General features: G+C 73.0%; 54 protein-coding genes (2 of these 54 cut by a window edge). 35 read left to right on the forward strand and 19 right to left on the reverse strand.

Annotated features, from left to right (window positions below):
• The 6 genes from ACFFIC_RS13250 to ACFFIC_RS13275 form a co-directional block, all read left to right on the forward strand.
• A protein-coding gene (locus ACFFIC_RS13250) for a TRAP transporter substrate-binding protein (protein ID WP_377051024.1) crosses the window boundary here: on the forward strand, positions 1-247 show its final stretch. It extends 770 nt beyond the left edge of the window; 247 of the gene's 1017 nt are visible here — the last part of the coding sequence; the start codon falls outside the window, past its left edge; the stop codon is at positions 245-247.
• 14 nt (positions 248-261) lie between these two features.
• Positions 262-2139 (forward strand): TRAP transporter large permease, encoded by a 1878-nt coding sequence (locus ACFFIC_RS13255; RefSeq protein ID WP_377051026.1) that lies wholly within the window; start codon positions 262-264, stop codon positions 2137-2139.
• A 34-nt stretch (positions 2140-2173) separates the two neighbouring features.
• Positions 2174-2713, forward strand: a complete 540-nt coding sequence (locus tag ACFFIC_RS13260) for a VOC family protein (RefSeq protein ID WP_377051028.1) — start codon at positions 2174-2176, stop codon at positions 2711-2713.
• A 4-nt stretch (positions 2714-2717) separates the two neighbouring features.
• On the forward strand, positions 2718-3986 hold the full coding sequence (locus ACFFIC_RS13265; RefSeq protein ID WP_377051030.1) for a ribulose-bisphosphate carboxylase large subunit family protein: 1269 nt from the start codon (positions 2718-2720) through the stop codon (positions 3984-3986).
• Complete coding sequence (locus tag ACFFIC_RS13270) at positions 3983-5248, forward strand: four-carbon acid sugar kinase family protein (RefSeq protein WP_377051032.1); 1266 nt, start codon at positions 3983-3985, stop codon at positions 5246-5248. Before ACFFIC_RS13265 ends, ACFFIC_RS13270 begins: the two co-directional genes overlap by 4 nt.
• 86 nt (positions 5249-5334) lie before the next feature.
• Positions 5335-6519 (forward strand): M20/M25/M40 family metallo-hydrolase, encoded by a 1185-nt coding sequence (locus tag ACFFIC_RS13275; RefSeq protein WP_377051034.1) that lies wholly within the window; start codon positions 5335-5337, stop codon positions 6517-6519.
• A 41-nt stretch (positions 6520-6560) separates the two neighbouring features.
• On the opposite strand, the gene pckA is transcribed toward ACFFIC_RS13275, so the two are convergent.
• Positions 6561-8165: a phosphoenolpyruvate carboxykinase (ATP) gene (pckA, locus tag ACFFIC_RS13280; protein ID WP_377051036.1), complete on the reverse strand. Its 1605-nt coding sequence runs from the start codon at positions 8163-8165 to the stop codon at positions 6561-6563.
• Between the two features lie 287 nt (positions 8166-8452).
• On the opposite strand from pckA, the gene ACFFIC_RS13285 reads away from it, so the two are divergent.
• Positions 8453-9430, forward strand: a complete 978-nt coding sequence (locus tag ACFFIC_RS13285) for a Bug family tripartite tricarboxylate transporter substrate binding protein (protein ID WP_377051038.1) — start codon at positions 8453-8455, stop codon at positions 9428-9430.
• A 12-nt stretch (positions 9431-9442) separates the two neighbouring features.
• On the opposite strand, the gene ACFFIC_RS13290 is transcribed toward ACFFIC_RS13285, so the two are convergent.
• Both ACFFIC_RS13290 and ACFFIC_RS13295 read right to left on the reverse strand, forming a co-directional pair.
• Positions 9443-9898 (reverse strand): DUF3237 domain-containing protein, encoded by a 456-nt coding sequence (locus ACFFIC_RS13290; RefSeq protein WP_377051040.1) that lies wholly within the window; start codon positions 9896-9898, stop codon positions 9443-9445.
• The gene (locus ACFFIC_RS13295) at positions 9895-10506 is read right to left on the reverse strand and encodes a HugZ family pyridoxamine 5'-phosphate oxidase (protein WP_377051042.1); all 612 of its coding nucleotides are present in this window, start codon (positions 10504-10506) and stop codon (positions 9895-9897) included. The genes ACFFIC_RS13290 and ACFFIC_RS13295 overlap by 4 nt, the downstream gene beginning before the upstream one ends.
• Positions 10507-10577: 71 nt before the next feature.
• Here ACFFIC_RS13295 and ACFFIC_RS13300 point away from each other — a divergent pair, with 71 nt between their 5' ends.
• From ACFFIC_RS13300 to ACFFIC_RS13310, 3 genes are all read left to right on the forward strand, one after another.
• Positions 10578-11279, forward strand: coding sequence for a response regulator transcription factor (locus ACFFIC_RS13300; RefSeq protein ID WP_140884726.1), 702 nt, complete (start codon positions 10578-10580; stop codon positions 11277-11279).
• Between the two features lie 242 nt (positions 11280-11521).
• Positions 11522-12289 (forward strand): c-type cytochrome, encoded by a 768-nt coding sequence (locus tag ACFFIC_RS13305; protein ID WP_377051044.1) that lies wholly within the window; start codon positions 11522-11524, stop codon positions 12287-12289.
• Between the two features lie 106 nt (positions 12290-12395).
• Positions 12396-14081 (forward strand): stimulus-sensing domain-containing protein, encoded by a 1686-nt coding sequence (locus ACFFIC_RS13310; protein ID WP_377051046.1) that lies wholly within the window; start codon positions 12396-12398, stop codon positions 14079-14081.
• A 134-nt stretch (positions 14082-14215) separates the two neighbouring features.
• On the opposite strand, the gene ACFFIC_RS13315 is transcribed toward ACFFIC_RS13310, so the two are convergent.
• Positions 14216-15229: a tripartite tricarboxylate transporter substrate binding protein gene (locus tag ACFFIC_RS13315; protein ID WP_377051048.1), complete on the reverse strand. Its 1014-nt coding sequence runs from the start codon at positions 15227-15229 to the stop codon at positions 14216-14218.
• Positions 15230-15363: 134 nt separating this feature from the next.
• Between ACFFIC_RS13315 and ACFFIC_RS13320 the strand changes: the two genes are divergently transcribed.
• The 3 genes from ACFFIC_RS13320 to ACFFIC_RS13330 all read left to right on the forward strand — a co-directional run bounded on the left by ACFFIC_RS13320 (position 15364) and on the right by ACFFIC_RS13330 (position 18210).
• Positions 15364-15816 (forward strand): Lrp/AsnC family transcriptional regulator, encoded by a 453-nt coding sequence (locus ACFFIC_RS13320; RefSeq protein WP_377051050.1) that lies wholly within the window; start codon positions 15364-15366, stop codon positions 15814-15816.
• 100 nt (positions 15817-15916) lie between these two features.
• A complete protein-coding gene (rpe, locus tag ACFFIC_RS13325; RefSeq protein WP_377051052.1) occupies positions 15917-16591 on the forward strand; it encodes a ribulose-phosphate 3-epimerase in 675 nt (224 codons plus the stop codon).
• Entirely contained in the window at positions 16588-18210 is a 1623-nt protein-coding gene (locus tag ACFFIC_RS13330; protein ID WP_377051054.1) for a heparinase II/III family protein, read from the forward strand. The genes rpe and ACFFIC_RS13330 overlap by 4 nt, the downstream gene beginning before the upstream one ends.
• 2 nt (positions 18211-18212) lie before the next feature.
• Here the strand turns inward: ACFFIC_RS13330 and ACFFIC_RS13335 are convergent, their stop codons facing one another.
• From ACFFIC_RS13335 to ACFFIC_RS13350, 4 genes are read right to left on the reverse strand one after another with little or no spacing between them, the layout of a single operon-like run.
• Positions 18213-18845, reverse strand: a complete 633-nt coding sequence (locus ACFFIC_RS13335; protein WP_377051056.1) for a DUF1345 domain-containing protein — start codon at positions 18843-18845, stop codon at positions 18213-18215.
• 10 nt (positions 18846-18855) lie between these two features.
• Positions 18856-19635: a (Fe-S)-binding protein gene (locus ACFFIC_RS13340; RefSeq protein ID WP_377051058.1), complete on the reverse strand. Its 780-nt coding sequence runs from the start codon at positions 19633-19635 to the stop codon at positions 18856-18858.
• Positions 19636-19681: 46 nt separating this feature from the next.
• A complete protein-coding gene (gene mltA / locus ACFFIC_RS13345; protein WP_377051060.1) occupies positions 19682-20653 on the reverse strand; it encodes a murein transglycosylase A in 972 nt (323 codons plus the stop codon).
• Between the two features lie 2 nt (positions 20654-20655).
• On the reverse strand, positions 20656-21312 hold the full coding sequence (locus tag ACFFIC_RS13350; RefSeq protein WP_377051062.1) for a Tim44/TimA family putative adaptor protein: 657 nt from the start codon (positions 21310-21312) through the stop codon (positions 20656-20658).
• 147 nt (positions 21313-21459) lie between these two features.
• On the opposite strand from ACFFIC_RS13350, the gene ACFFIC_RS13355 reads away from it, so the two are divergent.
• Positions 21460-22017: a histidine phosphatase family protein gene (locus ACFFIC_RS13355; protein ID WP_377051064.1), complete on the forward strand. Its 558-nt coding sequence runs from the start codon at positions 21460-21462 to the stop codon at positions 22015-22017.
• Between the two features lie 91 nt (positions 22018-22108).
• Positions 22109-22618 carry a protein-export chaperone SecB gene (gene secB / locus ACFFIC_RS13360; RefSeq protein WP_377051066.1) on the forward strand — a complete coding sequence of 170 codons (510 nt, stop codon included), beginning with the start codon at positions 22109-22111 and terminating at the stop codon, positions 22616-22618.
• Positions 22619-22667: 49 nt separating this feature from the next.
• Here secB and ACFFIC_RS13365 read toward each other — a convergent pair whose 3' ends face one another.
• The 3 genes from ACFFIC_RS13365 to ACFFIC_RS13375 form a co-directional block, all read right to left on the reverse strand.
• Positions 22668-24683, reverse strand: coding sequence for an AI-2E family transporter (locus ACFFIC_RS13365; RefSeq protein WP_377051068.1), 2016 nt, complete (start codon positions 24681-24683; stop codon positions 22668-22670).
• 129 nt (positions 24684-24812) lie between these two features.
• Entirely contained in the window at positions 24813-25226 is a 414-nt protein-coding gene (locus tag ACFFIC_RS13370) for a response regulator (RefSeq protein ID WP_377051070.1), read from the reverse strand.
• Positions 25223-26575 carry a sensor histidine kinase gene (locus ACFFIC_RS13375; protein WP_377051072.1) on the reverse strand — a complete coding sequence of 451 codons (1353 nt, stop codon included), beginning with the start codon at positions 26573-26575 and terminating at the stop codon, positions 25223-25225. The genes ACFFIC_RS13370 and ACFFIC_RS13375 overlap by 4 nt, the downstream gene beginning before the upstream one ends.
• A gap of 174 nt (positions 26576-26749) precedes the next feature.
• Between ACFFIC_RS13375 and ACFFIC_RS13380 the strand changes: the two genes are divergently transcribed.
• From ACFFIC_RS13380 to ACFFIC_RS13390, 3 genes are all read left to right on the forward strand, one after another.
• On the forward strand, positions 26750-27142 hold the full coding sequence (locus ACFFIC_RS13380; RefSeq protein WP_377051074.1) for a zinc-finger domain-containing protein: 393 nt from the start codon (positions 26750-26752) through the stop codon (positions 27140-27142).
• Positions 27143-27179: 37 nt separating this feature from the next.
• On the forward strand, positions 27180-29987 hold the full coding sequence (gene polA / locus ACFFIC_RS13385) for a DNA polymerase I (RefSeq protein ID WP_377051175.1): 2808 nt from the start codon (positions 27180-27182) through the stop codon (positions 29985-29987).
• Between the two features lie 246 nt (positions 29988-30233).
• A complete protein-coding gene (locus ACFFIC_RS13390) occupies positions 30234-30605 on the forward strand; it encodes a response regulator (protein ID WP_377051076.1) in 372 nt (123 codons plus the stop codon).
• 6 nt (positions 30606-30611) lie between these two features.
• On the opposite strand, the gene ACFFIC_RS13395 is transcribed toward ACFFIC_RS13390, so the two are convergent.
• A complete protein-coding gene (locus tag ACFFIC_RS13395) occupies positions 30612-31643 on the reverse strand; it encodes a S1C family serine protease (protein WP_377051078.1) in 1032 nt (343 codons plus the stop codon).
• A gap of 60 nt (positions 31644-31703) precedes the next feature.
• Positions 31704-32765, reverse strand: coding sequence for a S1C family serine protease (locus tag ACFFIC_RS13400; RefSeq protein ID WP_377051080.1), 1062 nt, complete (start codon positions 32763-32765; stop codon positions 31704-31706).
• 225 nt (positions 32766-32990) lie between these two features.
• On the opposite strand from ACFFIC_RS13400, the gene ACFFIC_RS13405 reads away from it, so the two are divergent.
• Positions 32991-34385 carry a carbohydrate porin gene (locus tag ACFFIC_RS13405; protein ID WP_377051082.1) on the forward strand — a complete coding sequence of 465 codons (1395 nt, stop codon included), beginning with the start codon at positions 32991-32993 and terminating at the stop codon, positions 34383-34385.
• A gap of 161 nt (positions 34386-34546) precedes the next feature.
• The gene (locus ACFFIC_RS13410) at positions 34547-34879 is read left to right on the forward strand and encodes a hypothetical protein (RefSeq protein ID WP_377051084.1); all 333 of its coding nucleotides are present in this window, start codon (positions 34547-34549) and stop codon (positions 34877-34879) included.
• Between the two features lie 19 nt (positions 34880-34898).
• Here the strand turns inward: ACFFIC_RS13410 and guaD are convergent, their stop codons facing one another.
• A complete protein-coding gene (gene guaD / locus ACFFIC_RS13415; protein ID WP_377051086.1) occupies positions 34899-36221 on the reverse strand; it encodes a guanine deaminase in 1323 nt (440 codons plus the stop codon).
• Between the two features lie 86 nt (positions 36222-36307).
• Here guaD and ACFFIC_RS13420 point away from each other — a divergent pair, with 86 nt between their 5' ends.
• Complete coding sequence (locus tag ACFFIC_RS13420) at positions 36308-37267, forward strand: Bug family tripartite tricarboxylate transporter substrate binding protein (RefSeq protein ID WP_377051088.1); 960 nt, start codon at positions 36308-36310, stop codon at positions 37265-37267.
• Positions 37268-37278: 11 nt separating this feature from the next.
• Here the strand turns inward: ACFFIC_RS13420 and ACFFIC_RS13425 are convergent, their stop codons facing one another.
• Complete coding sequence (locus ACFFIC_RS13425) at positions 37279-38067, reverse strand: enoyl-CoA hydratase (protein ID WP_377051090.1); 789 nt, start codon at positions 38065-38067, stop codon at positions 37279-37281.
• 109 nt (positions 38068-38176) lie between these two features.
• On the opposite strand from ACFFIC_RS13425, the gene ACFFIC_RS13430 reads away from it, so the two are divergent.
• Together ACFFIC_RS13430 and ACFFIC_RS13435 are read left to right on the forward strand one after the other, a co-directional pair.
• Entirely contained in the window at positions 38177-38854 is a 678-nt protein-coding gene (locus tag ACFFIC_RS13430; RefSeq protein WP_377051092.1) for a methyltransferase domain-containing protein, read from the forward strand.
• Positions 38851-39705 carry a MipA/OmpV family protein gene (locus ACFFIC_RS13435; RefSeq protein WP_377051094.1) on the forward strand — a complete coding sequence of 285 codons (855 nt, stop codon included), beginning with the start codon at positions 38851-38853 and terminating at the stop codon, positions 39703-39705. The genes ACFFIC_RS13430 and ACFFIC_RS13435 overlap by 4 nt, the downstream gene beginning before the upstream one ends.
• On the opposite strand, the gene ACFFIC_RS13440 is transcribed toward ACFFIC_RS13435, so the two are convergent.
• Complete coding sequence (locus tag ACFFIC_RS13440; protein ID WP_377051096.1) at positions 39657-40586, reverse strand: DUF3473 domain-containing protein; 930 nt, start codon at positions 40584-40586, stop codon at positions 39657-39659. The two genes, ACFFIC_RS13435 and ACFFIC_RS13440, sit on opposite strands and share 49 nt — an antisense overlap.
• A gap of 94 nt (positions 40587-40680) precedes the next feature.
• Between ACFFIC_RS13440 and ACFFIC_RS13445 the strand changes: the two genes are divergently transcribed.
• The 12 genes from ACFFIC_RS13445 to ACFFIC_RS13500 all read left to right on the forward strand — a co-directional run bounded on the left by ACFFIC_RS13445 (position 40681) and on the right by ACFFIC_RS13500 (position 52641).
• Positions 40681-40956 carry a phosphopantetheine-binding protein gene (locus ACFFIC_RS13445; protein WP_377051098.1) on the forward strand — a complete coding sequence of 92 codons (276 nt, stop codon included), beginning with the start codon at positions 40681-40683 and terminating at the stop codon, positions 40954-40956.
• 2 nt (positions 40957-40958) lie between these two features.
• Complete coding sequence (locus ACFFIC_RS13450) at positions 40959-41444, forward strand: hypothetical protein (protein WP_377051100.1); 486 nt, start codon at positions 40959-40961, stop codon at positions 41442-41444.
• Positions 41437-42789, forward strand: a complete 1353-nt coding sequence (locus ACFFIC_RS13455; RefSeq protein ID WP_377051102.1) for an AMP-binding protein — start codon at positions 41437-41439, stop codon at positions 42787-42789. Before ACFFIC_RS13450 ends, ACFFIC_RS13455 begins: the two co-directional genes overlap by 8 nt.
• Positions 42786-43088: a hypothetical protein gene (locus ACFFIC_RS13460; RefSeq protein ID WP_377051104.1), complete on the forward strand. Its 303-nt coding sequence runs from the start codon at positions 42786-42788 to the stop codon at positions 43086-43088. The genes ACFFIC_RS13455 and ACFFIC_RS13460 overlap by 4 nt, the downstream gene beginning before the upstream one ends.
• Entirely contained in the window at positions 43085-44590 is a 1506-nt protein-coding gene (locus tag ACFFIC_RS13465; protein WP_377051106.1) for an LpxL/LpxP family acyltransferase, read from the forward strand. Before ACFFIC_RS13460 ends, ACFFIC_RS13465 begins: the two co-directional genes overlap by 4 nt.
• Positions 44587-46947, forward strand: coding sequence for an MMPL family transporter (locus tag ACFFIC_RS13470; protein ID WP_377051108.1), 2361 nt, complete (start codon positions 44587-44589; stop codon positions 46945-46947). The genes ACFFIC_RS13465 and ACFFIC_RS13470 overlap by 4 nt, the downstream gene beginning before the upstream one ends.
• A gap of 18 nt (positions 46948-46965) precedes the next feature.
• Positions 46966-48147, forward strand: a complete 1182-nt coding sequence (locus ACFFIC_RS13475) for a beta-ketoacyl-ACP synthase (protein WP_377051110.1) — start codon at positions 46966-46968, stop codon at positions 48145-48147.
• A gap of 55 nt (positions 48148-48202) precedes the next feature.
• Complete coding sequence (locus ACFFIC_RS13480) at positions 48203-49000, forward strand: beta-ketoacyl synthase chain length factor (RefSeq protein ID WP_377051112.1); 798 nt, start codon at positions 48203-48205, stop codon at positions 48998-49000.
• 8 nt (positions 49001-49008) lie between these two features.
• On the forward strand, positions 49009-49419 hold the full coding sequence (locus ACFFIC_RS13485) for a phosphotransferase (RefSeq protein WP_377051114.1): 411 nt from the start codon (positions 49009-49011) through the stop codon (positions 49417-49419).
• A complete protein-coding gene (fabG, locus tag ACFFIC_RS13490; RefSeq protein WP_377051115.1) occupies positions 49416-50132 on the forward strand; it encodes a 3-oxoacyl-ACP reductase FabG in 717 nt (238 codons plus the stop codon). The genes ACFFIC_RS13485 and fabG overlap by 4 nt, the downstream gene beginning before the upstream one ends.
• On the forward strand, positions 50129-50665 hold the full coding sequence (locus ACFFIC_RS13495) for an NUDIX domain-containing protein (protein ID WP_377051117.1): 537 nt from the start codon (positions 50129-50131) through the stop codon (positions 50663-50665). The genes fabG and ACFFIC_RS13495 overlap by 4 nt, the downstream gene beginning before the upstream one ends.
• A gap of 419 nt (positions 50666-51084) precedes the next feature.
• The gene (locus ACFFIC_RS13500) at positions 51085-52641 is read left to right on the forward strand and encodes a sensor domain-containing diguanylate cyclase (RefSeq protein ID WP_377051119.1); all 1557 of its coding nucleotides are present in this window, start codon (positions 51085-51087) and stop codon (positions 52639-52641) included.
• A 73-nt stretch (positions 52642-52714) separates the two neighbouring features.
• Here ACFFIC_RS13500 and ACFFIC_RS13505 read toward each other — a convergent pair whose 3' ends face one another.
• From ACFFIC_RS13505 to ACFFIC_RS13515, 3 genes are all read right to left on the reverse strand, one after another.
• On the reverse strand, positions 52715-53710 hold the full coding sequence (locus ACFFIC_RS13505; RefSeq protein WP_377051121.1) for a Tim44 domain-containing protein: 996 nt from the start codon (positions 53708-53710) through the stop codon (positions 52715-52717).
• Between the two features lie 104 nt (positions 53711-53814).
• Entirely contained in the window at positions 53815-54441 is a 627-nt protein-coding gene (locus ACFFIC_RS13510) for a glutathione S-transferase family protein (protein ID WP_377051123.1), read from the reverse strand.
• Between the two features lie 186 nt (positions 54442-54627).
• Positions 54628-55203, reverse strand: the 3' end of a protein-coding gene (locus tag ACFFIC_RS13515; protein WP_377051125.1) for a TldD/PmbA family protein. The gene runs 774 nt beyond the window's last position; only the last 576 of its 1350 coding nucleotides appear in the window; the start codon falls outside the window, past its right edge; its stop codon occupies positions 54628-54630.

The following is a 55203-nucleotide window of genomic DNA, read 5'->3' on the forward strand; positions in this document are numbered from 1 at the left end:
AGCGGACCTGCAGCGCATCGTGTCCAACGCCATCAACGAGGCCGGGCTGCAGCAGCGGGCGGACATCGCCGGGCTGAACGCGACGGTGCGGGCCGACCTCGCATCCAAGGGCCTGTCCTTCAACGCGACCGACCCCGAGAGCTTCCGCGCGAAGCTGCGCGATTCCGGCTTCTACGGGGAATGGAAGACCCGCTTCGGCGACGAGGCCTGGGGGCTGCTCGAGGGCGCCGTCGGCAAGCTGGCCTGAGCGGACGCAACCAGATGGCCGGACACGCCCCCGCGCTCGAGACGGCCGCCCTGCCCGCGGGCGCGGCGGCGCGGCTGGCCTTCGGCTTCGACCGCATCCTCGGCGGCGTGCTGGAAGCCGCCGCGGCCGCCCTGGTGCTGGCCGAGATCGCCATCCTCGGCACCGGCATCGTCGCGCGCTACGTGTTCCATGCGCCGATCGTCTGGTCGGACGAGCTGGCCTCGATCCTGTTCCTCTGGCTGTCCATGCTCGGCGCCGTCGTCGCGCTGCGGCGGGGCGAGCACATGCGGATGACGGGACTGGTCACCCGCGTCGGGCCGCGGGCGCGCGCGCTGCTGGAGGCGCTGGCGCTGACGGCCTCGCTCGCCTTCGTGCTGCTCGTGCTGCACCACGCGCTGGAATACGCGGAGGAAGAGGCCTTCATCGTCACGCCCGCGCTGGAGATCGCGAATTCCTGGCGCGCCGCGGCCCTGCCGGTGGGGCTGGCGCTGATGATCCCCGTGGGGCTCGTGCGGCTGATGCGGCTGGGCCAGCCCATGGCGGTGGCCTGGGCCGCGATGCTGACGGCGGCGGCGGTGGCGGCCTTCTGGGTGCTTGGCCCCACGCTGAAGCCGCTGGGGCAGGTGAACCTGGTGATCTTCTTCGTCGGCATCGTGGCGGTGAACGTGTTCGCGGGCGTTCCCATCGCCTTCTCCTTCGCGCTGGCCACCTTCGGCTATCTCGCCTGCACCACCTCCACGCCGCTGCTCGTGGTGGTCGGGCGGCTGGACGAGGGGATGTCGCACCTCATCCTGCTGGCCGTGCCGCTCTTCGTGTTCCTCGGCGCGCTGATCGAGATGACGGGCATGGCCCGGGCGATGATCGGCTTCCTGGCCAGCATGCTCGGCCATGTGCGCGGCGGGCTGTCCTATGTGCTGATCGGCGGGATGTACCTCGTTTCCGGCATCTCGGGCTCCAAGATCGCGGACATGGCGGCCATCGCGCCCGTGCTGTTCCCGGAGATGAAGAAGCGCGGCGCGGAGCCCGGCGACCTCGTGGCGCTGCTTTCCGCCACCGGCGCGCAGACCGAGACGATCCCGCCGAGCATCGTGCTCATCACCATCGGTTCCGTCACGGGCATTTCCATCGCCGCGCTGTTCACGGGGGGGATGCTGCCGGCGGTGGTGCTGGGCCTCTGCCTCTGCGCCGTGGTCTGGTGGCGCTACCGCGGCGAGGACCTGAGCGGGGTGGAGCGCTATTCCTGGCAGCAGATCCTGCGCCTCGGGCTGATCGCGCTGCCGGCCATTGCGCTTCCCTTCATCATCCGCGCCGCGGTGGTGGAGGGGGTGGCGACGGCCACCGAGGTGTCCACCATCGGCATCGGCTATTCCGTGCTGATGGGGCTGCTGGTGTACCGCCAGTTCGACTGGCGCCGCATCGGCCCCATGCTGGCGGACACGGCCTCCCTCACCGGCGCCATCATCTTCATCATCGGCTGCGCCACCGCCATGGCCTGGGGGCTGACGCAGTCGGGCTTCAGCCAGAGCCTGGCACGCGCCATGGGCGCGATCCCCGGCGGCGCCTGGGGGTTCCTGGCCGTGTCGATCGTGGCCTTCATCATCCTCGGCAGCGTGCTGGAGGGCATTCCTGCCATCGTGCTCTTCGGGCCGCTGGTGTTCCCGCTGGCCAAGGCGGCGGGCGTGCACGAGGTGCACTACGCGATGGTGGTGATCTTCGCGATGGGCATCGGGCTTTTCGCACCCCCCTTCGGCGTCGGCTATTACGGCGCCTGCGCGACCAGCAAGGTGAACCCCGACGAAGGGCTCCGCCACATCTGGGGCTACATGGCCGCGCTGCTCGTGGGCCTCGTGATCGTCGCCGCCATTCCCTGGTTCTCCATCGGCTTCCTTTGAAGCGCGATTCCTCCTTCAAGCGAGACACACAGCGATGAGCCGCTTTCTCGGCCAGATCCGCCAGCTCGGCTACGTGGTGCCGGACATCGAGGCCGCCATGGACTACTGGAGCCGCGTGCTGGGCGTCGGCCCCTTCTTCTACAACCCGCGCGTGCCCATCGTGAACTACCGCTACAAGGGCGAGAGCTTCGAGCCGCACAACTCCGTGGCGCTGGCCAATTCGGGGCCGGTGCAGGTGGAGCTGATCCAGTGCCGCAACGCCGTGCCGTCCATGTACAAGGACTTCACCGATGCCGGGCACAGCGGGCTGCAGCACGTCGCCTACTGGACCGACAACTACGACGCCGACCTCGCGCGCCTGACCGCGCAGGGCTTCAAGGCGGTGATGAGCGGGGAGGTCGGCGAGCGCGGGCGCTTCGTCTACTTCGACACGCATTACCACCCGGGCACGGTGATCGAGCTGTCCGAGGTCGCGGGGCCCAAGGGGGAGATGTTCCGCCTGATCCGCGAGGCCTCCGAGACATGGGACGGCAGCGAACCCGTGCGCCCCTTCCCCGACCTGTCGAAGCTCTGAGCCGATGCGGGACGACCGCTTCCGCGCGACCTACCTGATCGAGACGCCGCTCGATCCCTCGAAAGTGGCGGAGGTGATGGCGGGCGAGCAGTCCTGCGGCACCTTCACGCGCGTGGAGGGCGAGACGGACGCCCTGCGCGAGCGCGCCCGCGCCACGGCGGTGCAGGTGGATCTGCTGGAGGAGGTGGGTTCGCCTTCCCTGTCCAACGCCTGGCTCGCGCGGCGCGGGGTCGCGGGGCCGTGGCGGCGGGCGCGGATCACCATCGAATTTCCGGTGGCGAATGTGGGCGCGAACCTCGCGACCCTCGCCTCCATCGTCGCCGGCAACCTGTTCGACCTCGGCGAGGTCACGGGGCTGCGGCTGGAATCCATCGATCTGCCGCCCGCCTATCGGCGCCGCTTTCCCCTGCCCGCGCAAGGCCTGGCGGGCACGCGGCGGCTGACGGGCGTGGAGAAGGGCGTGCTCGTTGGCTCCATCGTCAAGCCGAATGTGGGGCTGAGCGCGGAGGAGACCGCCGACCTTGTCGCGCGGCTCTGCGAGGCCGGGCTCGACTTCATCAAGGACGACGAGATCAGCGCGGACCCCGACCACGCGCCGCTGGCGCAGCGCATTCCCGCCGTGATGGCGGCGGTGCGCCGGCACCAGGACCGCACGGGCAAGCGCGTGATGGTGGCCTTCAACATCACGGACGAGACGGACGCCATGCGCCGCCACGCCGACCTCGTGCAGCGCGAGGGCGGGAGCTGCGTGATGGCGAGCCTGAACTGGTGCGGCTTCTCCGCGATCGAGACGCTGCGGCGGAGCACGGACCTCGCGCTGCACGGGCACCGCAACGGCTTTGGTGCCTTTTCCCGCCACGCGCTGCTCGGCATCGGCTTCGGGGCCTATCAGGTGCTGTGGCGGCTGGCGGGGGTGGACCACATGCATGTGCACGGGCTGCAAGGGAAGTTCGCGCAGGCGGACGAGGAGGTGATCGAATCCGCGCGCGATTGCGTCACGCCGCTGGCGGGCGAGGTGGACGACCGGGTGATGCCGGCCTTCTCGTCCGGGCAATGGGCGGGCACGGCGCCGGCCACCTTCGCGGCGATCGGGCACACGGACCTGCTGTTCATGGCGGGCGGCGGCGTGATGGCGCATCCGGGCGGGCCCGCCGCCGGCGTCGCCAGCATCCGCGAGGCCTGGCAGGCCACGGTGCGCGGCGAGGCGCTGGAGGATGCGGCCGGGGGAAGCCCCGCCCTGCGCCAGGCGCTGGAGGCCTTCGGCGGCCGATGACGGCCCCGGAATACGGCTGGTACGGCGACGACTTCACCGGTGCCACCGACACGCTGGCGGAGCTGGCGCGGCGGGGGATGCGGGCGCTGCTGTTCCTGTCCGTGCCGGATGCGGGGCGGCTGGAGAAGGCGGGGCCGCTGGACGCGCTGGGCATCGCCGGGGCGTCGCGTTCCATGGCGCCCGGTGCGATGGCGCGCGAGCTGGAGGCGGTGGGGGCGTTCTTCCAGGGGATCGGCGTGCGGGCGATGCACTACAAGTGCTGCTCCACCTTCGACAGCGCGCCGGAGGTGGGCAGCATCGGCGTGGCGGTCGCGACGCTGCGGCGCTTCTTTCCCAATCCCTTCCGGCCGATCGTGGGGGGGCAGCCCAACCTCGGGCGCTTTCTCCTGTTCGCCAATCTCTTCGCGGCCGCGGGCACCGGGGGCGCGGTGCACCGGCTGGACCGCCACCCCACCATGCGCGCCCATCCCGTGACGCCGATGGCCGAGGCCGACCTGCGGCTGCACGTCGCGGCGCAGGGACTGGATGCCGCCGCGCTCGCCTATCCCGCCTATGAGCTTGGGGATGCGGCGCTGGAAGCGGTGCTGGACGAGATCCTCGCGGCCGGGCCGGAGGCCGTGCTGCTGGATGTCAGCCGGGCGGCGGACCTGGCCGTGATCGGGCGGCTGCTTCATGCGCGTGCCCGGCGAGCGCCGCTTCTCGCCGTGGGGCCGAGCGGCGTCGCGCAGGCCTGGTGCGCCGGGCGCGCGGCCGAGGCGGGCGGCACGGGGCTGGGGCCGAAATCCGGGCCGGTGCTGGTGCTGGCGGGCAGTCTTTCGCCCATCACGCGGCGGCAGGTGGAGGAGGCGCGGGGCTACCGCCGGTTGTTCGTCGATCCCGCGCGGCTCGCCGATGGCGGCGCCGAGTCGGTGGCCGCCGAGGCCTGCGGGCTTCTTGGGGCGGGGGAGGACGTGCTGATCGTGACGGAGAGGCCGGAGGGGAACGGCCTTCGCGCCGGGGACGTGGCGGCGGCGACGGCTGGGCTGCTCGCGCGCGTGGTGGCGCAGCGCCCGGTGCGGCGCCTGGGGATCGCGGGCGGCGACACCTCCAGCCTGGGCGCGCGGGCGCTGGACCTTTGGGGGCTGTCCCATGGCGGGGCGATCGCGCCGGGCGTGGCGCTCTGCCGCGGCCACAGCGACGATCCCGCGCTGGACGGGATCGAGATCATGCTCAAGGGCGGGCAGATGGGCCCGCCCGACCTGCTGGAGCGCTTCCGCGCCTGAGCGCGCGCGTCGCGTCTGGACATACCGGGGCTGCCGTCGCATGGGCGGGGCATCAAACCAGGGGATGTTCGATGGTGGAGCGGGTGATGGAAAGCGCGGTGTACCAGGAGGCGCTGCGGCATCTCTCGGCCGGGCACGGGCGCTTCGTGGAGGAGATCATCCGGCTGACGGAGATCCCGGCGCCCTTCTTCGGGGAGGAGGAGCGCGGGCGCGCCTATCTGGAGATGCTGCGCGAGGCCGGTCTCGAGGACTGCGAGATGGACGCCGAGGGCAACGTGATGGGGCTGCGGCGGGGGCTCGGGAACGGGTCGCTCATCGTGGTGGCCGCGCATCTGGACACGGTGTTTCCGGCGGGGACCGACCTGACGGTGCGGCGCGAGGGCACGCGGCTCTACGCGCCTGGCGTGGGGGACGACACGCGGAGCCTGGCGATGAACCTGGCCTTCCTGCGGGCGATGGACGCGGCGGGGGTGCGGACACGCCACGACATCCTCTTCGTCGGCAATGTCGGCGAGGAAGGCCTGGGCGACCTGCGCGGCGTGCGCTTTCTCTTCACCAAGGGGCGCTATGCCGGGCGGATCGCGGCCTTCATCTCCGTCGAGGGGCCGATGGGGATGGGGACGATCGTTTCCGGCGCCACGGGGTCGCTGCGCTACCGCGTGACCTTCCGGGGACCGGGCGGGCACAGCTTCATGGATTTCGGCATCGTCAGCCCCTCCTTCGCCCTTGCCGAGACCATGGCGGGGCTGTCGCGGATCGAGGTGCCGGCGGAGCCGCGGACCACCTTCAGCGCCAGCGTGATCGGGGGCGGGACCTCGGTGAACTCCATCCCGAACGAGGTCTGGGTGGAGGTGGACCTGCGCTCGGACTCGGCCGAGGAGCTGTCGCGCATCGACCGGGACTTCCGGGCGGTGGTGCAGCGGGCGCTGGAGGCGGAGAACGCCGCGCGCAGCACCGCCAAGGGTGCCGTGACCGTGGAGCTGCAGAAGATCGGCGACCGGCCGGCGGGCGCCATCGACCGGAACAGCGAACTGGTGGCGCATGCGACGGCGGTGGCGAAGGCGCTGGGCTTCTCGCCCAAGGTCGTCGCGAGCTCGACGGATGCGAGCATCCCGATCTCGCTCGGCATCCCCGGGATCGCGGTCAGCGCGGGGGCCGGGGCCGGGGCGCATACGCTGGAGGAATGGGTGGACGTGGAGCCGGCCCAGACGCTGCACGACATGCAGCTCGCCCTCGCGACGCTGCTCCAGACCGCCGGGATGGAGGTCTAGGCGGTAGGGCCGGGGGAGGCGGTGCCTCCCCCGGGTCTGGTTCAGGCCGCGGCCTTGATGGCGGCCTTCTTCACGTCCTCGCTGACGGCGCCCGCGAAGGTCTCGAAGTTCGCCTCGAAGCGGGACTGCAGGTCGCGCGCGGTCTTGTCGTAGGCGGCCTTGTCGGCCCAGCTCTCGCGCGGGTTCAGCACCTCGGCGGGGATGCCCGGCAGGGCCTTGGGAATGGACAGGCCGAAGAAGGGCTCCTGCACGAACTCCACCTTGGCGAGGCTGCCGTCCAGCGCCGCGCGGAGAAGGGCGCGGGTGTGCTGGATGCTCATGCGCTTGCCCGTGCCATAGGCGCCGCCGGTCCAGCCGGTGTTGACCAGCCAGACCTGGGCGCCGTCGCGCTCGATCAGCTCGGCCAGCATCTTGCCGTAGGTCTCGGGGTGGCGCGGCAGGAAGGGGGCGCCGAAGCAGGTGGAGAAGGTGGCCTGCGGCTCCTTGCCCAGGCCCTTCTCCGTGCCGGCGACCTTGGCGGTGTAGCCGGACATGAAGTGGTACATCGCCTGCGCCGGGGTCAGCTTGGAGATGGGCGGCAGCACGCCGAAGGCGTCGGCCGTCAGCATCACCACGTTCTTCGGCAGCCCGGCCATGCCGCCCTGAACCGTGTTCGGGATGAACTCGATCGGGTAGCAGGAGCGGGTGTTCTCGGTCAGCGAGCCGTCCTCGAGGTCGAGGTTGCCGCGCTCGTCGCCCACCACGTTCTCCAGCACCGCGCCGAAGCGGTGGGAGGCGTCCCAGATCTGCGGCTCGGCCTCCTTGGAGAGCTTGATGACCTTGGCGTAGCAGCCGCCCTCGAAGTTGAAGACGCCGGTCTTGGTCCAGCCGTGCTCGTCGTCGCCGATCAGCGCGCGCTCGGGGTCCGAAGACAGCGTGGTCTTGCCGGTGCCGGACAGGCCGAAGAACAGCGCCGTGTCCCCCTGCTTGCCGACATTGGCCGAGCAGTGCATCGGCAGCACGCCCTTGGCAGGCAGGATCCAGTTCATCACCGTGAAGATGCTCTTCTTGATCTCACCGGCGTAAGAGGTGCCGGCGATCGCGATGATCTTCTTGGCGAAGGAAAGGGCGATCAGCGTGGTGGAGTTGGGGCGGCCGCCGTACTCCGCCTTCGCCTCCATCTCGGGCGCGTGGAGGATGACGTAGTCGGGCTCGAAGGAGGCCAGCTCCTCGACCGGCGGGCGGATGAACATGTTGCGCGCGAACATGGCGTGCCAGGCGTTCGGCGTGACCAGGCGCACCTTGATGCGGTGCTCGGGGTCGGCGCCGGCATAGAGGTCCTGGGTGAACAGCTCGGGCTGCCCGGCGAGGTAGCCGCGGACGTCGGTGGTGAAGGTCTCGAACTTCGCGGGGTCGAGCTTCTGGTTGACCTTGCCCCACCAGATCTCCTTGGTGGTCTCGGGGTCGTCGGCGACGAACTTGTCCTGGACGGAGCGGCCGGTGTGCTGGCCGGTGACGGCCATGAAGGCCCCGTCCGCCGAGAGGCGGCCCTCGTTGCGGCGTAGCGCGTGCGTGGTCAGGCCCGTGGCCGTCAGGTTGGCGTGAAGGGTAGCGGGCGCGGCCACGCCGGTGCCGGACAGGGCTGCGGCGTTGCGGGAATCGGTCATTGTGGGCGTTTGCCTCCGGCTGGCAGGGTCCGCTGCGCGTCACGGACGAAATCACGAGGGGCCGGGATGTCTCCGGGGCCGAAGGCCAAATTACGGCCAAACCGGTGCTTTACGCAAAATAACCTACCAGTTACTTTTGCCCCTAAGCGCATGTTAATTTGGTGCGGTGCGGCAGGTGCGTCGCCGGGCCGTTTCGGTGCCGAATCGCGGTGCGGGTGGTACGGGACACGCGCCAGGGGCGATGCTTTATGGTAATGAAAGCTCAATAAAAGCCGCAAGGATCGTCCATGCCCCGCATCACCCGCCGCGCCGCCCTGGCCGGCTGCCTCGCCGCCGCCAGCCTGCTGCCCGCGGGCGCAAGGGCAGCCCTGCCCGACCGTCCTCTCCGTCTTGTGCTCGGCTTTCCGCCGGGCAGTGGGCCCGACGTGGTGGCGCGGCTGCTGGCGGACGGCCTGCGGGAGGCGCTGCCGGCCGGGGTGGTGGTGGACAACAAGCCCGGCGCGGCCGGCGCCATCGCGGCGCAGGAGGTGGCGCGAAGCGCGCCGGACGGCACGACGCTGCTGCTGGGGGAGGTCGGGCAGCTGGCGATGGCGCCCAGCACCTATGCGCGGCTGAGCTACGACCCCGCGCGGGACTTCGCGCCGGTGGCGGAGGTGGCGGCGATCGACTTCGCCTTCGTGGTGCCGGCGGCCCTGCCGGTTTCGGCCTTCGCGGACTACCTGGCCTGGGCGAAGGCGCAGCCTGGGGTGTTCATGGGCACCTTCGGGGCGGGCACGCCCGGGCATTTCGGGGCGGCGATCCTGATGGCGGGCGCCGGGCTGAAGGGGGAGGCGGTGCATTTCCGCTCCACCGGCGATGCCATGACGGCGGTGCTGAACGGTGCCGTGCAGGGGATGTTCGGCACGGTGGCGCTGGTGGCGCCGCAGGTGCGGGACGGCCGGTTGCGCGCGCTGGCGGTGACGGGGCCGGCGCGGTCCGCGCTGATGCCGGATGTGCCGAGCGTGACCGAGCTGGGCCAGCCCGACCTTGCCTTCGACGCCTGGTTCGGGCTGGTGGCACCGGCCGCGACCCCGGCGCCGCTCCGGGGGGAGCTGGAGGCGGTGGTGCTGCGGGCGCTGGGCAACCCGGCGCTGCGGGCACGGATGCAGGAGGCGGGGTTCCGCGTGGCGGCGAAGGGGCAGGCGGAGTTCGGGGCACTGATGCGGGAGGAAACGGCGCGCTGGGCCGGGGTGGTGAAGGCGACGGGGTTCCGCGCGATCGAGTAGCGGCTTTCGTGCTCAGGCCACGAAGATGCGCACCCGCACCGTGTCCGGCCGCCGTTCCCCGAAGCCCAGAAAAAGGCGGCTGTGCAGCCAGGCGTGTTCGGGGGAGGGTGTTTCGAAAACGGGGGTGGTGCGGAAATAGACGCGCTCGGGCGGGACGAATTCGCCGCGCAGCAGCCGGGCCATGTCCTCGGGGGCGGCGTGGCGGAGGCCGCGGTTGGTGACCTGCACCAGGGCGCCGTTGAGCAGCCGGACGGTGTAGCGGGCCACGATTTCCGTTACGCCATCGGCGCGGATGAGCTGGGTGTCGGTGCCGCCGGGCAGAAGCTCGCCCTCCAGGTGGGGGCCGGCGATGCGGCCACCCAGGATGGGCACCACCCGCCGTTCCCCGCCGGGCACGGGGCCGATGACGATGGGCGTGGCAACCTCGCAATCCAGTTGCGCGACGAAGTCTTCCTCGCGGCCGGTCACGGCACGCCCTCGGGGGCGGGGTCAGGGCCAGGGCCGAGGTCGGGCTTCGGGCCGGGTTTCGGCGTGGGCGCCACGCCCTCGCCCGGTGCGGGGCGAAGCTCGGCCTGGCGCAGGCGGTGGGCCCTGGCGAAGCCCAGCACCATCTGCCCGCCCATGGGTTTGATCCGCCAGAGGCCGAAATCGGCGAAATCCGCGTAAAGCTCGGCATAGGGGTGGCGGGCGAGCCAGACGGCCTTCAGGCCGGCGTCCTCAATCGGCTCGGCCAGGCCGGTGACGGTGACGCGCGGCGTGGTCTGGGGGTTCGGCCCGTCCGGCTCGCCCAGGAAGAGCAGGGCGCAGCGCGGGTCGCGCGCGAGCTGCCGGGTGTGCTCCGACAGGGTGGAGAGCCAGAGCAGCACGGCGCCGTCCTCCGCGATGGCGGGGGTGACGAGGGAGGCGAAGGGCTGGCCGCCCTCCCCAGCCGTGGCGAGGGTGGCCGCGGAGGCGGCGCGCATCAAGGCGCGGGCCAGGATGCCGTTGTCGGGTGTGCCGTTGTCATGGGTCCTGTCGGCCGGGGCGGGGCCCTGGACTTCCTGGGCCCCCCCGTCTCCCGGTGCGCGCTCGGTCATGGCATCCTCCCGCCATATTCGGGGCCCATACAGGCCCGTCCGCCTCGTCTTTGGCCCGTGAAGGACGTCCGATGCCCCATACCATCGCCCTGGTGGATGACGACCGCAACATCCTCACCTCCGTTTCCATGACGCTGGAGCAGGAGGGATTCACGGTGCGCACCTACACCGATGGGGAAAGCGCGCTGCAGGGGCTGCTGGCGCGGCCGGTGGACCTGGCGGTGCTGGACATCAAGATGCCGCGCATGGACGGCATGGAGCTGCTCCAGCGCCTGCGCCAGCGCAGCGGGATGCCCGTGATCTTCCTCACCTCCAAGGACGACGAGCTGGACGAGCTGATGGGGCTCCGGCTGGGGGCGGACGACTACATCACCAAGCCCTTCTCCCAGCGGCTGCTGCTGGAGCGGATCCGGACGCTGCTGCGCCGCAACGAGGCCAGCCGGGCGGAGGGCTCGGGCACGCCCCAGGGCGGCGTGATCGCCCGCGGAGACCTCGTGCTGGACGAGACCAAGCACACCTGCACCTGGAAGGGCGAGCAGGTGCAGCTGACGGTGACGGAGTTCCTGCTGGTCAAGGCCCTGGCGACGCGGCCGGGCATGGTGAAGAACCGCGACCAGCTCATCGACGCCGCCTATGGCGAGAACATCTACGTGGACGACCGCACGATCGACAGCCACGTCAAGCGCGTGCGGAAGAAGTTCCGGGCGGTGGACGACAGCTTCGGGCAGATCGAGACGCTCTACGGGATCGGGTACCGCTACAAGGAGGCCTGAGGGGAACCCATTCCCCCCGGCCCGCGCCGGCCGGTCCTTTCCACCTCGTTGCGGAATGCTTGCCGCGCGCGCCGCCATCGTTGCAGAATGCGGTGGATGAGGACGTGAAGGCGGTCTCGCCGCCGAGCGGGGAAAGCATGCACCGTTTCACGGGCCTGGCCTGGCTCGCGCTCGCTTTCATGGCCACGGCTGGCCTGACTCTTTCGGGGCCCGCTTCGGCGCAGCCGGCGCAGGATCCAGCCATGCGCGGCCGCTACCTCGTCGAATCCATCGCGGGATGCGGCAACTGCCACACACCGCAGGGGCCGGACGGCAACCTGCCGGGCCTGACACTCGCCGGCGGGATGGTGTTCGACGAGAAGCCGTTCCGCGCCGTCTCCTCCAACATCACGCCCGACCCCGAGACGGGCATCGGCCGCTGGACCGATGCGCAGATCATCCTGGCGATCCGCGAGGGCAAGCGGCCGGACGGCACGATCATCGGCCCGCCCATGCCGATCGAGCTCTACCGCGGCCTGTCGGACCGCGACGTGGCGGCCATGGTGGCCTATCTGCGCACGGTGCCGCCGGTGCGGAACGCTGTCGCGCCGAGCGAGTACCGGATCCCCCTGCCGCCCGCCTATGGGCCGGCGGTGGCGAGCGTGCCGGACCCGCCCGCGGACGACCCGGTGGTGCGCGGGCGCTACCTCGCCGGCCCGGTCGGCCATTGCGTCGAGTGCCACACGCCGATGGGCGAGGGCGGCCGACGCGACTGGTCCCGGATCGGCGCGGGTGGGCAGACCTTCGAGGGACCCTGGGGCGTATCGGTCGCGCGCAACCTGACCTCCCATCCGGAGGCGGGCCTGGGCGGCTGGAGCGACGCGCAGATCCACCGGGCCCTGCGGCAGGGTGTTTCGGCCGATGGGCGACGCCTTTTTCCGCCCATGGGGTTCCAGTACTACGCAAAGATGAACGACGACGACATGCGCGACCTCGTCGCCTACCTGCGTTCGCTGCCATCTCTCCCCTGACGCGTCCGGATGGCCACGGAGCCCCGCTGCAGCCGCTGGGCGCGTGCCACATCGTCGCCGCCTTCCTGGCCTGACCGCGCCGCTGATTTCGTCCTATGCTGCGGCCATGCCGGATGCCAGCGGACCCGTTACGACCGACCTGCCCCCTGCGGTTCCGATGGAACGGCGGCGGACAAGCCGGCGCTTCTCGCCGCTGCTGCGGCGCATCCTGCTGGTGAACATGCTGCCGCCTTTCCTGCTGGTGGCGACGCTGCTCTACCTCGACCAGTACCAGGACGGGCTGCTGGCGGCGGAAGTGCAGGGGCTGCGGACCCAGGCCCGCATCTACGCCAACGGCATCGCCGAGGCCGGCGTGCGCATCCAGGACGATCGCGCGACCCTGGTGCCGGAAATCGCGCGACCGCTGCTGCGCCGGCTGACCGAGCCGAGCACGGGCACCCAGGCGAAGCTTTTCGACAACAACGGCCTGCTGGTGGCCGACAGCCGCGTGCGGGAGGGTCCGGGAGGCGCGATCGTGACCGAGCCGCTGCCGGCGCCGAGCCAGCCGGGACCGGTGGCGGGGGTGATCGGCCGGATCTACGAGCGCGTGCTGGACTGGTTTCCCCGTCCTCGCGTGCGCGGCCCCGCCGTGGTGGTGGACGAGACGCCCGGCGCCGCCTCCTTCGACTGGCAGCCGGACCTCGGCCCCGACCGGCGGGAGGAGCTGCGGCTGGCGCTGGAGGGGGGCGTGAACCCCTATGTGCGGCGCACCGCGGACGGGCGGCTGCTGGTGTCGGTGGCCGAGCCGGCGCGGCGGGCGAACCAGCCCGTGGGCATCGTGCTGCTGACCCGCGAGGCGCGGGAGGTGGACCAGCGGGTGATGGAGATCCGGGGCTCCGTGCTGGCGCTCTTCGCCATGGCGCTGGCGATCACGGTGGCGCTGTCCCTCTACCTGACGCGCACGCTGGCCTCGCCGATGCTGGAGCTGGCGGGCTCGGCGGCCTCCATGCGGCAGGGCAAGGGGCGGGGCGGCTCGGTGCCGGCGCCTCTGATGGCGCGGCAGGACGAGATCGGCATCCTGGCCCGCGCGCTGCAGAGCGGCACCAACGCCCTCTGGGCGCGGGTGGACAGCAACGAGCGCTTCGCGGCCGATGTGGCGCACGAGCTGCGCAACCCGCTGACCTCCGTGCGCTCGGCCATTGAGACGTTGCGGCGGGTGGAAAACCCGGACCAGCAGAAGCGGCTGCTGGCCATCATCGCCGAGGACGCGGTGCGGATGGACCGGCTGATCGGCGACATCGCCGACAGCTCCCGCGTGGATGCCGAGCTGTCGCGCGCGGTGTCGGAGCCGGTGGACATCGCGCCCATCCTGTCCACCCTCGCGGAGCTGCAGGCGGCGACGCGCGGGGAGAACGACCCGCTGATCGAGCTGGACGCCCCGGCCTCGCTGGTGGTGCGGGGCGTGGAGGGGCGGCTGGTGCAGGTGCTGCGGAACCTGCTGGGCAATGCGCTCTCCTTCTCCCCGCCCGCGGGCCGCGTGCGGGTGCGGGCCAAGGTGACCGGGGCGGTGGCGGAGATCGCCATCGAGGACGAAGGGCCGGGCATACCGGAGGCCAAGCTGGAGGGGATCTTCGACCGCTTCTATTCCGAGCGTCCCCAGGGCGAACGCTTCGGGCAGCACTCGGGGCTGGGGCTGTCGATCTCCCGCCAGATCGTGGAGGCGCTGGGCGGACGTATCATGGCGGAGAACCGGCGCAACCCGGATGGCGGCGTGGCGGGGGCGCGCTTCGTGGTGCGGCTGCCGGTGGTTTGAGGCAGGGGCGCGGGACCGCATCGGCCCGCGCGGCATCGATGGCCGGGGCTGCCGGGGCCCTGCGGTGCAAGGCGCTGCCGGGGTCTTGCGCGGCACATTCCGGGGAACGCGCCGCTTCGGAAGCCCGTGGCGCCTCAGTCCACGCGCGCGCCGGATGCGCGCACGATGGCCGGCCAGCGCGCCGCCTCGGCCCGCACCAGGGCCGCGAAGTCCTCGCGGCTGCCCGAGGCCAGCTCGAAGCCCTGGGCGCGGAGATTGTCGGCGACCTCCGGCTTCGCCATGGCCGTGCGCGTTTCCGCGTGCAGGCGGGCCAGGATGGGCTCGGGCGTGTTGGCGGGAGCGAGCAGGCCCTGCCAGGTCACCACCTCGAAGCCGGGGAAGCCGCTCTCGGCCACCGTGGGCACCTCCGGCAGCGCCGGGCTGCGCGATGCGCCGGTGACGGCCAGGGCGCGGATGCGGCCTTCCCGGATGTGCTCGATGGCGGCGGGCAGGGTGACCAGCAGGCTGTCGATGTGGCCGGCCACCAGGTCCACCACGGCGGGGCCGCCGCCGCGATAGGGAACATGGGTGGTGTTGAAGCCGAGCGTCTGCCCCAGCAGGATGCCGCCCAGGTGCCCGATGCTGCCGTTCCCCTGGGAGGCCAGGGTGACGGCCCCGTCCATCTCCTGCGCCAGACGGCGGAAGCCGGCGAGGTTCCGGGCCTCCAGGCCGTTCTTCACCACCAGCACCTGCGGCGCGCGCACCAGCTCGGCGACCGGCGCGAAGTCGCGCACGGGGTCGAAGCCGATCTTGGAATAAAGCGAGGGATTGATGGTCAGCGGGTCGGAGCCGATCAGCAGGGTCAGGCCGTCCGGCTTGCTGCGTGCCGTCAGCTCGAAGGCGATGTTGCTGCCGGCGCCGGTGTGGTTCTCCACCACCACGGGCTGGCCGAGCGGGCCGGTCAGCGCCCGGGCGACGCTGCGGCCGAGGATGTCGAGGCTGCCGCCGGGGGCCACGGGCACGATGATGCGGAGCGAGCGGTCGGGCCAGATGGGCTCGTCCGCCTGGGCGCGGGCCGGGCGGGCCATGGCGGGCGCGGCGCCGAGGGCCAGGGGGGCGGACAGGCTGGCGGCGAGGGCGAAAAGGCGGCGGCGGGACAGGTCGCTCATGGGAATTCCGGAGACCACAGTCAGTTTGGAGTTGGTTTTTCTCCCACCCCAGGGTTATTACGCAACAGAAAGATTATCTTGGCACCTATGCACTCCTGGGGAGATGGATTTTGCCTGTAGCGGGAATGGTGGAGATGGACCCGACGGACCGCGCGATCCTGCGGCTGATCCAACGCGACGCGTCCCTCTCGCTGGCGGCCATCGCGACGGAGGTGGGGCTGACACCCACGCCCTGCTGGAAGCGCATCCGGCGGCTGGAGAAGGCGGGGGTGATCGCCGCGCGCGTGACGCTGCTGGACCCGGCGCGGGTGGGGCTGCCGCTCTCGGTTTTCGTGGCGCTGGAGATCGGAGACCATTCCGCGGACTGGATCGAGGGCTTCGCCGCCTCGGTGGCCGCCATGCCGGAGGTGCTGGAATGCTGGCGGATGGGCGGCGACGTGGACTACCTGCTGCGGGTCGCGGTGGCGGACATGCCGGCCTATGACGCCTTCTACCGGCGGCTGACGGCGACCGTGCCGGGGCTGCGCAACGTGACCAGCCGCTTCGCGATGGAGCGGGTGAAGGGCACCACGGCGCTGCCGGTGTGAGGAATCCCGCGCCGCCCCATGGCCCCGCGGCCCGGCCTCATGTCGGGCGACCTCGTTGCACTCGGTTGCCCGGTCAATCCCGCTGCCGCATAACCGCTCCGTGACAAGCGCCGCCCCGCACCCCGTCCTGATCGCGCCCTCCCTCCTGGCCGCCGACTTCACCCGCCTGGGCGAGGAAGTCCGGGCCGTGGAGGCCGCGGGCGCCGACTGGCTGCACCTCGACATCATGGACGGGCATTTCGTGCCCAACATCTCCTTCGGCCCCGCCCTGGTGCGCGCGCTGCGCCCGCTGAGCCGCATGCCCTTCGACGTCCACCTGATGATCGCCCCGGCCGACCCCTATCTCGCGGCCTTCGCCGAGGCGGGGGCGGACCTGATCTCGGTCCATCCCGAGGCCGGGCCGCACCTGCACCGCTCGCTGCAGACCATCCGCGCGCTCGGCAAGAAGGCGGGCGTGGTGCTGAACCCCGCAACGCCGGTCGAGAGCGTCGCCCATGTGCTGGACCTCGTGGACCTGATCCTGGTGATGGCGGTGAACCCGGGCTTCGGCGGGCAGTCCTTCCTGGACAGCCAGCTTTCCAAGATCGCGACCCTGCGCGGCATGATCGAGGCCAGCGGGCGGCCGATCCACCTGCAGGTGGATGGTGGCGTCACGGCCCGCACGGCGCCCCTCTGCATCGCGGCGGGGGCGGATGTGCTGGTGGCGGGCACGGCGGTTTTCGGGGCGGCCGACCGCGCGGCGGCGGTGGCGGCGGTTCGCGGGGGCGCGGCATGAGCGGCAACTGGCTTCGCGGCGCGCGGCGCACCCTTTCCGGGCTCAAGCCCATCCGGGTGCCCGAGGCGCCCTCTCGCGCCTTCCGGGACCTCTGGCCCGGGGATGCCGCGCGCGGGCAGCGCCTTCTGCAGGGGGAGATGGAGGTGGCGGGCACCGTGCGGCCCCTGCCGGACGATCCCAGCGCCTTCGGCCCCGGGGCGGGCAGCCCCACCTGGCGCACGGCGCTGCACGGCTTCGCCTGGCTGCGCGACCTGCGGGCGCTGGGCACGGATGCCGCCCGCATGCACGCGCGCGACATCGCCCGCGCCTGGCTGGAGGCGCCGGGCACCGACCCGCTGGCGGCCACGCCCGAGGTGACGGGAGCGCGGCTCTCGGCCTTGCTCGGCCACTGGGACTTCACCGCGGCCACGGCGGAGGACGGGTTCCGGCGCGCGCTGATGACCCGGCTGGCGTCGGACGCCCGCATGCTGGTGGCGAGCCTTCCGGCCGAGGCGCGGCACCGGGGCGCGCTGGTGGCGCTGAAGGGCGCGCTGGCGGCCGCCGTGGCGCTGGAGGAGGAGCCCTGGCTGTCCCGCTGCCTCCGGCTGCTGCCGGCCGAGATCGACCGCCAGATCCTGCCGGACGGCGCGCATGTGGAGCGGAGCCCCGGCATCCTGCTGCTGGCCCTGCAGGACCTGATCGAGATCCGCAACCTGCTGCACGGCGCGGGCATCGAGGCGCCGCCGCACCTTTCCCACGCGCTGGACCGCGCGGCGCCCGCGCTGCGGCTGTTCCGCCACGGCGACGGGGGGCTGGCCGCCTTCAACGGCACGCGGGAGGAGGCGGCGAGCCTGCTGGACTTGGTGCTGACCCAGGCGCAGGCGCGCGGGCGGGCGCCGCTGATCCTGGGGGATGCCGGGTTCCAGCGCCTCCAGGCCGGACGGACGCTGGTGATCGCCGATTGCGGCGCGCCGCCGCCCAAGGGTGGTTCCCCCGGCCCGGGCGGGCTGCCGCGCGGGGCGGACCGCCACCACCACGCGGGAACCCTGTCCTTCGAGATGTCCGTGGGGCGGGACCGCATGATCGTGAACTGCGGCGCGGCCCCGGCGGCGGAGGGCGCCTGGCGGGACGCGATGCGCGCCACCGCCGCCCATTCCACCCTGACCCTGGCCGACACCAACAGCAGCGAGCTGACCGAGGAGGGCCTTGGCCGCCGCCCCGAGCACGTGGAGGCCGAGCGCCACGAGGCCAGCGGCGCGCAGTGGCTGGAGGCGACGCATGACGGCTGGCGGCGCGGCTTCGGCGCCCTGCACCGCCGCCGCCTCTACCTCGCGGAATCCGGGGACGACCTCCGGGGCGAGGACCTGGTGGAGGCGGAGCAGCCCCCGGCCTTCGCGGTGCGCTTCCACCTGCACCACGCGGTCACGGCCATTCCGCACGAGGATGGCGGATCGGTGCTGCTGCGCCTGCCCTCCGGATCCTCCTGGCGGCTGCGGGCACGGGGCGGGGTGGTGAGCGTGGAGGACAGCGTGCAGCTCTTCGGGGAAGCGCGGGCGACCCGGCAGGTGGTGGTGTCCGCCGAGGCCGGCTCGGGCGGCATCCAGTGGGCGATCGGGCGGGTGGCGGCGGGCGAGGGCTAGCCTCAGCCCAGGAGGGCGGCGGCCAGGTTCACCGCGGCGGCCACCACCACGGCGTTGAACAGGAACGACAGGGAGGCGTGGCCAAGCACCATGCGGCGCATCCGGGCCGTGCGGGTCGTCACGTCCGAGACCTGGGCGGTCATGCCCACGGTCATCGCGAAGTAGAGGAATTCGGGGAAGTCCGGCCGGTCGTTGCCGGGGAAGTCCAGGCCCTCCCCGCGCAGCCAGTGCACATGGGCGTAGTGGTGGGCGAAGAGCACCTGCACGAAGAGCCATGACACCACCACCGTGCCGCCGGCCAGGACGGCGGCGCCCCCGGCCTGGGGCGTGCCCTTGGCGGCGGCGAGGTCCGCGACCACGGCAGCCAGGGCCGCCAGTGAGGCGAGGGTGCTGAGCAGCAGGATCGCCCACTGGTCCGCGTCCAGCTCCGCCGCGCGGCGGGCGAGGGCCTCGGGTTCGTCGTCCCACAGCGTGGCGGTGATGGACACGGCGTAGCACAGCGCCGAGGCGTTCCAGGCGGCCAGCGTGGCGCCGGTGCCGCGGGCGCCCAGGACCCAGGCCAGCAGGCCCGCCCCGACCCCCACGGCCAGGGCCGTCAGCAGGATGGGGCGGCGGCCCAGGCTGGGGAGCATCATCGGCGGAGCATCACGGGCGGGTCGGTGCCGGCTCCCCGATGGGTGCGACCTCGCCGGTCATGCCGGCCAGCACCTCGGCCACGTGGCGCACGCGCAGGTCGCTGCCTTCGCGCTTGAGGCGCCCGGCCATGTTCAGCAGGCAGCCGAGATCGCCCGCCAGAAGGGTGTCGGCGCCGGTGGCGCGGATGTCGGCCACCTTGTCCGTGACCATGCGGGTGGAGATGGCCGGGTACTTCACGCAGAAGGTGCCGCCGAAGCCGCAGCAGAGCTCCGGTTCGGCCAGTTCCTTCACCGTCAGCCCGGGCACCCCGGCGAGCAGGCGGCGGGGCTGGGCGCGCACGCCCATCTCCCGCAGGCCCGAGCAGCTGTCGTGGTAGGCCGCGACGCCGTCATAGGCGGGGCGGGGGGCGGTGAAGCCCATCACGTCCACCAGGAAGGAGGTCAGCTCGTGCGTGCGGGCGGCCAGGGCCTCGGCCTTGCCGCGATAGGCCGGGTCGTCCTCGAACAGGGAAGGATAGTGGTGGGCGATCATGCCGGCGCAGGAGCCGGAGGGGGCCACCACGTGGTCGAAGCCGAGAAAGGCGTCGATCACCGGGCGGGCGAGGTCGCGCGCGGTGGCGCGGTCGCCGCTGTTGTAGGCGGGCTGGCCGCAGCAGGTCTGGGTGGAGGGGACCTCCACGAGGCAGCCCGCTTCCTCCAGCAGCCGGATCGCGGCGAAGCCAACGCTCGGGCGGTAAAGGTCCACCAGGCAGGTGACGAAGAGCGCGACGCGGGGCTTTGTGTCGGACATCGGGTGCAAGATAGGCGCGCGGCGCGGCGCAGCCAACGGCCGGCGCTCAGCGCGGGCGCAGCACCCAGATCCGCCCGGTTTCGCGCATGCGGCCCGCGGCCAGGCCTGCTTCCTCGCCCCATCCCCAGAACAGGTCGGCCCGCGCCGCGCCGCGGATGGCGCCGCCGGTGTCCTGGGCCATCACCAGCCGCTCCATGGGCGCGCCGGTCAGGGGGTGGCGGGTGGCGATCCAGACGGGCAGGCCGAGCGGCACATGGGCGCGGTCCACCGCCACGGAGCGGCCGGGCGTGAGGGGGACGCCGAGGGTGCCGGCCGGGCCGCCGGCGGCGGGCAGGTCGTCGCGCCAGCGGAAGAACACCCAGGACGGGTTGGCATCCATCAGCGCGCGGGCCTCGGCGGGCGGGGCGGCATGGAGCCAGGCGCGCAGGGACTGCATGGACACCTGTTCGCGGGTCATGGCACCGCGCTCGATCAGCAGGCGGCCGATGGGGACGTAAGGCTGGGCGTTCTTGCCGGCATAGCCCAGGCGGCGCTCGGTGCCGTCGGGAAAGACGGCGCGGCCGGAGCCCTGGATCTGGAGAAAGAAGGCGTCCACCGGATCGGCCCAGGCGAGGACGGGGCCGGGCCATTCCCCGGCCGCGACGGCGGCCTCGATGGTGGCGCGGGGAAGGTCGGGGGCTTCCACCAGGCCAAGCAGGGGGGCCGTGAAGCCCGGAGCGGGCACGGGGGAGACGCGCAGCACCGGCTCGTAATAGCCGGTGATCAGGCCTTCCCCGGCGGGGCTGGGTTCGAAATGGCGAATAAAGAAGGCGCGGGCGGCGGTCTCGTCGCCCGGGGGCAGCCGGGCCGCCTCGGCACAGGCGGGGGCGAGGAGTCCGGGATCGGCAAGGGCCAGGCAGCCAGCCAGAAAGGGCGGCAGCGCCTCGGACAGGCGGTCCCGCTCCCAGCGGGGACCGTCCGCGCAGCCGGCCAGCAGAAGCAGGGCGAACGCGAGGCCGCACGCCCCGAGGCGGCACACGCTCAGGCGGAGCGCGTGCCGGTGAGCTTCCAGGCGGGGTCGGAGCTGCGGACGTCGCGCTGGAAGGTCCAGATGTCCGTCAGCTCCGTCACGGCATCGGTGCCGGCCACGGGCTTGCCCGTGCTGTCCGTTGTCATGTTCACCTGGTCGGACACGAAGCGCACGGTGACCTCGGCAGTGGTGCCGCGCAGGTCGGCGCCGTCGATGCTGGCCTCGCGGATCTCGCGGATCTCGGTGCGCTGCACCTCGCCCCTGCCCTCGCGCTCGGTGATCGCGCCCTCGAAGCCGGCATAGGTCTCGTCGGACAGCAGGGAGCGGAGCATCTGGCGGTTCCCGGCGGCGAAGCCCTCCACGATCATGCGGAAGGCACCCTCGGCGCCGCCCAGGAAGGCGGCGGGGTCGAAGGAAGGATCGGCCGAGCGGATGCGCGCCAGGGCCTGCCCCACGGGGCCGCGGGCATCGGGCACGCCGCGCACCGGAGGCGCGGGCACGGCCGGGGCCTGGCCGGCAACGGGAGGCACGGGAAGGCCGCCGCGCTCGCCCGGCGGGCGCTCGAAGCCCGTGCGCCGGCCCAGCACGCTGCGCAGGCGCAGCACCAGGAAGGCCGCCACCATCCCGAACAGAATCAGGTCAATCGGGAAACCGCCGCCCTGCATCATGATCTCCTCATGACACAATAGTTAGGTGCGCGGAGGCGCCACCGCAACCGGGGCGGAGGGGAAGGGGATGTCCGGAGGCGCCCCGGCGGCGTTGTGCGACCAGCGGCTGCCCGCTATCGGCAGCAACGAGACCGGAAATCACCGCCCATGATCCTGCTGCGCCACGGCCAGAGCGAGTTCAACCTCCACTTCACCGCGACCCGCAAGGACCCGGGGATCGAGGACCCGCGCCTGACCCCCCTCGGGCACGAGCAGGCGGAGGCGGCCGCCGAGGCGCTGGCGGCGGAGGGCATCACGCGCGTCCTGGCCAGCCCCTATACCCGCGCGCTGCAGACGGCGGCGCCGCTGGCGCGCCGGCTGGGCCTGCCCGTGCACGTCCAGCCGCTGGTGCGGGAGCGCTACGCCTTCAAATGCGACGTCGGCTCCCACCGCGACACCCTCGCGGAGGCCTGGCCGGAGCACGACTTCGCGCATCTGGACGCCGTGTGGTGGCCGCAGGAGGAGGAAGGGGGCGACAGCGTCATCTCCCGCGCCCGGCTGTTCCGCAGCGAGATGCGCGAGCAGCCGGACTGGCCGCACACGGTGGTGGTCTGCCACTGGGGCTTCATCCTGGCCATGACCGGCCAATCCGTGATGAACGGGCAGTGGCTGCGGATCGATCCGACGGAGGAAGGCCCGCTCACCGTGACCTGGCAGCACGGCTGATCCGGGCGGCATGGGCGCGCAGGCGGCCTGACAGCGTGGCCGCCGCGTGCTACCGGCGGCGCCTCCGACGCCCTTGCCGAGGCTCAACACCATGTCCGACCTGCCACCGCCCCCGAACCAGCCGCCCAACGGCGCGCTGAACCAGCAGCCCCAGGGTCCGCTGGTGGTGAACCTGCAATACGTGAAGGACCTGTCCTTCGAGGTGCCCGGCGCGCCGGAGATCTACACCTCCCTGCGCGAGCAGCCGCGCATCGACGTGGCGCTGGACGTGCAGGCGCGCGCCATCCAGGAGGGCGGCAATGTCTTCGAGGTGACGCTGCAGATCCGCGCCGACGCCAAGACCACGGATGGCACCACCGCCTTCATCGCGGAACTGGCCTATAGCGGCATCTTCACCGTGAACGTGGGCGCGGACGTGCTGGAGCCGGTGCTGCTGGTGGAATGCCCCCGGCTGCTCTTCCCCTTCGCGCGCAACATCCTGTCCGACGTGACGCGCGACGGCGGCTTCATGCCGGTGGCGCTGACGCCGATCGACTTCGTGGCGCTGTGGCAGTCCCGCCGCGGCCAGGGCGGCGCGCCGGCCAGCACCGCGCTGGCGTGATGCCGGGCGGGCCGGGCATCACGCCCGGCCCCCGCCGCATCCCGACCCCTCACGCGTCCTCCGGCGCGACGGGGGCCGCCGCCTCGGCCTCGGCGGCGAGGCAGTTCAGCGCGTCGCGGAGCGAACGCGCCTCGCAGGTGCGCGTGCCCTCCTCCCGCAGGGCGGCCAGCACCGGGCTGTCGCGCCCGGCGCCCCAGACCCCCGCCACCAGCAGCGCGTCCGGGAAGCGCCGGCGCAGGCGGCGCATGGCATAGCGGGCGCTGGCCGCGCCGCTTCCGCCCTCCAGCGCGGAGAGCACCACCGCGCGGGCACCCGGAGGCACCGCTCCGCGATTGCCCGGAGGCACTGCCTCGCGAGTGCCCGGAGGCACCTCCCTGGCGGCGCGCAGCGCCTCGTTGCTGAGCGTGGTGGCGCCGTAGCCGGCCAGGGACAGAACCTGGACCAGCATCGCCGTTGCCTGCTCGTCCAGCCGTCCACGGCCGGCCACGCAGAGCACCGTGCCGGGGGCGCCCCATTCCGGCGGCGCCGGCGCGGGCGGGGGCGGCGGTTCCGCGGTCCCGGTCTCGGCCCGGCCTCCGTCGATCCGGTCGGGCGCCGGGTCCACCGGGCCGTCCTCCCCGACGGCCGGGGGATCGATGTCCTCGTGCTCCGACAGGTCGTCCAGCAGCACGTCCACGCGGGCGCGCAGCACGTCCAGCCGCCCGCGGTTCAGCGCCCCCCGGGTGGCGTCTCCCTGGGCCAGGGCGAGGCCGGGCAGTGCGATGGTGTCGTAGTAGTCCAGCAGGGGCAGGGCGCGGAGCTGCAGCTCGGCCTGCTCCGCCAGCCCGTCGCCGTCCCCGGCCAGGGCGCGCTGGTAGAAGGCCTCGGGCGGCGCGAGGGCCGCGCGGTCGCCGAGAAGAACATCAAGGAATTCCAGCCGGTCCACGTGGCGGCCCAGCACCACCAGGCCGACGGTGAGCGGGGTGGCCAGCAGCAGGCCGACCGGGCCCCAGAGCCAGGCCCAGAAGGCGGTGGCCAGCAGCACCGCGACGGGGGAAAGGCCGGTGGAGTGCCCGTAGACCATGGGCTCGACGGCCTGGGCCATCACGGGCTCCACCACCGCGAAGAGCACGACGACCCAGATCAGCATGGTCCAGCCCGGGTCCACCGCGATGGCGAGGAGGAGGGGGAAGGCCGCGGCGATGAAGCCGCCGATGAAGGGCACGAAGCGCATCATCCCCGCGATCACGCCCCAGAGCAGCGGGTTGGGGATGCCGATGGCCCAGAGACCGGCGGCGATGACGCCGCCGAAGAAGGCGTTCAGCGCCGTCTGCGCGAGGAAGTAGCGGGACAGGCGGGAGGCCGCGTCGTTCAGCGCGGCCGTGGTGCGCTGGAGGTCGCGCGAGCCCATCAGCTTGATGAGCCGGTCCCGCAGGTCCTCGCGGTAGAGCAGCAGGAAGACCACGAAGACGATGACGATGCCGGTCGTGGCCACGGGGCCGAGTAGCGGGCCGACCACGCGCTGCATCACCACGAGCATGCCCGGCGCGGGCTCGCGCACCTCCACCGGCAGGGGCGGGAGGCCGGGATGGGCGGAGGGGGCGGCCGGGGAGGCGGGCTCGGCCTTGGAGGAAAGCCCCTCGCCGAGGGAGCGCAGCATCTCGGAGGCGCGGCCGAGCGGGCCCTGGCCGCCGAAAAGGCCGTTCAGCTTCTGGGACACGGTGCTCTGGTAATAAGGCAGGTCGTTCGCGAGCTCGGCGAGCTGGCGGCCCATCAGGGCGCCGATGCCGGAGATCACCGCGACGGCCAGCACCACTCCCAGCATCTCGGAGGCGATGCGGGGCACGCCGACGCGGCGGAAGGCCCGCACCACGGGCGCGAGCACGAAGGCCAGCAGCACGGCCAGCGCCAAAGGCACCAGAAGTTCCCGGGCGAGGTAGAGCACCCCCACCAGGGCGATGCCGGCGTAGAAGATCCCCGGGCCGCCGCTGGGCACGCCCGCCGCGGGAACCTCGGCGGACAGGTTGGAGCGGGCGAGGCCGATGGGCCTGGAGGTGGCGGGGCGGGGTCCGACGGGGTCCGGCATGGTCTCCACTTGGGCGAGGGCCGGATCGGAACGCCCAACGGCCGCGCATGTTACAGGCCGCGGCCGGTCCTGGCGCAGGTTCCGTTCCATTGGAGGAGCCGCCGCGGGTGCGGCGCCGGCGCCTTCCGTTCAGCGGGACCAGATCCGGGCCAGCGCGCGCGCGAGCTGCGCCCGGTCCACCGGCTTCTCGCAGCGCGGGGCCGACGAGTAGGGCGCCGGGATGGCCGCCGAGTCGTAGCCGGTGGCGAAGACGAACGGCACGCCGCGGGCGGCGAGGGCCTCCGCCACGGGATAGACGCGCTCGTCGCGCAGGTTGATGTCCAGCACCGCGGCATCCAGGGGCGGGAGCCCTTCCTCCAGCAGGCCGAGGGCATCCTCCACGGAGCCGGCCGGGCCGAAGACCTCCGCGCCCTGCTCCTCGAGCGTGCGGACGAGCTCCATGGCGATCATGTACTCGTCCTCCACCACCAGCAGGCGGCGGCCGCGCAGGCTGTCCGGCGGGGCTGCCTCCTGCCCGGTCGAACTGCTGACCTCGTTCATCATGGGCTTTCCGCCTCCCGCGCTCTCACCGGCACCAGGATGGTGCAGCGCACGCCATCCGGCCTGAACTCCAGCCTGGTTTTCGCCCTCAGTTGATAAGGAAGCGCCCGCTCGATCAATTCCGTTCCGTATCCCCTGCGCCGCGGGGACGCATCTTCCGGCATGGCGACGCCGCTCTCGTTCCATTCGAGCAGCACGCCCGGCCTGGTCTCGTCGGCCGCGAAATCCCAACGGACGGCAAGCCGCCCGCTGTCCTGGGCCAGGGCGCCGTGCTTGACCGCATTGGTGGCCAGCTCGTGCACCGCCAGCGCGATGGCCTGGGCCGAGTTGGCCGGCAGGACGACCGGCGGGCCCTCCACGGTGATCCTGCCGGTCCCCAGGGCGCCGTCGCCGTGGGCGGTCAGTTCCGCATCCAGCAGGGTGCGGAGGTCGATATCCTTGTGGTCGCTCCGGGCGAGAATGCCTTGCACGCGGCTCAACACCTGCAGCCGGCCCTCGAACTCATTGCGGAAGGCCGTGAGCGAGGGGCTCTTCCGGATGGTCTGGCTGGCAATGGACTGCACCACCGCGAGGAGGTTGCGGGTGCGGTGCTGCAATTCGGCCAGCAGCACGCCCTGGCGATCCTGCAGGCCGCGCAGGTCGTGGATGTCTGTCATGGTGCCGACCCAGTCCCCCGCCCCGTCCCGGCCGGGATCAACCGGACGGGCGCGGGTCTGGTGCCAGCGGTATTCCCCCTCCGCCCCGCGCCGGATGCGGTGCTCGACGTAGTATTCGCCCCGCTCCCTCGCCTCCTCCCAGGCCTCTTGCGTCGCCAGGCGGTCCTCCGGGTGGATCGCGTCGAGCCAGCCGAGCCCGACGCTTTCCTCCAGGGTCAAGCCCGTGAAGTCGATCCATTGCGGGCTGCCCCAGGTGCGGTGGCCATCCGGGCGCGTTCGGAAGACCAGCTGGGGGATGCTGGTAGCCAGGAGGCGGAAGCGCTCCTCGTTCGCGCGCAGCGCCGCGTTGGCGCGGTAAACCTCCGTCCGGTCGCGGACGATCTTGACAAAGCCGTCCTCCGGGTTGCGCAGCGGCACCAGCGAGCCCGATGCCCAGAAGCGCGAGCCGTCGCGCCGGCGGTGCCAGCGCTCGTTCGCGGCCCGGCCATGGCGCGCCGCCCCCTCCCGTTCGGTCCGGGGCTCGCCGGCGGCCTGGTCCTCCTCGGTGAAGATCACGTCGGCGCTGGAACCGATGATGTCCGTGGCCAGATAGCCGAAGAGGCGTTCGGCGCCGATGTTCCAGCTCGTCGCGGTGCCGTCATGGGCCGTCGTGTAGATCGCGAAGTCGGTCGAACTCTCGACCAGGTGCTCGAACAACTCATCCTGTGGAGCGGGCTGGGGTTTAACCGGAAGGTTCAATCCTTGACTCACCGGGCCTCCTCTGGATCCCGCCGCCGGGTGTGACGCGCCCGGCCGGTCCATGCGCTTGTTGCGAACAGTGGAACAAGCGCGCGGGGCCGCGCGAGTTCCCCGGGGTGCAGGGGCAAGGGCTTGGCAAGAGCGGCGGAGGGGCATCCGGGCTGGTCCGGGCCGTCGGTGCCGGTGCCCGAACTGGTGCCCGAACTGGTATCGGAACTGGTGTCGGTGCTGGCCGGATGGGCGGCTCGCCCCTATCTTCCGGGCCCAACCTCCCGCTTTCCCTTCCAGAGACACCAGGCCCCGATGCGCGATCCCGACTTCACCGGCTATGCCCCCAACCGTGTTCCCGGCGTGACGGCCGAGGAGGTGATCGAGGTCACCTCCCGCCACGTGCCCTGCGATGGCGGCGGCGTGGGCGGGCACCCCCGGATCTGGCTGCGGATCGAAGGAAACGAGATCACCTGCCCCTACTGCTCCCGCACCTTCCACCTGGCGCCGGGCGCCGGGGATGACGGCCATCACTGACGTGACGGAGCCCCAGCGGGAGAGCGCGGACGAGGCCATGGACAAGGTGCCCGCCGCCGATCCCATCCTGGCCGAGGTGGACCCGGGCCGGCACCTGATCCTGGTGGACGGCTCCGGCTACATCTTCCGCGCCTTCCACGCGCTTCCCCCGATGACCAACCCGGCCGGGGTGCCCGTGAATGCCGTGTTCGGCTTCACGCAGATGCTGGCGAACTTCCTGTCCAAGCATGCGGGCAGCCACATCGCCGTGGTGTTCGACGCCTCGCGCTCCACCTTCCGGAACCAGCTCTACCCCGAATACAAGGCGCAGCGCCCGGAGGCGCCGCCGGAGCTGGCGCCGCAGTTCGCCCTGATCCGCGACGCCACCGACGCCTTCTGCGTGGCGCGCGTGGAGCTGGACGGCTTCGAGGCGGACGACCTGATCGCGACCTATGCGACGGCCTTCGCCAAGGAGGGCGGGCAGGTCACGATCGTGTCCTCCGACAAGGACATGATGCAGCTCGTGGGTGGCGGCATCCGCATGCTCGACCCCATCAAGCAGAAGCCGATCCACGCGGCCGAGGTGATGGAGAAGTTCGGCGTGATGCCGGACAAGGTGGTGGAGGTGCAGGCCCTGGCCGGCGACTCCACCGACAACATCCCGGGCGTGCCGGGCATCGGCATCAAGACGGCGGCGCAGCTCATCGAGCAGTACGGGGACGTGGAGACGCTTCTCTCCCGCCTGTCCGAGATCAAGCAGCCCAAGCGGCGCCAGGCCCTGGAGGAGAACGCGGAGAAGGCCCGCATCTCCCGCAAGCTGGTGGAGCTGGACCGCAACGCGCCGCTGCCCCTGCCGATGGAGGGCCTGGCCACCCAGGCGCCGGAGGCGGGGAAGCTGATGGCCTTCCTCAAGCAGCACGGCTTCCGCTCCGTGCAGCACCGGCTGGGCCTGGACGCGAATGGCGAGGTGCCGAAGTCCCGCCCCGCCGGGCCCGCGCCCGCCCCGGTCGCGCTCACCCTGCCGGCCGAGGGCGCGCCCTTCGGCCCCTACGAGACGATCACCACGATCGATGCCCTGCACGCCTTCGCCGAGGCCGCGCGGCTGGCGGGGGTGATGGCGCTGGACACCGAGACGACGAGCCTCGACGCGCTGAACGCCTCACTGGTCGGCATCTGCATGGCGGTGGCGCCGGGGCGGGCCGCCTATCTGCCGCTGCGGCACGAGGGGACGGACATGCTGAGCCCCGCGCCCGAGCAACTGCCCTTCGACGCCGCGATTGACGTGCTGCGGCCGCTGCTGGCGGACCCTTCCGTGCTGAAGGTGCTGCACAACGCCAAGTACGACCTGGAGGTGCTGGGGCGCGAGGCGAACGGGGCACTGGAGGTGTCGCCGTTGGACGACACCATGATGATCTCCTACAGCCTCGACGCCGGGCGGCATGGGCACGGCATGGACGAGCTGTCGCGCCGCCACCTGTCGCACCAGCCCATCACCTATGACGAGGTGACGGGGACGGGGCGCGGGCGGAAGTCCTTCTCCCAGGTGCCGCTGGACGAGGCCACGCGCTATGCCGCCGAGGACGCGGACGTGACGCTCCGGCTGTGGCACGCGCTCAGGCCCAGGCTGCGGACGGACGGCGCGCTGGTGCTCTACGAGCAGGTCGAGCGGCGGATGATCACCGTGCTGCGCGACATGGAGGTGGCCGGCGTGAAGGTGGACGGGCCGGCCCTGAAGCAGGCCGGGGCCGAGTTCACCGAGCGCATGGCGGCGCTGGAAAAGGAGATCCACGAGATCGCGGGCCGTCCTTTCGCGGTCGGCTCGCCCAAGCAGCTCGGCGAGATCCTGTTCGGGGAGATGGGGCTGTCCGGCGGCAAGAAGGGCAAGTCCGGCGCCTTCTCCACCGATGCGGCGACGCTGGAGGAGCTGGCGGCCTCCACCGGGCACCCGCTGCCGCGCAAGGTGCTGGACTGGCGGCAGCTCTCCAAGCTGAACTCCACCTATGTGGAGGGGCTGCAGGCGCAGCTCGCGGCCGACGGGCGCGTGCACACCGATTTCTCGATGGCCATCACCAGCACGGGGCGGCTCTCCTCCACCGAGCCGAACCTGCAGAACATCCCGATCCGGTCGCAGGAGGGCGCGCGCATCCGCCGCGCCTTCGTGGCCGAGCCCGGTCACCTGCTTCTGGCCGCGGACTATTCCCAGATCGAGCTGCGGCTGCTCGCGCACGTGGCCGAGGTGCCCTCGCTCCGGGAGGCCTTCGCGACGGGGCAGGACATCCATTCCCGCACGGCGTCGGACATCTACAAGATCCCGCCCGACAAGGTGGACCGCGAGGCCAGGCGGCGGGCCAAGACCATCAACTTCGGCATCATCTACGGCATGTCGGCCTTCGGCCTGGCCGGGCGGCTCGGCATCGGGGCCGGGGAGGCGCGCGGCATCATCGATGCGTACTTCGCGCAGTACCCGGGCATCCGCGACGCCATGGAGCGCTTCAAGGAGGACGCGCGCACCAACGGCTACGTGCTGACGCCCTTCGGCCGGAAGCTGTGGATCCCCGAGATCGGCGCGCGCGACCAGTCCAGGCGCGGCAATGCCGAGCGCGCGGCCATCAACGCGCCCTTCCAGGGCGGCGCCGCCGAGATCATCAAGCGCGCCATGGTGCGCCTGCCCACCGCCCTGCGCGAGGCGGGGCTGCGGGCGCGGATGCTGCTCCAGGTGCATGACGAGCTGCTGTTCGAGGTGCCGGAGGAAGAGGTGGAGGCCACGAAGCCGGTGGTGCAGGTGGTGATGGAAGGGGTTGCCACGCTCCGCGTGCCGCTCGCCGTCGAGATCGGCACCGGTCACTCCTGGGCGGAGGCGCATTGATGAGGCTGGCGGGGCCCGGGGGGACCTCGGCGCACCCCGCCGGAGCGATGCTGCGGCGAGGCGTGGGCGGACTCAGTCCTGCGGCCCCGCAGAAACTCAACGCCATAACGGATCGGAAAACGGCTCGCGCGAAGATGTAAAATTATTCTAAAGCTCCCCATTCAAGAGATCGGGATCATTTTCTGGACAAACAACCTGTGACGGTATAGGAACGATCCCGGCGGTTGTCGCCCGGGGAGCCAGGTGGTGCATTCCGGATTGGAAGGTCGGCGTATCCTGGTGGTGGAGGACGAAGCCCTCATCGCCATGGTCATCGAGGATACCCTGCGCGAAGAGGGCGCCGAGGTCGTGGGCGCCGCCGCGAGCGTGAACGAGGCCCTGCGGCTGATCACGGAGAACAACGGCCCCCTGGATGCCGCCGTGCTCGACGTGCGCCTGGGCGACAGCCACGTGCTGCCGGTCGCGAACCGGCTGGCGGCTCTCGGCCTGCCGTTCGTCTTTGTCACGGGCTACCAGCAGGCCGATATCGAGGTTCACCGGGGCGCGCCGGTTCTGCGCAAGCCTTTCGACACGGACGAACTGACGGCGGTGCTCGCCGGCCTTCTCCGGCCCCGCTGAGGACGTTCAGGGCGCGGCGTCGCCCATTTCGCAGCGGACCAGAAAAACCGAGCGCTCCGCGATCTCGCCCACCTCCACTGCCCCGCGCGCGGGAAGCGTCTCCCCCGCCAGCGCGGGCGTCACCCCCGCCGCGCGCAGAAAGGCGATCGCGCGGTCCGCCTTCACGGCGAAGTTCACGTTCTGCATGGGTTCCCGCCGCCCGACCAGGCTGGCCGACGTGATGCCCACCACGCGGCCGCGCATGTCCAGCAGGGGGCCGCCGGAATTGCCGGGCTGCAGCGGGGCGCTGAACTGCAGGTTGGCGGGATTGTCGCGGAAGCCGGCCAGCCCGCTGACCTCGCCGCGCGTCAGCTTGGCGTCCGAGGAGAGCAGGCCAGAAAGAGGGTGCCCATAGGTGATCACGTCCTCTCCCCGCCGGGGAAGGTCCGGGCGGAAGGGCAGAACCGGCCCGGTCAGGCCGGGCACGCGCAGCACAGCCAGGTCCAGGTCGCGGTTGGCCTGCACGGGTGCGACGGCGGCCAGGCGATGGCCGCCGGGCGCGCGCAGGGTGATGCGGGCGCAGTTGTTCACCACGTGCTGGTTGGTCATCACCCGGTCCGCGGCCACCAGGAAGCCCGTGCCGCTGGAGACGCTGCCCTCCCGCGGCGCGGCGGCCCCACGACGGCCGGGCCTCGGAGGCGCCTGCTGCGGGGTGGGCTGCACCGCCCCGGGCTCCAGCGCCACCAAGGGGTTGGCGCAGACGTCCTGGCCCGTGGCCACGGCCTCGCGTCCGTCGGCGAGGCGGAGGCGGATGTCGAGGCGGCAGGGCTGGCCCGCCCTGCGCCGGAAGGTCTTCTCCGCTCCCGCCGGCAGGGTCTGGCGCAGGCGGTTGCGGCCCCGGGCGGCGGCGCCGGCCTCGGTGGAAACAAGGCCCACCGCCTCCTGGCCCGTGCGGTTCAGCAAGCGCCAGCTGCTGGCGGGCGCCTGGGCCAGGGCTGGTGGAGCCAGGGCCGGGGAGGCGAGGGCCAGGGCCAGGACGGGAAGAAGCAGGAAGCGCATCACGGCATCGTGACGCAATCGCAAGGAAGGCGGGAGGGGGTTTCGCTTCTCCGCCTGGCCTCACTGCTCGCAGCGGATGAACACGGTGGAGCGGCCGGCAATCTCCCCCACATCGGCGGTGCTGCGGTCCGTGCCGTTGCTGGTGGCTGCGGTGGGGGTGATGCCGGCGGCGCGCAGGAAGGCGGCGGCGCGCTCGCCCTTCACGGCGAAGTTGATGTTCTGGGCGATATCGCCGGTGCGGCCCGCCACCGCCTGGGCGTTCAGCTTGGAAACCACCACGCCCACCAGGTTGCCCTGCATGTCCAGCAGCGGGCCGCCGGAATTGCCGGGCTGCACGGGGGCGCTGATCTGGAACTGGTCGGCGTTGTCGCGCAGGCCGGCCAGGCCGTTGATCTCGCCCCGCGTGAGCTTCGCGTCCGAGGAAAGCAGGCCGGTGAGGGGATAGCCGTAGGCCACCACGCCTTCTCCGCGGCGCACGGGCGGCGACTGGCGGAAGGACAGGAAGGGGCCGGTCAGCCCGGGCACAGTCAGCAGCGCGAGGTCGAGGGTGGCATCGGTGCGGGCGGGCGGGGTGGCGGCGTGGTTGCGGCCGTCGGGGCCTCGCACCAGCACGCGGGCGCAGTTGTCCACCACGTGGCGGTTGGTCATCACGCGCTCGGCCGCCACGAGGAAGCCTGTTCCGGTGGCGGCGCGCACGCCGGGGCGGGGCACGGCCTCGGGCGGCGTGGGCACGGGCACGGCGCGGGCGGCGGCGGCCACCGCGCCGGGTTCGAGCGCGATCTCGCGCCCGCCGCAGATCTCCTGGTTGCGGGAAACGGCCTCCCGGCCATCGGCCAGCACCAGGCGCAGGTCGAAGCGGCAGCCGGCCTGGGGGTTGGGGCGGAGGCGGTACCCGGCATCGGCGGCCAGGGGGCGGGGCAGGAGGTTGCTGCCCCAGTCCGGCCGGCCGCTGCGCACGGCGTAGAGGGCGGTCGCCTCCTGCCCGGTGCGGTTCACCACGCGGAAGCCCTCCTGCGCCGCCGCGGGCGCCTCGGGCGTGGGCGACTGGGCCATGGCGGCGGGGGACAGCGCCGGCGTGGCCAGGGCGAGAGAGAGCAGGGCGGCGGGGAGGATGGGGTGCATCGTCACGCCGATGTGTGGAAGCGGGGGCCCGCCGTCAATCCGGGCCACCGCGCCAGAAGATCATCATGGATCCGTCCCTTGCCAACCGGGCGAACACTCTCTACCAGAGTAACCTATTGATTTTGCTAAAAATTGATGCACAGGTCACAAGATGAACAGCTGTTCATGCGTTGACCCGCGCGAGGAGATGCCGATGACCTGTCCTGCCGAACGGCCCATGCGCGCATGATCCGGCCGAACGCACCGCGCCTCCGGCGGCTCGTCCGGGCCGCCCTTCCCCTTCTCGCCCTGGCGGGGCCCGCCCTTGCGCAGCAGGGTGGAAACCCCGGCAGCAGCGATCCGGCGGCCCCCGCCCTGTTCCCGGGGCTGGAGGCCCGCCGGGCAGCGCTGGAGGAGCAGGGATGGCTGATCCACGGGCAGGCCACTTTCGTGCTGCAGGGGCATCCCGGCTTCCGTTCCCCTTACCGGGCGGAAGGGAGCATGCGTCCGGCGGCGCAGGCGGCGAACACCTTGTCCACCGACCTGATCATCGGGCGGCGCCTGTGGCACGGGGCGGAGGCGGTGGCGGATCTTTCGGTCACGCGCGGCTTCGGCCTGTCCAACTCCACGGGCGTCGCGGCCTATCCCAACAACGAGGCCTTCCGGCTGGGCTCCACGGAGCCGACCTTCTTCGTTCCGCGCGCCTTCTTCCGCCAGACCATCGGGCTTTCCGGCGAGATGGAAGCGGCGGGGGACGATCCCCTGCGCTTCAACACCCCTCTCCCGCGGGAGAGGGTGACGTTGACGCTGGGCAAGTTCTCGGTCTGGGACATCTTCGACCGCAACGCCTACGCCCATGACGCGCGCACGCAGTTCCTGAACTGGGCGCTGGTGGGGGCGGGGGCGGTGGACTACGCCGCCGATGCGCGGGGCTGGACGGTGGGCGCCGCGGCGGAGTGGGAGAACGGCATCTGGGGCCTGCGCGGCGGTGCCTTCCAGGTGTCGCGCCGGGTGAACGGGCTGTTCCTGGACCCCGCGCCCACCCGCGCCTTCCAGGTGCTGGGGGAGGTGGACCGCTACACCCGGCTCGGCGGGCGGCCGGGGGCGGTGCGGCTGATCCTGGGCCTGTCGCGGACGCGGCAGTCCACCTGGGGGGAGATCGACCCGCTGGACCCGGAGAGCTTCGACAAGAACCCCAGCGGTTACCGGCTCAAGCGCATGGCGGCGCTGACGCTGGAGCAGGAGGTGGCGGAGGAGCTGGGCGCCTTCGCGCGGCTGTCCTGGAACGACGGGCGCACGCAGAACTGGATGTTCACCGAGATGGACCGGGCGGTCTCGGCCGGGCTGTCGCTGCGCGGCGGGCGCTGGGGCCGGCCGGAGGACACGGTGGGGCTCGGCGGGAATGTCGGCTGGGCCTCGGAAGGGCGGCGGCGCTTCCTGGCGGCTGGCGGAATCGGCTTCATCACCGGCGACGGCACGCTGCGCGGCGGGCCGGAATACCTGGCGGAAGCCTTCTACGACGCGGCGGTGGCGCCGGGGATCAACATGGCGCTGGACGTGCAGCACGCGGTGAACCCCGCCTACAACAGGGATCGCGGGCCCATCACCTTCGTTGCGCTGCGGGCACGGGTGGCGTTCTGAGCGCGGGCGGAGCGTTGCGCGCGAGGCACCCTCACGCGCCATCGCAGCGTCGCCCCACAAGCGCCCTGAAAGTCACGGGCAAGCCCGGTGACGCGCGCCCCGCCGCGGCCTAGAAGAGCCTCTGCCCCAACCTGCCGGGGCTTTCTTCCAAGGACGATCCGGTGATCAAGACCATCCTCAAGGGCGTGCTGCTGCCCTCGCTGGCGCTGCTGGCCGCCTGCGCCACCCCGCCCGCCATCACTCCCGCCGTGGCTCCGCCGCCGGAGGAGGCCTTCCGCCCCGTCTGCGAGCAGCGCTTCCCGGGTGCGACGCCCTTCGCGGTCTCGAAGTGCATGTACGAGGAGCTGGACAAGTCGCGCGGCGTGACGCCGGCCAACGCCACCCCGGCCGCCGAGCCCACGCCCGCCCCGGCCCGCGCGAGCGCGCCCGCCCGCGGCGCCCCATCCCGCAGCACTCCGTCCCGCAGCGCTCCCGCGGCGCGCCGCGCCCGCTGAGGCCGAGTCCCGGCCCGGGTCACCGGGCCGGGGACGCGTCGCGGTCATGCGCGAGGCGCCCGGCGACATAGGTGGCCCGCACCGCGCGCTCGTCACCGAGCGCGGTGAGGGCGAAAAGCGTGTCGGCCAGGTCCGGGCGCCCCCCGGTGCGCAGCGCCAGCTCCGGCGTTGCGCCCGGGTCCAGCACCACGAGGTCGGCCTCCATTCCCGGCGCCAGGTTGCCGATGCGGCCTTCCAGCCGCAGCGCCTGGGCGCCGCCCTGGGTTGCCAGCCAGAAGGCCTGGGCGGGGTGCAGGCGCGCGCCGCGCAGCCGCGCCACCTTGTAGGCGTCGCCCAGGGTGCGCAGCGCGGGCAGGCCGGTGCCGGCGCCGACATCGCTCCCCAGGCCCACCCGCACTCCGGCCGATTTCACGTCGTGCAGGCGGAACAGGCCGCTGCCCAGGAACAGGTTGGAACTCGGGCAGTGGGCGACGCCGCAGCCGGTGCCGCACAGGGCCGAAAGATCCTCCTCCGTGACGTGGACGGCGTGGCCCATCACGGCGCGCGGACCGGCGAGGCCCGCGCGCGCATAGACGCCGAGATAGGATGGCGCGGCCGGGAAGAGTTCCTTGACCCAGGCGATCTCGGCCTCCGTTTCGCAGAGATGGGTCTGCACGAAGGTGCCGGGGTTCTCGCGCCAGAGGCGGCCCGCCGCTTCCAGGGCGGCGTCCGAGCAGGCCGGGGCGAAGCGCGGCGTGATGGCGTAGAGCAGGCGCCCGCGGCCGTGCCAGCGGTCGATCAGGCGCTGGGTGGCGGGGATGCCGTGGTCGGTGCCGTCGCGGAGTTCGGGCGGGGCGTTGCGGTCCATCAGCACCTTGCCGGCCACCAGGCGAAGCCCGAGGCGGCCGGCCTCCGCGAAGAGGGCGTCGGCGGAGTGCTCGTGCACGGTGCAATAGACGCAGGCGGTGGTGGTGCCGGCGCGCAGCATCGAGCGCAGGAACAGGGCGGCGATGCGCGCGGCGTGGCCGGGGTCGGCGAAGCGCGCCTCGGTGGGGTAGGTGTAGCGCGCCAGCCAGTCGAGCAGGGTTTCCCCGAAGGCGCCGGTCATCTCCATCTGCGGGTAGTGCACATGGGTGTCCACGAAGCCCGGGCCGATCAGCGCCTCGGGGTGGTGGTGCACGGGCATGTCGGCGGGGTGGCGGTGGCGCTCGGCCGCGTGGTCGCCCAGCGCGGTGACGATGCCGCCCCGCATCACCACCAGGGCGTCCGGCCAGTGGATGAGCGCGTCGTCCGGATCGGCGGCGAAGGGGTCGTGGCGGAAGGCGAAGGCGGGGCCGCGCAGCGCCAGCGGACCATCGCTCACGCGGGCCGCCGCACGTTCGGTTGAGGGACGCTTGCGGCGCGCGGGCGCGCGTGGCCTCTTGCCCGATCATTGGGACGGAAACCGCCATGCTGCGCCGCCAGATCCTGCCGCTCCTCGCCGCACCCGCCCTCATCGGGCGCGCCTCCGCCCAGGGGCGGACCATCACGCTCGTCGTGCCTTATGCAGCGGGCGGCGGCACCGACATCGTGGCGCGCGAGCTTCTGCCGATGCTGATCGAGACCACCGGCCAGAACATCGTGATCGACAACCGCGGCGGGGCGGCCGGGCATGTGGGCGCGCTGTCCGTCACCCGCGCGAGGCCGGACGGGCTGACGCTGCTCTTCGCCGTGTCCACCAACATCGTGGTGAACCCGCACCTGCAGCGCAACGACCGCACCGACCTGTCCACCGCGCTGGTGCCGGTGGCCAAGGCCAGCACCTACCAGTACCTGCTGGTGATCGACCCGCGCGTGCCCGCCAACAACCTCCAGGAGCTGATCGCGGCGGGACGGAAGCCGGGAGCGGACTTCACCTATTCCTCGGCGGGCGTGGGCTCCAACAACCACCTGGCGGGGCTGCTCTTCTCCGAGGCGGCAAAGGTGCCGATGGAGCACATCTCCTATCGCGGCACGGCGCCCGCGCTGCAGGACGTGGTGGCGGGGCGGGTGACCATGAACTTCTCCTCGCCCTCGCCCGCCATCCCCCTTGCGCGGGACGGGCGGCTGCGGCCGATCGCGGTGACGGGGGAGCGGCGGCTGGCCTCCATGCCCGATGTGCCGACGCTCGCCGAGGCCGGGCTGCCCGGCATCGTCATCCTGGGCTGGCACGGCCTCTTCGCGCCCGCCGGCACGCCCGACGCCGAGCTGGACCGGCTGGAGGCGGCGGCCAACAAGGCCGTCCGCGACCCCCGCTTCGCCCGCAGCCTGGAGCGCGACGGGCTGGAGCTGGCGGCGCCCGCCCCGCGCGCCGCCTTCGCGCGCGAGGTGCGCGACGAGTACGCCTTCTGGGGCAGGAAGGTGCGGGAGCTGGACCTGAAGGCCGAGTAGCCGCCGCAGCACTACTTCCCGGTCCAGACCGGCTTGCGGCGCTCCAGGAAGGCGGCGACGCCTTCCTTGAAGTCGGCGCTGGTGAAGGTCAGCGCCACCATGTCGTCCGCGTTGGCGCCCCGCAGCGCGTTCTCGCGCAGGCGCTTGAGCGTGGTCTTGGCGGCCTGCAGCGTCAGCGGCGCGTGGGAGGCGACCGTGCGGGCCAGGGCCTCGGCGCGCACCAGAAGCGCTTCCTGGTCGGGCAGGACCTCCGTGACGAGGCCGAGCGTCCTGGCCTCCTCCGCCTCCACCAGGCGGGCGGTGAAGATCAGCTCCAGCAGCCGCCCGGGGCCGAGGAGGGCGGAGAAGCGCGCGTAGTTGCCGAGCGAGAGGGTGTTGCCCAGCGTGCGCGCGATGGGCACGCCGAAGCGCATGTTGCTTGATGCGATCCGCAGGTCGCAGACCCCCGCCACCCCCGCGCCGCCGCCGGTGCAGGCGCCGTTGATGGCGGCGATGGTGGGCTTGGGGCAGTCCTCGATGGCGGAAAGCACGCCGCCGATGCGCTCCTCGTAGTCCAGTGCGTGCTGGGCCGTGGTGAAGCTGGTGAACTGGGAGATGTCGGTGCCGGCGGCGAAGGCCTTGGGGCCGGCGCCGGTGATGACCCAGGCCTTGATGGCCGGGTCGCCCCCGATCTCGGCGGCCTTGGCGGCCAAGCCCTCGTACATGGCGAAGGTGAAGGCGTTCATCGCCTGCGGGCGGTTGAGGGTGGTGACGAGGATCCCGCCATCGCGCACCTCATGGATCAGCTCTTCCTCGGGCATCGACCGCTCTCCTCGCCGGGTTCGGCGGGAGGGTGCCCGCGCATCGCGGGTGGGGGAAGGGGTGCGCCGGCGTTGCCGCCGTGGCCCGGCGGCGGCAATCTTCGTCCCCATGCCCGACGGTGCGCCGAACTCCCTGCCGGACGACCGCCTGATCGAAGCCGCCGCCGCGCGCTATGCCGGGGCCTCGCGCTTCACGCGTGGCTATGTCGGATCGAAGCTGCGGCGCGATCCTTCCACGGCGGCGATCCTGGCGCTGGCGCGAGGGGCGGGGGGCCTCGGGCACCTGGCCGACCTCGGCTGCGGGCGGGGGCAGCTGGCGCTCCTGCTTCTGCTGTCGGGAGCCGCCGCGCGGGTGACGGGGATGGACTACGAGGAGGCCAAGGTGGCGGAAGCGCGGGCGGCGGGGGCAGGCCTGCCGGCGGATTTCACGCGGGCGGACCTGGTGTCGGCGGCGGTGCCGGACTGCGACACGGCGCTGATGGTGGACGTGCTTTATCAATTGCCGGAGGCGGCGCAGGCGCCGCTGCTGGACCGCATGGCGCGGGCCGCGCGCCGCCGCGTGGTGCTGCGGCTGTTCGATCCTGACAGGGGCTGGCGCAGCGCCTTCGGCATGGCGATGGAGCGCGCCGGGCGGGCGATCCGGCGGGACGGCGCGGCGGTGCGGCCGATGCCGGTTCCGGCCGTCGCGGCGCGGCTGGAGGGGATGGGCTTCCGCTGCGCGGCGTTGCCCTGCTGGGCCGGCACGCCCCTGCCCAACGTGCTGCTGGTGGCGGAGCGCCGGGCGTGAGGCGGCTGGTTCTCGCGGCGCTGCTCCTCGCGGTGCCCGCCGCGGCGCAGGAGGTGCGGCTGCCGGTTTTCGAAGCCGGGGTGGCGGGCGGCGGCGGCTGGCTGCCCGACTACCCGGCGGCCGACCAGAACCACATCCGGGGCATCGCGGCGCCCTTCGTGATCTACCGCGGCGAGTTGCTGCGCGCCGACGACCAGGGGGTGCGCGGGCGGCTCCTGCGCGGGGAGCGGCTGGGGCTGGACCTGTCCTTTTCCGGTGCCTTTCCCTCCTCCTCCGACGACAACCGGGCGCGGCGGGGCATGCCGGACCTGGACTGGCAGGGCGAGGTGGGCCCGGCGCTGCGGCTGACCCTGTGGCGCGACGTCGCGCGGCCGCGCCGGGTGAACCTGGAGCTGCCGGTGCGGGCGGTGTTCTCCAGCGACCTCGCCTCGGTCCGTTACCGGGGCGTCGTGTTCTCGCCGGAGCTGGCGGTGGAGGACCGGGCGGTGGGGCTGGAGGCGCTCGGCCTGCGCGGGGCGCGGTTCCGGCTGGGGGTCGGGCCGATCTTCGCCACCGAACGGCTGCAGCGGTATTTCTACGAGGTGGAGCCGCAATACGCGCGGGCGGACCGGCCGGCCTATCGCGCCAAGGCGGGGTATCTCGGGACGCGGCTGCAATTCTCGCTCCGCGTGCCGATCACGCCCGCCTTCTCCTTCGTGGGCGGCGGGCGGGTGGAGAACTTCGCCGGGGCCGCCAATGCCGACAGCCCGCTGCACCGGCGGGACTGGAACGCGACGGTGGCTCTGGGCTTCGCCTGGTCGCTCTACCAGTCGGCGGCGGCGGTGGCCTCCTCGGCCGATCCCTTCGACTGAGGCGGCAGGCCCGCCAGGGCGCGAGCCTCGTCCAGCCGCTCGGCGAGCGGGACGGAGGTGCGGCCGCGCAGCAGGGCCCGCAGGCGGTGCAGGGTGTTGCGCCGGTTGGCCCAGAGGAAGGCGCTGCTGAGCAGGCCGAGGCCGGGTGCGCGGCGGAAGGGTTCCTCCACGTCGATGTCGTAGGGGTGGCAATAGGTCCAGGCCAGCGGGCCTTCCAGCCGGCCGGCCATGGCGCGCAGGTCCCAGGCCGGCAGGTAGCGGAGGTACATGCCGCCCAGGAAGGGCAGGCGGGCCGGGCCGAGGCGGGCGAGCGGCACGGGAATTTCCAGCAGTTCCGCCCTGTCCAGGGTCCAGGCGAAGGGGCGCCGGGGCGCGGTGGGGTGGCCATGGCCGAAGCCGCGGGCGGGCAGGACGGAGGAGGAGTAGGCGTGGCCGGCTTCCGCGATCACCGCCGCCGCCCATTCGGTGCGGGCGGTGAGGGAGAAGAAGGGTGCGCGGAAGCCCGGCACGGGCTGGCCGGAATGGTGCTGCAGGGTGGCGCGGGCGCGGCCGGCCTCCGCCCGCAGGCCGGCGGGGCCAAGGGTTTCCAGCGGGCGGTGGGTGTGGCCGTGGGAGGCGACCTCGTGCCCCCGTGCGGCGATGTCGCGCACCAGCCAGGGGGCGTCCTCCGCCACCTCGCCCAGGATGAAGAAGGTGCCGCGTGCCCCGCTTTCCTCCAGCAGGTCCAGCAGGGCAGCGGTGGCGGCCAGGTGGCGGCGGCCCGTGGGGTCGGCCGGGTTGGGCTCGATGTCGGCGGTGAAGGTCAGGCGCGGCGGAATAGCCACGAAGGGGCAGAAACCGTTGCCCGCGCGCGGGATCATGGGTGGATTGCCGCCGCTCATTGAGCTTTTCTTGGGCGTAGCGCCATCCCCTGTGCATAATCTATGTGGTGACATGGGAGCCAGGGTGGGAACGCCCAGGGTGGAGACGCAAAGCGTGAACTCGACGACGGTGATGACGCCTTTGGAAGCGGAAGTGGCGGGGCTGATCGTCGGCGCCCTGCAATTGGAGGTGGCGCCGGAGGAGATCGACCCGGAGGCGCCGCTGTTCGGCGAGGGATTGGGGCTGGACAGCATCGACGCACTGGAGATGGCCCTGGCCGTTTCGCGCAAGTACGGCTTCCAGCTCCGCTCGGACGACGAGCGCAACGGGCGCATCTTCGCCTCGCTGCGCAGCCTGTCCGCGCATATCGAGAAGAACCGGGTGGGCTGAGCATGCCCGTCCGCGGAAGGGGCGGGTGGCTGTCCTGGCGCCTGGCGTCGGCGGCGTTGCTGGCGCTGGCCTGGGGGCTGTTCGGCCGGGGCGCGGCCAGTGCCGTGCTGGCGCTGCTGCCGGCGCTGGCCTGCGCGGCCTTCGCCTGGGGTTTCGCGCGCACGCTGCGCGCCGGGCGGGAGCCGCTGATCGCGCGCTACATCCGCTTCGACGAACGGCGGGACAGCGCCGAGTGCGCGGCCTATGCCCGGCGGCTCACCGCGCTCTGGGCCGTGGCGCTGGGGCTGGCGGCCGCGGTGCAGCTCGTGCCGCTCGTGGTTCCGCTGGCCGGCGCCGCCGCCTGGCACCTGCTCCCCCTCGCCGCCCTGGTGCTGCTGTTCCTGGGCGAGCACGTGGTGCGCAGCCTGCGCTTCCCCGCGGGCGGCATCGCCTGGCCGGACCAGACCTTCCGCGCCATCCTGCGGGCGGAGCGGGCGCGGCATGGATAGCATCCCCTTCCTGAACCGCTCGCACGATGAGGTGCTGGCGCGGCGTGGCGGGGAAGCCATCACGGCCGGGCGCTTCCTGGCGGACGTGGCGGCCCTGGCGGCGCGGCTGCCGGATTGCCCCTATGCCCTCAACCTTTGCGCGGACCGCTACCTCGCCCTGGTGGCGTTCGGGGCGGCGCTGGTGCGGGGGCAGGTGACGCTGCTCTCGGCGGACCGCTCGCCCTACCGGCAGCGGGCCCTGGCGGCGCTCTATCCGGGGACTTACGCCCTGGCCGACGGCGAGGAGGCGGTGATTCCCGCGGCCCGCGCGGAGGCGTCTGGCCGGGGCGAGGGCGCGAACTTCGCCGTTCCGGCGGACGCGGTGGCGGCGGTGGGCTTCACCTCCGGCAGCACCGGGGAGCCGGCGGCGCATGCCAAGCCCTGGGGCGCCCTGGTGGCGGCCGCGCGGGCGGCGGCGGCGCGCTTCGGGCTGGACGATGCGTCAAACCCGGCCACGCTGATCGGCACGGTGCCCGCGCAGCATATGTACGGCTTCGAGACCACGATGGTGCTGCCCCTGCGCGCCCCGGTGGCGGTGCATTCCGGCCCGCACTTCTACCCCGTGGAGGTGGCGGAGGCGGTGTCGGCCGCGCCCGGGCGGCGGGTGCTGGTGACCACGCCCCTGCAGCTGCGCGCGCTGCTGGCCGGGGGCGTTTCCGGGGTGTCGGCGGTGATCTCGGCGACGGCCCCGCTGTCGCCCGCGCTGGCGGCCTCGGCCGAGGCGGCGCTGGGCGCGCCGGGGGCGGCGGTGCCCGTGCTGGAGATCTACGGCGCCACCGAGATGGGATCGATCGCCAGCCGTCGCACCGTGGAGGGGGAGGACTGGACCCTTTACGACGGGGTGTCACTGCGGGCGGAGGGAGAGGACGCGGTGAGCGCCCTGGTGCCCGGCCTGCCCGCGCCGGTGCCCCTGGCCGACCTGGTGGAGGTTTCGGCGGATGGCCGATTCCGGCTGATCGGGCGGCGCGGGGACCTAGTGAAGCGCGGCGGGCGGCGGGCGTCGCTCGCGGGGCTGAACCGGGTGCTGTCGGAGATCGAGGGGGTGCAGGACGGCGTGTTCCTGGCGCCCGAGGACCTGGACGCCAACCCCACCGCGCGGCTGGCCGCCTTCGTGGTGGCGCCCGGCCTGACCGCCGCGGGGATCGTGGCCGCCCTGCGCGAGCGGGTGGAGGCGGTGTTCCTGCCGCGCCCGCTGGTGCTGGTGGAGCGCCTGCCGCGGGACGCGGTCGGCAAGATCACGCGGCGGAGCCTGGAGGCGCTGCGGGAGCGGATGCCGGACGCGCCGCCCGGAGGGGACGGGCCATGAGCGGGGCCCGGACCGTTCGCTTCACCGTGCCGCTATCGCATCCCTGCCTGCCCGGACATTTCCCGGGGCATCCGGTGGTGCCCGGCGTGGTGCTGCTGGACCAGGCGATGCTGGCCGCGGGGATCGCGGGCGCGGCGCGGCTGCCCCAGGCGAAGTTCCTGCGCCCGGTGCTGCCGGGGGAGGAGGTTGTCCTGCTGCTGCGGCCGCTGGAGGGGGGACGGCTGGGTTTCAGCGGCCATGTGGGCGAAGCGCTGGCCTTCCGGGGCGAGGTGGAGCCCGCCGGGGTGGAAGCCGCGTGAGCTGGACCCGCGAGCGCGAGCGCGGCGGGGCCGCGCTGCGGCTGATGGCCTGGATCGCCCGGCGCATGGGCTGGCGCGTCTCGCACGCGCTGCTCTACCCGGTCACGGCTTGGTTCATGCTCTCGGCGCCCGCGCGCCAGCGCGAGGCGATGCGGCGCTTCCAGCGGCGGGCCCTGGGCCGGGAGCCGGGCTGGCCGGACCTGTGGCGCCCTTATTTCGTCTTCGCGGCGACCATGCTGGACCGGGTCTACCTGCTGCAGGGGCGGACGGAGGGCTTCGAGATCGCCGTCTCGGGGCTGGAGGCGCTGGACGCGCATATCGCGAAGGGGGCGGGCTGCGTGCTGCTGGGCGCGCATCTCGGTTCCTTCGAGTCGATGCGTACCCTGGCGGACCGTGGCTGCCCGGTGGAGGTGATGGCCTTCATGTACGAGGCCAATGCCCGGCTGGCGAACGCCGTGTTCAGCGCGCTGTCCCCGGAAAAGGCCGAGCGGGTGGTGGCGCTGGGGCGGGCGGATTCCATGCTGCGGGCCAAGGAGTGCCTGGAGCGCGGGGGGCTGGTGGGCATCCTGGCCGACCGCCGCCCGGCGGTGGGGGAGGACCGCGTGGTGCCCGTGCCCTTCCTGGGCCAGCCGGCGCCGCTGCCGGCGGGGCCGCACATCCTGGCGGCGGTGCTGGGCGCCCCGGTGATGCTGGCCTTCGGGCTGTGGAAGGGGCCGCGGCGCTACGAGATCCGCTTTGAGGAGTTCGCCGAGCGCGTCGTGCTGCGCCGGGCCGCGCGCGAGGCCGACCTGCGCGACTCCGTGCTGCGCTACGCCGCGCGGCTGGAGGCGGTGGCGTGCGAGCACCCCGCCAACTGGTTCAACTTCTACGACTTCTGGGAGGAGATGGGGGAGGCGGCCGCTTCCGCCCCGGCCGCTGTGCCCGAGGCCGCCGTGGGCCGGCGGGCCGTGCTGGCCCTGCCGGCCGCCGCCCCATTGTCCCTTCCGGCCAGCGCGCAGGCGGGCGGGCTGGAGGGGGTGATGGCCGCCCTGGCCGCCGTGCGGCGCAGCGAGGCCGACTTCACCGAAAGCAAGGAGATCGCGGGGCTGGCGGACACGCTGCCCAGCAGCGGGACCCTGTTGTGGGAGGCGCCCTCCACCCTGGAGAAGCAGGTGGTGGAGCCCTTCCGCGAGCGCGTGGTCGTGAGCGGGGACCGGCTGGTCTATGAGCGCCCCGCGCGCGGCGAGCGCCAGGAGGTGAACCTGGACCAGGCGCCGGAGGTGCGGGCGCTGGTGGAGGCCATCCGCTCCACCCTGGCCGGGGACCTGGCCACCCTGCGCCGGCACTACGAGGTGTCCTTCGAGGGGGCGCTGCCGGCCTGGACGGTGGTGCTGCACCCGCTTTCCGCGCGGGTGCGCGCGGTGGTGCAGCGGGTGGAGGTGCGGGGCGAGGGCGGGGCCATCCGCTGGTTCCAGACGGTGGGGAACGAATCCTCGGTGATGCGGGTGACGCCGCGCCCGTGACCCGCCGCCGCCCGCAGGCGTGGCGCCCGGCCCTTGCCCTGGCGGCGCTGGCCCTGCTGGGGCTGCTGTTGTTCCGCCTGGTCGAGATCCGCACGGACATGGCGGATTTCCTGCCCCCGGCCGCGACGCCCGAGGCCGCCTTCCTGCTGGGGGAGTTGCGGGACGGGGCCGCGACGACGCTGCTGCTGGTGGGGCTGGAGGGGGCCGAAGCGCCGGAGTTGGCGCGGGTTTCCAAGAGCATGGGGGCGGCGCTGCGGGAGGGCGGGCGCTTCGCCTTCGTGGGCAACGGCACGGGCGACCTGACGGAAGGCGAGCAGGCGCTGCTGTTCCGCTACCGCTTTCTGCTTTCCCCGGCGGAAGGGGCCTTCGAGGTGGCGGGGCTGCGGCGCGGGCTGGAGGGGCTGCTGGACGGGTTGCGCTCCTCCCTGTCCGGCGTGCTGTCGCGGCTAGGCTTCGCCGACCCGCCCGGCGTGTTCCTGAACCTGCTGAAGGGCTGGCTGGGCGGCAGCGGTGTGCAGATGCGGGACGGCGCCTGGTTCGCGGGCGGCGAGGGGCCGCCGCGGGCGCTGCTGGTGGCGCGCAGCCGGGCGGCCGGCACCGACATGGAGGGGCAGCGCGACGCCTCGGAGGCGGTGCGGGCGGCCTTCGCGGCCGCCGATCCCAAGGGCGTGCGGCTGCTGCTTTCCGGGCCCGGGGTGTTCGCGGCCAGCGCGGCGGCGGCGGTCAAGGCCGACGTGGAACGGGTCTCGATCCTCTCGGGGGTGCTGCTGCTGGGGTTCCTGGTCTGGCGCTACCGCTCGGGGGCGATGCTGCTGGCGGCGGGGGTGCCGCTGCTGGCGGGCAGCCTGGCGGGGGCGCTGGCGGTGGCGCTGGTGTTCGGGCGCGTTCAAGGGGCGGCGCTGGGCTTCGGGGTGACCATGCTGGGGGTGGCCGTGGACTACCCGATCCTGCTGCTGACCGGGCGCCGCCCCGGGGAGGCGCTGGGCAAGGCCGCCCGGCGGATCTGGCCCACGCTGCGGCTGGCGGCGGCGGCGGCGGCGCTGGGGCTGGTGGCGATGATGGCCTCCGGCTTTCCCGGGCTGGCGCAGCTCGGGCTGTTCGGGGCGGCGGGGCTTCTGGTCGGGGTGGCGGTCACGCGCTGGGGGCTGCCGCGCCTGCTGCCGGGGCAGGCGGTGGCGGCGCGGCCCCTGCCCGGTGCCGTGCGGCGCGGGCTGGAATGGCTGCGCGGGCGGCGGGCGCTGGCGGCGGGGCTGGTGGCGGTGGCGGCGCTGTTCCTGGCGCTGGGCGGGCTGCCGCGCTGGGAGGACGACATCGCTCGGCTGAGCCCGGTGCCCGAGGCCGACCGGAACCTGGACGGGGAGTTGCGCGCCCAGCTCGGAGCCCCCGACGTGCGGCACCTGGTGGCCCTGCGCGGGGCGAGCGAGGAGGCGGTGCTGCGCGCCTCCGAGCGGGTGGGGGCGGCCCTGGCGCCGCTGGTGGCGGATGGGCGCCTGGGCGGGGTGGACCTGCCGAGCCGCTACCTGCCGAGCCTGGAGACGCAGGCGGCACGGCAGGCGGCGATGCCCCCGCCCGAGGTGCTGGCGGCGCGGCTGGAGGAGGCGATGCGCGGCCTGCCCTTCCGCCCCGGCGCCTTCGCGCCCTTCCTGGCCGCCGTGGAGGAAAGCCGGACGCTGCCGCTGCTGGATGGTGCGGCGCTGGCGGAGGCGCCACTGATCTCGGCCCGGCTATCCCCCATGCTGTCGCGGCGGGGCGAGGGGTGGCAGGGGCTGGGGCTGCTCTCGGGCGTCGGGGACGCGGCGGCCGTGCGGGCAGCGGTGGCGGGGCTGCGCGACCCGGCCGTGCTGTTCGTGGACGTGAAGGGCGAGACGGAGGGCATGATCGCCGCCACCACGCGCGGGGCGCTGCTCTGGTGCGGGGTGGGGGCGCTCGCGGTGCTGGGCCTGCTGGCGGCGGGTCTGGGCGGGTTCCGCGCCGCCCTGCTGCGGGCGGCACCGATCGCGGGGGCGGTGCTGGTGGTGCTGGCCGTACTGGCGGCGCTGGGGGAGCGGCTGACGCCCTTCCACCTGGCGGCGCTGTTGCTGATGGCGGGCGTCGGGCTGGACTACGCGCTGTTCCTGGGCCGCGCCGAGCACGACGCGGCGGAGGCGGCGCGGACCCTGGCGGCGGTGCTGACCTGCACGGTGACGACGCTGCTGACCTTCGGGATGTTGGCCCTGTGCGAGACGCCGGTGCTGCACGGGATCGGGCTGACCGTCTCGGTGGGGGTGGCGGCGGCCTTCGCCCTGGCGCTGGGGCTGGCGCCGCGCGCGGGAAATGAGGTTCGGCCCGCTGCACAGCGGGCTTGTCCGGTGCGATAGAGCATTCAGATGGTATCCATGCTTCCTCTCCTCGCCCTTGCCGCCCGCAGCGCCGTCAGCGCCATGGGAACGGGCCTCGCCGCCACGCGGGAGGCGCTGCACGGCCGGCGCGGCGGGCTTGCCGCCTGCGACATGCCGGGCATGCCCGAGGGCATCTGGGTCGGCCGCGTGCCGGGGGTGGAGGAGGTGGCGCTGCCCGGCGACCTCGGGCGCTATTCATGCCGCAACAACCGGCTGGCCGAACTGGCGCTGCGGCAGGACGGCTTCGCCGACGCGGTGGCGGAGGCGGCCGGGCGCTACGGCGCGGGGCGGGTGGCGGTGGTGCTGGGCACCAGCACCTCCGGCATCGCGGAAACCGAGGAAGCCTATGCGCGGCGCGGCGCGGACGGCGCGCTTCCGGCCGGGTTCGACTTCACCCACACGCACGACCTGCACGCGCTGCCCCGCTATGTGCGGGCACGGCTGGGGCTGCGGGGCCCGGCGGTTTCCATCTCCACCGCCTGCACCTCGGGCGCGCGGAGCTTCCTGGAGGCGCAGGTGATGATCGCGGCCGGGCTCTGCGATGCCGCTGTGGTGGGAGGCGTGGACACGCTCTGCCGGATGACGCTGCACGGCTTTTCCGCGCTGGAGCTTCTCTCGCGCGGCGCCTGCCGCCCTTGTGCGGCGGACCGGGACGGCATCTCGATTGGGGAGGCCGCCGGGTTGGCGCTGCTGGTGCGGGCCGGGGACGCGCCCGCCGGCACGGTGGCGCTGCTGGGCGCGGGGGCGAGCGCGGACGGGCACCACATGTCCTCCCCCCATCCCGATGGCCTGGGCGCGGTCGCGGCCATGCGGGCGGCGCTGGCGGCGGCGGGGGCCGGGCCGGTGGACTACATCAACCTGCACGGCACCGGCACGCGGGCGAACGACGCCATGGAGGGCAACGCCGTGCGCGCCATGTTCGGCGACCGCGTGCCCTGTTCCTCCACCAAGGGGTGGACCGGGCATTCGCTGGGGGCATCGGGGGCGCTGGAGGCGGTGATCGCCGCCATCTGCGTGGAGGACGGGCTGGTGCCGGGCTGCCTGGGCGTTGCGGTGCCGGACCCGGAGTTCGGGGTGGACGTGGCCGTGGAGAACCGCGCGGCGCCCGTGCGGCGCGTGCTCAGCAACTCCTTCGGCTTCGGCGGAAGCAACCTCGCTCTGGTGATCGGGCGGGCTTGAGGCGAATGCGGGGCGTCAAGGCCGGGGCAAGGCCCGTGAGGATGTTCGCGCGGGGGTGGATCGCGTCGTGAGATGCGTGATCGCGGGCGTGGGCCTGCTCGGCCCGGGCCTGCCGGGCTGGTCCGCCAGCCGGGCGGTGCTGGCGGGAGAGGTGCCCTGGGAACCGGTGCCGGTTGCCTTGCCGCCACCCGCGGCCCTGCCGCCGACGGAGCGGCGCCGCACCAGCGCGGCGGTGCGGCTGGCGCTGGCGGTCTCGGCCGAGGCGGCGGCGGCTTCGGGCCTGGCGCCGGACAGCCTGGAAACGGTGTTCGCCTCCTCGAATGGGGACGGAGCGGTGGTGGGCTCCATCCTGGAGGCGCTGACGGTTCCCGGCGGCGCGATCTCGCCCACGCAGTTCCACAACTCCGTGCACAACGCGGCGGCGGGGTACTGGGGGATCGCCATGGGGTCGATGCAGGCCTCGGTCAGCCTGGGCGGGCATGACGACAGCTTCGCCATCGGGCTGGTGCAGGCGGCGGCGGCCGTGGCGGCGCGAGGGGTGCCCGTGCTGTTCTGCGCCTATGACGCGCCGCTGACGGCGCCGCTGGACGCCAAGCGCTTCACGGAGGCGCCCTTCGCCGCGGCGCTGGTGCTGGTTCCGGCGGGGGCCTCGGGCGGCGTGCCGCTTTCCGTGGAGATGGCGGAGGCGGAGGAGGCCTGTTCGTCCGGGCTGATGGACCCGCTGGTGGCCGGCAACCCCGCGGCACGGTGCCTGCCCCTGCTGCGGGCGCTCGCGGCCGGGCGGGCGGCGCGGATCGGCCTGCCCCTGGCCGATGGCGGGGCGGTGGTGCTGGACCTGGGCGCCGCCGCGTGACACCCCCCATGATACCCCAGGTGCCGCATGGCGGCGCGATGCGGCTGCTGGACCGGGTGCTGTCCTTTGACGCGGATTCGATCGTCTGCGCCGCACTTTCTCACCGGGATGCCGCCAACCCGCTGCGGCGGGATGGGATTCTGCCAGCGGTCTGCGGCGTGGAGTACGCGCTCCAGGCCATGGCCGCGCACGGGGCGCTGACCGGCGATGGCGCGGCGCAGGCGGCGGGGTATCTGGCCAGCCTGCGCGGGGTGGAGCTTCGCGCGGCGCGGCTGGACGATCTTTCCGCCGAGCTGCGCGTGGAGGCGCGGGCGCTGAGCCGCGCGGCGCGGGGCTTCGTCTACGCCTTCTCCGTCTCGGCCGGCGGCGGCGCGCTGCTGTCGGGCCAGGCGGCCATCATCATCCCGGAGGGCGCATGATCCGCGCGCTGGTGAGCGGGGGCGCGAGCCCGATCGGGGCCGCGATCTCGCGCGCCCTGGCCCGGGACGGCCACCACGTGGTCGTGCACGCCAGCGCCCATCCGGCGCGGGCCGAGGCGGTGGCGGCGGGCATCGTGGCGGAGGGTGGCAGCGCCGAGGCGGCGGTCTTCGACCTGACGGATCCGCGGGCCTGCCCGGACGCGCTGGCGCGCCTGCTGGAGGGGGGGCCGGTGCAGGCGGTGGTGCACAACGCCGGCACGCACAGCGATGCGCCCATGGCCGGGATGTCGGCGGCGCAGTGGCACTCGGTGATCGACGTCTCGCTGAACGGCTTCTTCCACCTGGTGCAGCCGCTGCTGCTGCCGATGATCGGCACGCGCTCCGGGCGGATCGTCGCGATCTCCTCGGTTTCCGGCGTGATGGGCAACCGGGGGCAGGCGAACTACGCGGCGGCCAAGGCGGGGCTGCACGGCGCGGTGAAGTCGCTGTCCACCGAATGCGCGGCGCGCGGGGTGACGGTGAACGCGGTGGCCCCGGGCGTGATCGAGAGCCCGGCCACCGAGGCGTTCACGAAGGAGCAGATCCGCGCGATGGTGCCCGCCCGCCGCGCCGGCCGGCCGGAGGAGGTGGCGGAGCTGGTGGCCTTCCTGTGCTCGCCCCGCGCGGCCTACATCACCGGGCAGGTCATCTCGATCAACGGGGGCATGGCGTGACCATCGAGACGCTTTCGACGCGCGTGGCTTATGAAAACCCCTGGACCCGCGTGCGGGAGGACATCATCCGCCGCGCCGACGGCACCCAGGGCCTGTATGGCGTCGTGGAGCGCTCGGACTTCGTGGTGGTGGTGCCGGTGCAGGACGGGCGCGTGACGCTGGTGGAGCAGTACCGCTACCCGGTGGGGCAGCGCATGTGGGAGTTCGTGATGGGCATGTGGGAGACGCGCCCCGGCACCGACCCCGCCGCCATCGCTGCCGGTGAACTGCGCGAGGAAACGGGGCTGATCGCGGGCCGCATGACCTATGCCGGGGAAATGTTCCAGGGCGCCGGCTACTGCAACCAGCGCGGCCACGTGTTCCTGGCCACCGAGCTGACGCGTGGCGAGACGGCGCGCGAGGCGACCGAGCAGGACCTGGTGTGCCGCGAGTTCCCGCTGGCCGAGGTGGAGGCGATGCTGCGCGACGGCGTGATCCGGGACGCGATGAGCATGGCGGCCTTCGGGATGCTGCGTCTGAAGGGCCTGATTTAGGACCTGCTCCCCGAACCCTGCTCCAGTTCCCCCACCGGCGCCCGGTGACCTGAGGCGCGGGCCGGGCAGGGGGAATGGTCCTTGCCGCCATCGGCCGGGATCGGAACCCGGTCCCGGCAGCACATTGCATAACCGGAATGTGATGAGCCCGTGGCTACGCCGGTGTTCCGGCGGAACGGGTGCGTCCGGACGGCTGCGAAAGCCTTGCCGCGCGGCACATCCCGCTGCGCGAAAGCGCAGTGCGGAACAGGCTCCGCGTCATTTCGTGCCTCATTTCCCGATAATGATCTGACCTGTGAGATGTCGTCACGAATTGTCAATGAAAACGATCTGGATATTGTAAGTCGGCAACGAATCGGGTGAACGACTTCGGCCTCAGCGTCCGGCGGCCAGCACGGCCGTCCGGCTGGAGAAGTGACATGCGCCTCATCGCCTGGTTTGGCCCCGCTTGGCGCCACGGGCTTGCCGTCAGCGCCATCTGCGCCCTGTTCGGGATGACAGGATCGGCCTTGCTCCTGCACTCGGAGCGGGCGCGGCTGACTGCGGATGCGGGCTCCCAGCTGGCGGGCTATGCGAGGATGGTGGCGCAGCGGCTGGACTCCGGCCTGTCCAACTGGGCCAGCGTGGTCGGCATGGTCGCCCGCTTCGAGGCTTTCGGGCAGCAGCCGCCGGACGCCCCGCGCGCGCGCCGCCTGCTGGAGGACATGCAGCGGCATTCCACCGCGTTTTCCTGGATGGGCTTCGTGGATGCGGGCGGGCGCGTGGTCGCCGCGACCGATGGATTGCTGGAAGGGGCGGACGTGTCCCGGCGGTCCTGGTTCCGCGTGGTTTCGGCCGCACCGCCGGGCAACACGCCGTCGGCCCTGCTGCTGGCGAAGGTGGTTCCGGACCAGCTGGACAACCAGATCGATTCTTCCTTGATCGACGTGGTGGCGCCGGTGTGGAACGCGGAAGGGCAGTTCGTGGGGATGGTCGCGGGGCGCCTGACCTGGCGCTGGGCGGAGACCCTGCGGCACGAGGTGGCGAGCCTCGCGCCCTGGCAGCCGGCGCCGGAGCTGCGTGTGCTGGATTCCGACGGCGTGGTGCTGATCGGGCCCGAGAACGAACGGGGCCGGCGCTGGCCGGATGCCCTGCAGCCCGAGGGCTCGGCCGAGCGGGCGGCCTGGCGGGAGATGGCGATCCCCGGGCAACCGGACGCGCTGCTGGCCATCGCGCAGCTGGACGCGACCCAGGACCGCCCGGCGCTGGAGCTGGCCGTCGTGGCACGGCGCGACCTGGGCGCGATCATCGCCCGGCTCTGGCCCTTCGGCATCCTGCTCAGCATCAACACCTTCGGCGTGGCCGTGCTCGGCGGCCTGCTCGCGGGCTGGCACATCGACCGCGTCGCCTCCGCGCTGGACCGGGTGCTCGGCAGCGGCCGCAGCCGGGACGTGATGAAGCGCCTGGAACAGCTGCGCGACCAAGCGTGGCGCGACCCGCTGACGGGCCTGCTGAACCGTGCGGGGTTCGAGGCCTGGCAGGCAACGCAGCCGGACCTGTTGCAGGGCTGCGCGGTGGTGGTGATCGACCTGGACGGCTTCAAGCCGGTCAACGACCTGCACGGCCATGGCGCGGGGGACGCCGTGCTGCGCAGCATCGGACGCTGGCTTCAGCAGAACCTGCGCACGGAGGATGCCGCCGTGCGGCTGGGGGGCGACGAATTCGTGCTCTGCCTGCCCGGCGAGACGGATTCGGTGGCCGAAGCGGCGCTTGAGGTCGGAGCGCGCCTGAACGCCCTGTTGCGGGACGGCGTGCCGAGCCCGGCCGGGCAGGTTCGGCTGGGGTGCAGCATGGGCTTCGCCCGCGTGCCGCTGGACGCACCGGACATCGATGCCGCGATCGAAAAGGCGGATGCCGGACTCTACGACGCCAAGAGGCGGCGGACGGGATCCCTGCGCAACCGGGTCTCGGCCGAAGGAGAGCACTCCGGGAGCTGAAGCAAGCCCTGGAACGCAACACGCCCGGGGCGGATCGCCCCGGGCGTGCCGGACCCCTCCACGCGAGGGAAGGCTACTTGGTCTGCTGGATCGCCGAGAGGATCCAGCTCTCGCCCGGCCGGCGCGCGAAGGTCCAGACCTCCGTCGTGGTCTGCCGCGCGCTGGGATCGCCCTCCACCACCTGCCCGGCCGCGTCGCGGGTCACGTCCACCAGACTGAAGCGCATGGCCACCGTGGCGTAATCCACGCCGTCCTCGGACCATGCCTCGGCGAGGTCGCCCGCCTCCAGACGGACGTCGCTGGTCTGGTTGCGCCAGCCGCGGGCGGCGAGGTCGCGCAGGTCGCCCTCGAAGTAGCGGGCCATCTCCGGCGTGGTCAGCCGGCGCAAGGCGGAAACGTCCTGGGCGGACCAAGCCTGGTTGATCTGCACCAGGCTCTTCTCGAAGGCGGCGAAATCGGACTGCCCGACCTGCAGCGGGCGGGCGGCGGCCCGGCCGCCCATCGCCGCGCCGGCCATGCCGCCGGCGCCATCCATCTGCCGCGCATAGGTGCCCGATGCGGCATCCGGCAAGGGGCCGCGGCCGCCGGCACCGGCCATGGCGGGCATTCCGGCGCGCCGGCCCCGGATGACGCGCATCACCAGCCAGATGATGCCGGCGATGATGGCCAGCTGGAGCAGGAAGCCCAGGAAGCCCGAGCCGCCGGACATGCCGCCGAAGGCGCCGTGACCAAAGAGCATCCCGGCGATGCCGGCGCCCAGCAGGCCACCCATCAGCCCGGACATGAAGCCGCCGCCGAACAGCCCGCCCCGGCTGGGGGTGGTGTAGGAGGGCGCTGGACGCGGGGCATAGCCGGGGGCCGCGGTGCCCGGCGCCTGGCGCGGCGCCTCGGTCCGGTTGAAGGGGCTGGCGGTGCCCGGCGCCGTCCGGGTGGCGGGCGGCGCGCTGTAGCTGCGCGAGCCGCGGCTGCCCGAGGAGAAGCCGCCGCCGGGGCGGGCCTCGGCGATGGCGGGACCGAGCGCGAGGCTCAGGGCGGCGAAGGCGGCCAGGAGGCGGGCGCGGCGGCGCATGGGGGTGGTACTCCGAAGGAGGTTTCTCACAGTGGTGTAATATAGTGGCAAGGCGCCCGGTTTCCACTCCATCCCCATGGTCGCCCCCAAACGGGCCGAGGCGCTCAGGCGGGCTCGGCCTCGCGCCGCTTCATCATGGCCTGAAAGGCGGGGCGGGACTGGCAGGCCGCGATCCAGGCCTGCACGGCGGGTGCGGCCTCGAACAGGGCGCGGGCGGGCTGGGCATAGCGGATCACCTCCGCCAGGTTGATGTCCGCCACGGTGAAGCGTCCGCCCACCAGGTGCCCGCCGCTCCCGGCGAGTGCCGCATCCAGCACGGCGAAGGGGGCCTGGAGGCGCGCGGCCGCGGCCTCGGCATCGCGCTTCTGGACGATGGCCAGACAGTCGGCCTCGATGCCCATGCCCCAGAGGGACCACATGGCCACCAGCCCTTCCTCCCGGGCGTCGCGGGGCGCGAGCGGGCCACCGTGCTTGCGCGCGAGATAAAGGCTGATGGCAAGGGACTCGTGGAGGATGAAGCCGTCGTCGTCGATCGAGGGGATCAGCCCGTTGGGGTTGATGGCCCGGAAGGCGGGAGATGCGGTGTTGAGCGGCGCGTCGGGGGCGGCCGGGTCCTTCAGCCGATAGGCCTGGATCACCGGGACGTGCTCGAAGTCGAGACCCAGCTCCATGGCGGTCCAGGCGGGGCGCGTCGCGCGGGAGCGAAGGACGCCGTAGAGCTTCAGGGACATGGGTGGTTTCCTCGGTTTGTTGGCGAGGCGGGGATAGCATGGCGGGGGCGGGGCGCGAGTGGCCCCCCGAGGAGAAGGAAGCCTCCTCGCGGACCCCGCTCATCTTCTTTCCTGTGGTTCCCGCCGAATTCCGTGGAGGGTTCGGGGGAGCTGATTCCCCATGAGGGCCGGGCCTCCGTTGCGCCGTCAGGCTCCCGCCATGGTCAGCCCGTCGATCCGCAGCGTCGGGCTATCGGTGCCGCGCCGGAAGCGGAGGTCGCTGGCGGGGGTGATGTGCAGGAACATCTCCAGCAGGTTCCCGGCGATGGTGACGCCCGAGAAGGCTTCCGCGAGCTGGCCGTTGCGGATCATGAAGCCGGAGGCGCCGCGGCTGTAGTCGCCGGTCAGGGCGTTGATGCTGCTGCCGATCATCTCGGTGACGTAGAGGCCCTCGGCGATGTCGGCCATCAGGGCCTCGGGGGTGAGGCTGCCCGGCTCCAGCCAGAGGTTGGTGGTGGAAGGAGAGGGCGGGCCGCCGACGGCACGGGCGGCGCGGCCGTTGGAGGCGAGGTTGAGCTGGCGGGCGGCGCGCCAGTCGAGCAGCCAGTGGTGCAGCACGCCGTCCTCGACGATGGCGAGCGGCGCGGTGGGCATGCCCTCGGCGTCGAAGGGACGGGAGCGGAGGCCGCGGGGGCGGGTGGGGTCGTCGCGGATGGTGAGGCCGCGGGCCATGACCTGGGTGCCCATCTTCTCGCGCAGGAAGCTCGTCCCGCGGGCGACGGA

The sequence above is a fragment of the Muricoccus vinaceus genome, assembly GCF_042433125.1.
Classification (GTDB): domain Bacteria; phylum Pseudomonadota; class Alphaproteobacteria; order Acetobacterales; family Acetobacteraceae; genus Roseomonas; species Roseomonas vinacea.

What these genes read in the sequence shown, in the direction of transcription:
- ACFFIC_RS13305 (WP_377051044.1), top strand. Translation starts at nt 11,522, where the DNA reads ATGCGCGGCCGCTACCTCGTCGAATCCATCGCGGGATGCGGCAACTGC.
- ACFFIC_RS13420 (WP_377051088.1), top strand. Translation starts at nt 36,308, where the DNA reads ATGCTGCGCCGCCAGATCCTGCCGCTCCTCGCCGCACCCGCCCTCATC.
- secB (WP_377051066.1), top strand. Translation starts at nt 22,109, where the DNA reads ATGTCCGACCTGCCACCGCCCCCGAACCAGCCGCCCAACGGCGCGCTG.
- ACFFIC_RS13485 (WP_377051114.1), top strand. Translation starts at nt 49,009, where the DNA reads ATGATACCCCAGGTGCCGCATGGCGGCGCGATGCGGCTGCTGGACCGG.
- polA (WP_377051175.1), top strand. Translation starts at nt 27,180, where the DNA reads ATGGACAAGGTGCCCGCCGCCGATCCCATCCTGGCCGAGGTGGACCCG.
- ACFFIC_RS13405 (WP_377051082.1), top strand. Translation starts at nt 32,991, where the DNA reads ATGATCCGGCCGAACGCACCGCGCCTCCGGCGGCTCGTCCGGGCCGCC.
- ACFFIC_RS13505 (WP_377051121.1), bottom strand. Translation starts at nt 53,710, where the DNA reads ATGCGCCGCCGCGCCCGCCTCCTGGCCGCCTTCGCCGCCCTGAGCCTC.
- ACFFIC_RS13270 (WP_377051032.1), top strand. Translation starts at nt 3,983, where the DNA reads ATGACGGCCCCGGAATACGGCTGGTACGGCGACGACTTCACCGGTGCC.
- ACFFIC_RS13315 (WP_377051048.1), bottom strand. Translation starts at nt 15,229, where the DNA reads ATGAGCGACCTGTCCCGCCGCCGCCTTTTCGCCCTCGCCGCCAGCCTG.
- ACFFIC_RS13330 (WP_377051054.1), top strand. Translation starts at nt 16,588, where the DNA reads ATGAGCGGCAACTGGCTTCGCGGCGCGCGGCGCACCCTTTCCGGGCTC.
- ACFFIC_RS13450 (WP_377051100.1), top strand. Translation starts at nt 40,959, where the DNA reads ATGCCCGTCCGCGGAAGGGGCGGGTGGCTGTCCTGGCGCCTGGCGTCG.
- ACFFIC_RS13370 (WP_377051070.1), bottom strand. Translation starts at nt 25,226, where the DNA reads ATGATGAACGAGGTCAGCAGTTCGACCGGGCAGGAGGCAGCCCCGCCG.
- ACFFIC_RS13455 (WP_377051102.1), top strand. Translation starts at nt 41,437, where the DNA reads ATGGATAGCATCCCCTTCCTGAACCGCTCGCACGATGAGGTGCTGGCG.
- ACFFIC_RS13300 (WP_140884726.1), top strand. Translation starts at nt 10,578, where the DNA reads ATGCCCCATACCATCGCCCTGGTGGATGACGACCGCAACATCCTCACC.
- ACFFIC_RS13255 (WP_377051026.1), top strand. Translation starts at nt 262, where the DNA reads ATGGCCGGACACGCCCCCGCGCTCGAGACGGCCGCCCTGCCCGCGGGC.
- ACFFIC_RS13310 (WP_377051046.1), top strand. Translation starts at nt 12,396, where the DNA reads ATGCCGGATGCCAGCGGACCCGTTACGACCGACCTGCCCCCTGCGGTT.
- ACFFIC_RS13260 (WP_377051028.1), top strand. Translation starts at nt 2,174, where the DNA reads ATGAGCCGCTTTCTCGGCCAGATCCGCCAGCTCGGCTACGTGGTGCCG.
- ACFFIC_RS13365 (WP_377051068.1), bottom strand. Translation starts at nt 24,683, where the DNA reads ATGCCGGACCCCGTCGGACCCCGCCCCGCCACCTCCAGGCCCATCGGC.
- ACFFIC_RS13500 (WP_377051119.1), top strand. Translation starts at nt 51,085, where the DNA reads ATGCGCCTCATCGCCTGGTTTGGCCCCGCTTGGCGCCACGGGCTTGCC.
- ACFFIC_RS13400 (WP_377051080.1), bottom strand. Translation starts at nt 32,765, where the DNA reads ATGCACCCCATCCTCCCCGCCGCCCTGCTCTCTCTCGCCCTGGCCACG.
- ACFFIC_RS13395 (WP_377051078.1), bottom strand. Translation starts at nt 31,643, where the DNA reads ATGCGCTTCCTGCTTCTTCCCGTCCTGGCCCTGGCCCTCGCCTCCCCG.
- pckA (WP_377051036.1), bottom strand. Translation starts at nt 8,165, where the DNA reads ATGACCGATTCCCGCAACGCCGCAGCCCTGTCCGGCACCGGCGTGGCC.
- ACFFIC_RS13440 (WP_377051096.1), bottom strand. Translation starts at nt 40,586, where the DNA reads ATGAGCGGCGGCAATCCACCCATGATCCCGCGCGCGGGCAACGGTTTC.
- ACFFIC_RS13265 (WP_377051030.1), top strand. Translation starts at nt 2,718, where the DNA reads ATGCGGGACGACCGCTTCCGCGCGACCTACCTGATCGAGACGCCGCTC.
- ACFFIC_RS13425 (WP_377051090.1), bottom strand. Translation starts at nt 38,067, where the DNA reads ATGCCCGAGGAAGAGCTGATCCATGAGGTGCGCGATGGCGGGATCCTC.
- ACFFIC_RS13320 (WP_377051050.1), top strand. Translation starts at nt 15,364, where the DNA reads ATGGACCCGACGGACCGCGCGATCCTGCGGCTGATCCAACGCGACGCG.
- ACFFIC_RS13275 (WP_377051034.1), top strand. Translation starts at nt 5,335, where the DNA reads ATGGAAAGCGCGGTGTACCAGGAGGCGCTGCGGCATCTCTCGGCCGGG.
- ACFFIC_RS13475 (WP_377051110.1), top strand. Translation starts at nt 46,966, where the DNA reads ATGCTTCCTCTCCTCGCCCTTGCCGCCCGCAGCGCCGTCAGCGCCATG.
- ACFFIC_RS13340 (WP_377051058.1), bottom strand. Translation starts at nt 19,635, where the DNA reads ATGTCCGACACAAAGCCCCGCGTCGCGCTCTTCGTCACCTGCCTGGTG.
- ACFFIC_RS13510 (WP_377051123.1), bottom strand. Translation starts at nt 54,441, where the DNA reads ATGTCCCTGAAGCTCTACGGCGTCCTTCGCTCCCGCGCGACGCGCCCC.
- ACFFIC_RS13350 (WP_377051062.1), bottom strand. Translation starts at nt 21,312, where the DNA reads ATGATGCAGGGCGGCGGTTTCCCGATTGACCTGATTCTGTTCGGGATG.
- fabG (WP_377051115.1), top strand. Translation starts at nt 49,416, where the DNA reads ATGATCCGCGCGCTGGTGAGCGGGGGCGCGAGCCCGATCGGGGCCGCG.
- ACFFIC_RS13460 (WP_377051104.1), top strand. Translation starts at nt 42,786, where the DNA reads ATGAGCGGGGCCCGGACCGTTCGCTTCACCGTGCCGCTATCGCATCCC.
- ACFFIC_RS13295 (WP_377051042.1), bottom strand. Translation starts at nt 10,506, where the DNA reads ATGACCGAGCGCGCACCGGGAGACGGGGGGGCCCAGGAAGTCCAGGGC.
- ACFFIC_RS13285 (WP_377051038.1), top strand. Translation starts at nt 8,453, where the DNA reads ATGCCCCGCATCACCCGCCGCGCCGCCCTGGCCGGCTGCCTCGCCGCC.
- ACFFIC_RS13430 (WP_377051092.1), top strand. Translation starts at nt 38,177, where the DNA reads ATGCCCGACGGTGCGCCGAACTCCCTGCCGGACGACCGCCTGATCGAA.
- ACFFIC_RS13355 (WP_377051064.1), top strand. Translation starts at nt 21,460, where the DNA reads ATGATCCTGCTGCGCCACGGCCAGAGCGAGTTCAACCTCCACTTCACC.
- ACFFIC_RS13335 (WP_377051056.1), bottom strand. Translation starts at nt 18,845, where the DNA reads ATGATGCTCCCCAGCCTGGGCCGCCGCCCCATCCTGCTGACGGCCCTG.